The organism is Flaviramulus multivorans, assembly GCF_021728415.1.
In the GTDB taxonomy this organism is placed as follows: Bacteria; Bacteroidota; Bacteroidia; order Flavobacteriales; family Flavobacteriaceae; genus Sabulilitoribacter; species Sabulilitoribacter multivorans.
This window is the reverse complement of record NZ_JAKKDV010000004.1, coordinates 230,686-288,356: the sequence shown is the minus strand read 5'-3', so window position 1 is coordinate 288,356 and position 57,671 is coordinate 230,686. Positions and strand designations below refer to the sequence as shown.

The window sequence follows — 57,671 nt, the reverse complement described above, 5'->3', positions numbered from 1 at the left end:
GATTTTTGCTTGCTTAGTTTTATTAACCTGAATAACATCATTAGCATTAACAAAAATAGTTTTGTTATGAGTAATTAAATAATCATACATCTCGCTTTTGCCTTTAATCACACCTTCTAAACCACCAAATCCTTCTAAATGAGCTTTTCCAAAATTTGTAATATAACCGTAGTCAGGTTGAGCTATTTCACATAGAAACGCAATTTCTTTTTGATGATTAGCACCCATTTCTACAATACCAATTTGAGTGTTTTTTGTCATCGATAATAGTGTTAATGGAACACCAATATGATTGTTTAAATTACCTATGGTTGCTGTTGTATTGTATTTTTGAGCAAGCACGGTATTGATAAGTTCTTTAGTCGTGGTTTTGCCATTACTTCCAGTAAGGGCTATTATAGGTGTTTTTAGATGATTTCGGTGATACGTTGCTAGTTTTTGAAGTGTTTCTAAAACATTATCCACTAAAATCGTTTCAGTTGAAATATCAAATTCTGCTTCGTCAACTATAGCATATTTTGCGCCCAGTTCAATAGCTTTTTTAGCATAAGAATTTCCATTAAAATTATCGCCTTTTAATGCGAAAAACATGTCATTTTTTTGAATTTTTCTAGTGTCGGTGCATACCGAATTACATTCTAGGAAATGTTTATGTAGCTGTTCTATTTTCAAAAGATTGAATTAGATTTATTTGTGAAATTAAAAGTATTAAAAAAGTCCTAACAAACGTTAGGACTTTTATATTTTATAACAGAAAACTATATGTTAGTTTTTTGTTTTATTCTTTTTCTTGCTTTTTGATCCTACACGAGACATAGCACATCTAAACCCAATGTAGTCTGTAGCCATATCTTGTGGGAAGTAACGTCTTTGAGCAGGGTCTAACCAGTATTCTCTATCTTTCCAAGAACCACCTTTGTAAACTCTAACTTCATCATTAATCAAAGAAGTTCTATTACTTCTTTTGTCGTATTCTCTAATAATATTTCCAAGAGAATCTCGAGTAATGGTATGCTTAGGCGAATTGTACATTTTACGGGTTTCATTATCTTTTTCACCTTCTTCATCATCACCAAAGTTTTCGAAATATCTAGAAGAACGTCTGTCACCATCTCTAAAGTTTATCTCATTACTTCTGTCAAAATTGGTACGTAAATACGTTTCATTTTCATCAACAGGAACTTTTAAGATTTCACCTGGTAAATTTCTGGCAACAACTTTTCCGTTTGATAAAGTATCATAAACTATATCATCAACTGTAACAACTTTAACAGTACCATCTTCGTTTAAGGCGTTTTTAGTATAAACATTACCACGGTAGTAGTTAAAATCATTAAACTCATCATCAACTATAGGTCTGTAAACATCGGCAACCCATTCAGCAACGTTACCGGCCATATCGTATAAACCATAGTCATTAGGTTCATATGACTTTACAGCATTAGTAATATCAGCACCATCGTCAGACCAACCTGCAATTCCACCATAATCACCTTTCCCTTGCTTAAAGTTAGCCATTTGGTCACCACGTATTTTACGTTTTCCAGAACGTGTATATTGTCCGTCCCATGGGTATTTTTTACGCCCACGGTATAGGTTGTAACTTCTAATTTCACTTAAACCTAAAGCAGCATATTCCCACTCCGTTTCAGTTGGTAGTCTGTATTTTGGCGAAATTATACCAGTTTCACGAGTAGCATAAATGTTAGTTTCGTTACCATCGGCATCCGTTCTAGCAAATCTTTTATTACCTCTTTCTGGGTTTATAATTTCTTCATTTCCACCATATGTTAAAGTTGGTGCGTTTATATAAGTATCTGTACTAAATGTTTGATCTGAATTAACATCAGTAACTTTAGCATCACGTTTTAGGTAGCCAGCTTTTTCTAAGTTGTATTCGTTAACACGATCTGAACGCCAGTTAGCAAACTCAACAGCTTGAATCCAGCTTACACCAACAACAGGATATTCACCATAACCTGGGTGACGCAGGTAGTTTTCTGTCATCACTTCGTTAAATCCTAAACGGTTTCTCCAAACCAATGTATCTGGTAAGGCACCATGATAAATGGCTCTAAAATTTTCATCCGAAGGTGGATAAACTCGTTTAATCCAATCTAAATACTCCATGTACATAGCATTGGTAACCTCAGTCTCATCCATATAAAATGATTGAACATGTTGCTGATTTGGGCTGTTATTCCAATCATGCATCACATCATCTTGAACGCGACCTTTTGTAAAGGTACCTCCTTCTATAAATACTAAACCTGGAGAAGTTTCTTGTTCTTTGAAGTCAGTATTGTACTGAAAACCTCCATCTCTAGAGTTGATTTGCCATCCTGTCGCTCTAGAACTATTCTTTGAACTCGAAGATTTTTTACAACTAGTTGAAACTACAGAAATAGCCAGAACTAATAAAATCTTGATTGCTACTACTTTTTTCATATCCATACTTTTAAGTAAGCTAATAATATTTTTGGTGCTGCAATATAATAATTAAACTGAACAAACCAAGCTATTTTTTGCATTTTAACCAAAAAAAAGTGTATTTCACCCTATTTTTTAAACCATACATCGATGATTTTGCTGTTTTGCGCAGTTATTTTGTCTTGTATTAACGTGTGTTTTACTAATTTATTATTGTATTTTTGGTTTAGTTTTTAAAATTGTTGTTTTTTTAATAATAACAATACGTTAATGACGTTACTTTAGTGATGAAAAAGGAATTTTTAGTTTTATTGTTGATTATTTCAACAACTGTACTGGCGCAACAAAAAAAGTATACTATTGTTTGGGAAGAGGACCAAACACTTTTAGGTAGCAACTTTAAAATTAAAATTCCATCTTTTAATCAAGAACATTTTTCATACAGTTTTGATGAAGGGCTAATGTTCGTTGATCAGTGGAAAAGTAATGGGTTTATTGATGAATCTTCTGTTACAGTCACCAATATAGTATATAAAACAATATCTAAATCAGATTTAAAAGATTTAGATGTTAATTCCATCCCTAATAAACTTCAGTTTAGTTTAGAAAACTCTATAGCAAGAGATAAGAAGTATGCCTATTTTCAAATTGCCCCTATTCTTAAAGATAATAACGGTAGTTATAAAAAGTTAATTTCTTTTCAATTAAACTATAAACTTGGGTTGAGTAATCAAGGGTTTAGTGCCAATAAAAACTTTACGGGTTCTAAGGTAATTTCAAACTCGGTTTTGCGTTCAGGCGAATGGTATCGATTTTATGTAGATACTACAGGCGTTTTTAAATTATCCAAGAGTTTTTTGCAACGTTTAGGGGTTAATGTAAATAGCGTAGACCCAAGAACTATTAAGTTGTATGGTCATGGGGGAAGCATGATTCCATACTCCAATGCTATAGCGTATCCTTTTGATGTTCCAGAAAATGCTATAAAATTTGTAGGAGAAGAAGATGGTGTGTTTAATAATGAGGATTATATTTTGTTTTATGCAAAAGGCCCGAAAGGCTATAATGCCGAAAGTATTACAAATATTAATTGTTATACAGATAAGACCTATTATTACATAAACGTTGGTGCTGGTTTAGGTAAACGTATTCAGTCTCTTACACAGCCAACTGGAAATGTTGATATGGTTATTAACACTTTTGAAGATTACCAGTTTTATGAGGTTGATGAATACAATTTACTTTCTTTAGGAAGACGATGGTTTGGAGACAGATTTGATGTTGAGAGCAATAAACTTTACGAATTTGATTTTCCAGATATTATAACAACAGAGCCTATAAATTTAAGTGTTATTGTTGCCACAGCTTCTTCATCCAACAGTAATATGGAAATAACAGTAAATAGTTCATCAATAGCTACATTGTCAATTCCTGGAGTTACTAGTCCAACATTGGCAAATGGAGCTTCTTATTTTGGAAATGTTAATGTAAATACTTCAAAAATTTCTGTAGGACTAAATTTTGATAATCAAGGAAATCCAAGCACTCTAGGGTATTTAGATTTTATATCGATAAAAGCCAAAAGAGCGTTGAATTTTAATAATAAGCAATTCCAATTTGAAAATAGTGATGTTACAACAGCTTCTGGAATTGGACAATATAGTATAGCAAATGCATCTCAAATATCTGAAGTGTGGGACGTGACAGATATTTATAATGTTTCAGATTTTATTAATGAAGACCAAAATTCAACTTTGAGTTTTACTTCAACTTTAGGAAGTTTAAAAACTTATGTAGCTCTGACCCCTTCAGATTATTTTGAGCCAAAGTTTGATTCTAAAACAACAGTAAGCAATCAAAACATTAAAGGAACTATTTTTCAAAATAGTCAAGGAAATTTTCAAGACATAGACTATATTATAGTTGCGCCTAATAATTTGCTTTCTCAAGCAGAGCGATTAGGACAAATAAATACTGAAAAATACAATTTGAATGTAAAAGTAGTTGGGTTAGACCAAATTTATAATGAGTTTAGCACTGGCAACCAGGATATTGGAGCTATTAGAAACCTAGTTAAATACGTTTATGATAATGCGAGTTCACCTGAAAATAGAATAAAATATTTGTGTTTGTTTGGCGACGGGTCTTTTGATTATAAAGATAGAATTCCGAACAATACAAATATAGTTCCTTCTTGGCACGCCTATAATAGTTTTAATTTAACTACCTCGTTTGTATCAGATGATTTTTATGGTATGATGGATGATAACGAAGGAACTTTGACAACAAGCGATAGACTGGATATTGCAGTAGGTAGAATTTTGGTAGATTCTCCTCAGCAAGCTAAAGAAATGGTTGATAAAATAGAGTCATATTATGTTAAGGAAGCTTTAGGGAGTTGGCGTAATAATTTTGTAGTTATTTCTGATGATGTTGATCAAGACTGGGAAGGATTATTACAAGAAACGACTGATAATGTAGGTAATTTAGTCACTCAGGAAAAGCCATTTATTAATGTGGTAAAAATTCACTCTGATGCCTTTCAACAGGAAACTTCCGCAGGAGGTGAAACATATCCAGCCGTAACAACCGAAATTGTAAATGCTGTCGATAATGGTGCACTAGTTGTAAATTATTTTGGACATGGAGGAGAAGATGGTTTAGCAGAAGAGCGTATTTTATTAAAACCTGATATTGAAGGCTTCAGAAACTTTTGTAAACTCAATTGTTTCGTAACAGTAACTTGCGAGTTTACAAGATTTGATAACCCTTTTAGGCAAACCGCTGGAGAATTTACCTATTGGAGCAAACAAGCCGGAGCCATTGGTTTAATAACCACTACAAGGCAGATTTTTGTAAGTTTCGCAATTTCATTCAATAATACTTTAGGTGAATATTTGTTCTCTTATAGTGATAATGATACGTATGCTGATAATGAATATCCTTCTATGGCAGAGGCTTTAAGACTTGCAAAAAGCGATCCAGCAGTGGCGGGTGCTAGCCAAAAACGCTTAATATTTTTTATTGGAGATCCAGCTATGAAATTGGCTTTTTCTAAGCCAAATATAAGACTGACAGAAATAAATGATGTACCAATTGCACAATCTACAGATACGTTAAAAGCACTAAGTTATGTAAAACTAGCTGGAGAGGTAACCGATATTTCAGGTAATTTATTACCAAACTATAATGGTACTTTATCTACTACAATCTATGATAAATCCATTAATAGAGAAACCTTAGCGAACGATGGTACACGTTTAAATGGACAATTAGTAAAGTTAAATTTCACGACACTAGGAGAAATTATATTCCGAGGACAAGCATCGGTTAGAAATGGTCAATTTGAGTTTGATTTCGTGGTTCCTAAAGATATTGGTATTCCTGTAGGGTTTGGTAAAGTTAGTTTTTATTCAAAAAATGAAGCATTAACTGAGGATCAAGCAGGAGCGAGTATCAATACCATAAGAATTGGTGGAATTAACGAAAATGCTGCCGAAGATAACGTTGGTCCAACAATATCATTATATATGAATGATGAGAATTTTGTTTCAGGTGGAATAACTAATGAGCAACCCACATTATTAGCAAAATTAGAAGATTCTCACGGTATAAATACAGCCAGTGGTATTGGGCATGATATTGTTGCTATCCTTGATGGTGATGAAACAAATCCTGTAATTTTAAATGATTATTATCAAACAGAAGTAGATGACTATACGAAAGGAACGGTGAGTTTTCCATTTAGGGATTTAGAACCAGGTCTTCATACTTTAACACTCAAAGCTTGGGATGTTTACAATAACTCATCAATTTCCGAAATTCAATTCATTGTATTTGACAAGGATCAAGAATTAGTTATAAATAATGTTCTTAACTATCCAAACCCCTTTGTGAATTATACAGAATTTTGGTTTAATCACAATAGTTCGGAGCCTTTAGACGTTTCTATACAGATATTCACTGTTTCAGGGAAACTGGTAAGAACGTTGAACGGGCAAACAACTGGAGGAATAAAAACCACAAGTTCATTATCAAGAGATTTAATTTGGGACGGACGAGACGACTTTGGAGATAAAATAGGTAAAGGGGTTTATATATATAAATTAAAAGTGCGTTCAAACCTGTTAAACAAGACTGTAGAAAAGATAGAGAAACTTGTTATACTATAATAAAAATTTATATTTGTTAAATTAAAACTATTACATGAAGAATCAAATATTGCTATTAATGGTACTCGTTTTTGTACTTAATTTAAATGCGCAAACAACGACAATCCCACAAAACAATCCAAGAGTAATTACAACCGGACTTCCATTTGTTTTAATCGCGCCTGATGCACGTGCTGCTGCTTTAGGAGATATGGGTGTTGCAACTGGTGTTGACGCCTTTTCACAACAGTGGAATTCATCAAAATATGTGTTTTCTGAAACTAAATCTGGATTTGGTGTTAGTTATACACCCTATTTAAGTAAGTTGGTTAATGATATTTTCTTAGGGAACTTGACTTATTTTAATAGATTAGATGAGCGAAGTGCTTTTGCAGTAAGTTTAAAGTATTTTTCGTTGGGAGATATCGAATTTGTTAATGATGAATTTTCAGAAGCTTTAATTCAAAGGCCAAATGAATTTACAATTGATGCTTCTTATGCATTAAGGCTTACAGATCAGTTTGGTATGTCAGTCGCTATGCGATATTTGGTGTCTGATTTAAGATTGGATGATGGAAGTGGTAATACAGACGGCGCCAGTACTTTTGGAGTTGATATCTCTGGTTATTATCAAAGTGAAGAAGAAGCTTATTCAGATTTTAACGGACGTTGGAGGGCTGGATTTGCTATTCAAAATATAGGGCCAAAATTCAAATATACCGAGGATGGTTCTGAAAATTTTCAACCAACCAATTTACGTTTAGGAGCTGGGTTTGATTTTATATTTGATGATTATAATAAGATTGCAGTAACGGCAGAAGTAGCAAAACTTTTAGTGCCAACACCACCTGCTTTAGGTGATGTATATAATTATACTGATGAAAATAATAATGGCGTTTATGATGAAGGTGTTGATACCTTAGGTTCTGTGCAAGAAGAAGATGTTATTATAGGTGGAAAATCTCAAGATGTAAGCTTTTTGTCGGGGATTTTTCAATCATTTGGTGATGCGCCAGATGGTTTTAGTGAAGAGTTAAAAGAATTTACTTGGGCACTTGGTGCGGAATATTTATATCAAGATTCGTTTGCTTTTAGAGCGGGTTATTTTAATGAAAGTGAAGATAAAGGTGCTAGAAAATTTTTAGCACTTGGCGCAGGTTTTAAAGCCAATGTCGTAAATATTGATTTGTCGTATTTGTTTTCTGCATCAAAAATTCAAAGTCCTTTAGAGAATACATTACGTTTTTCATTAACGTTTAATATAGGTGCTGGCGAATATCAAGAATATTAATTAAGTATCTGTGTAAAAAGAATTAAAACTATTGTTCGTTGGGCAATAGTTTTTTTGTTTATTACATTTATTGAATACATTTGAATATGAAGGAAATTAAAATAGAATCTAAACTTTACGTTTTTGACAGTTTATCTGAACTCCCCAATGAAGTACGTTCTTTAATGGAAAAAGCGGTAGAAGCTAGAGATAAGGCGTATGCTCCGTATTCAAAATTTAATGTTGGAGCTGCATTAATTCTTGATAACGATGAGGTTATTACTGGCAATAATCAAGAAAATGCATCCTATCCTTCAGGGTTATGTGCAGAACGAACGGCCATTTATTATGCAGGGTCACAATTTCCAGACGCCAAAGTACTTCGAATGGCTATTTCGGCAACTTCAAAAAACAAACCAACAGTAGATCCGATTCCACCATGTGGTGCTTGTAGACAGGCTATTGCGGAATACGAAATAAAACAAGAAACACCCATTGAAATATATTTTATGGGCGAAATTGGTAAAATTGTTAAGTCAAATTCATTATCAAACTTATTGCCTTTAGTATTTGATAAGAATTTACTTTGAAACTAATCATTTAATATTTAAAAAATTAAATGATTAACTATTGTTAAATATTTAATCATTTTTAAAAATAGTATTATTTCAATATTTTTTTTACATTCATTACCTAGTATTTTTGCAATAACTCACAATGTATTACTTTTGTTGTTAGCTAAATTATAAAACCATATTAATCGTCGATGCAAAAAATCACAAAAGAGGTTTACCTTAAATGGTATGAAGATATGTTGTTTTGGAGAAAGTTTGAAGACAAACTAGCTGCTGTATACATTCAACAAAAAGTAAGAGGATTTCTTCACTTATATAATGGTCAAGAAGCTGTTTTAGCAGGGGCTTTACATGCAATGGATTTGACTAAAGATAAAATGATAACTGCTTATCGTAACCACGTTCAGCCAATTGGTATGGGAGTTGACCCTAAACGAGTTATGGCGGAATTATATGGTAAGGCCACAGGAACATCACAAGGACTAGGAGGTTCTATGCATATATTTTCTAAAGAGTTTCGTTTTTATGGAGGACATGGTATTGTTGGTGGTCAAATTCCATTAGGAGCAGGAATTGCTTTTGGCGATAAATATCATGGTAGCGATGCAGTAACCTTATGTTGTTTTGGTGATGGTGCTGCAAGACAAGGGTCTTTGCATGAATCCTTCAACTTAGCCATGTTATGGAAACTACCTGTTGTTTTTGTTTGCGAAAACAATGGTTACGCTATGGGAACTTCGGTTGGAAGAACTGCAAATCATACTGAGATATGGAAATTAGGTTTAGGTTATGAAATGCCTTGTGGACCAGTAGATGGAATGAATCCTGTAAAAGCTGCTGAAGCTTTTGATGAAGCTATTCAACGAGCTAGAAGAGGTGATGGACCTACATTCTTGGAACTAAAAACATACCGTTATAGGGGACACTCTATGAGTGATGCTCAACATTACAGAACGAAAGACGAAGTTGAGGAATACAAAAAAATAGACCCGATTACACAGGTAAAAGATATTCTCCTTGAAAAGAAATATGCTACAGAAGCAGAGATAAAGGTGATTGATAAGCGTGTGAAAACTAAGGTTTCAGAATGTGAAAAATTTGCTGAAGAATCTCCATTCCCAGATAAGAATGTGATGTACGATGTTGTATATGAACAAGAAGATTATCCATTTATTCAACATAAATTATAAGCTATGGCAATAGTAGTAAACATGCCGCGTTTAAGCGACACAATGGAAGAAGGAACTGTTGCAACTTGGTTGAAAAAAGTTGGCGACAAAATTGAAGAGGGTGATATTTTAGCCGAAATAGAAACGGATAAAGCCACCATGGAGTTCGAATCTTTCAATGAGGGCGTCTTACTTCATATCGGAGTACAGGAAGGAGAAACCACTAAAGTAGATGAACTTTTAGCTATTATTGGTGATGAAGGAGAAGATATTTCGGGTCTGTTAAATGGAGGAGGAAATACCAATTCTGAAACAAAAGAAGAAACTAAAGAAACTTCAACAGAAGCTAAACCTGCTGAAACTGATAAAAGTGAAGCATCAAAGGAGTCTGCAAACTTGCCTGAAGGTGTTATAGTAGTTACTATGCCACGGTTAAGTGATACCATGGAAGAGGGAACAGTTGCAACTTGGTTGAAAAAAGTAGGAGATAAAGTTGAAGAAGGTGATATTTTAGCCGAAATAGAAACGGATAAAGCGACTATGGAGTTTGAATCGTTCCAGTCAGGTACTTTATTAGAGATAGGTTTAAAAGAGGGTGAATCTGCAAAAGTAGATTCATTGTTGGCAATAATTGGTCCTGCAGGAACCGATGTTTCTGGTGTGGCCGCTAATTTTTCAGCAGCATCAGCTCCAGAGAAGAAAGAAGAAGCACCAAAGGCTGAAGCAAAAAAAGAAGCACCTAAAAGTGCTCCAGCAGCATCTGCGCCAAAAACGAGTGCGCCTGCACCAACACCTGTTACTGCAAATGGGCGTGTATATGTGTCTCCTTTAGCAAAAAAGTTAGCTGAGGAAAAAGGAATAAACTTAACAAAAATACAAGGTTCTGGTGAAAATGGACGTATTGTTAAGCGTGATATAGAAAACTATACCCCTGCAGCTTCAGGAGCTTCGGTTGGTAAATTTGTGCCATCGGGACAAGAAGATTTTGATGATGTAGAAAATTCGCAAATGCGTAAAGCCATTGCCAAGGCATTAACAAATTCTAAATTTTCTGCACCTCATTATTATCTAACCGTAGAGTTTGATATGGAAAATGCCATGGCATTCCGTGCTCAATTTAATACCATTCCAGATACTAAAATCTCATATAACGATATGGTTGTTAAAGCTTGTGCGTTGGCATTAAAGCAGCATCCTCAAGTAAATTCTCAGTGGTTTGCGGATAAAATGCGTTTAAATAACCACGTACATATTGGTGTAGCTGTAGCGGTTCCAGATGGTTTGGTTGTACCAGTGGTAAGATTTGCTAACGAGCAATCTTTACCTCAAATAGGTGCAGCAGTAAAAGAGCTTGCAGGAAAAGCTAGAAACAAAAAACTAACTCCAGATGAAATGCAAGGAAGTACATTTACAGTTTCTAACTTAGGTATGTTTGGTATCGATACATTTACATCTATTATTAACCAACCAAATTCAGCAATCCTTTCTGTTGGAAATATTGTTGAAAAACCAGTGGTTAAAAATGGTCAGATAGTCGTTGGGCATACCATGAAATTATCTTTAGCATGTGATCATAGAACGGTTGATGGTGCAACTGGTGCACTATTTTTACAAACTTTAAAAGGATATATTGAAAATCCAGTTACTATGTTAGTGTAAAAATTCCTGCAAAGGCGGGAATCTCAAAATAGTAAAAACCTGTTTCATTAACTTGAAGCAGGTTTTTTTTAGTTTACGCGTTGTCTCTCTTCTTCCGAACCTGTTTGACGGTTACGTGACGACTTAAGTTTACTATTACCAAAATTGCGAGAATAAGATATAGCAAAGGTTCTATTAAAAAAATCAAATGTATTTCTGGTTTTAATATTTTGCTCTGGTAAGTCTGTACCTCCATTAAATTCTATACTGTCTAAAATATCGTTTATTGAAAATTTAAGTGTACCCCATTTTTCACTAAACTTTTTTTGTAAGCCTAAATTAATACCGTAAACTTCATCATATTTTGCAGACCCAAAAAATCCTGGTCCAGCATAAAATCCTGATAATTCAGCTGAAAAAGTATCCGAAATTTTAAAAGAATGTGTGCTGTTTGCAGAGAAATTACCCAGACTCAATTCTATAGGTTCATCATTGTAAAAAGCTCTTACCTTTTGTTTTATAAAAGTAAGGTTGTTTTGGGTGCGCCACCAATTAGTTAATTTTATTGGTACTCCTAAGGTAATTCCAAATGTTTTGGTATAATCTAAGTTGGCTGCTTCAAAAATTAATCTTCCGGTCCCTTCATCTATGCGCTCTTGAAAATTTGCAATCGAGGAATCTTCAATAGTATATTGAAACGATAAAAAATATGATTTGTAATTAACATCAAATTTAAAAGCATTAGATATAGCTGGTTGAAGTGACGCATTACCTGATAAGAAAGTATTAGGATCAAAAAAGATAACAAAAGGTGCCAAATCGTTAAAAGTAGGTCTGGTAATTCGTTTTGAATACGATAGATTTAAACTTAAAGTATCATTTATTTGTCTGTTTAAAAACACGCTTGGAAACCAAATGCCATAATCTCTATCAACAACAGTACCTTGCGTGTCGGTATCTAATTTTGAGTTTGTATGCTCATACCTCATACCAACCTTCATACTCGTTTTTTCGTTTATACTATAATCCAAGGCACCATAAGCAGCATATATTTTTTCGTCTAAATCGCTTTTGTTAGTTAAACTAGGGTCTGTAACCCAATCATTATTTACAAAATCATCAACATTTACATCATTTTCAAAATTCGATTTTGTACCTTTTATACCGGTTTCAATTTTTATTTTATCATTTATTTTATTGCTATAATCTAATTTACCAACCCAGGTTTCTATAGGTGTTTTTTTACCACTTCTTAAAAGTTCTATTCTATCAAAATTATTATTTTCATCGAAAAATGAATTTTCATAATTTGTAGGATTGTCAAACTTATAATTGATGTAATCTGCATCAAAACTTATAAAATCATCTTCAGTAAAATTATGTTTTATGTTAAAATTTATTCCATAATGCTTTAGGTGATTTATTTCATCATTGTCTAAAATCACATAGGAAGTTGGTACACCATTTTCTGAATCGAAACTATTATTAATGGCGTCCATAGACCATCTATTATCAAAAGCACTTACTAGCAAACCTACTATAGTTTTTTCTGAAGCTGTTACATCTAATCCTAATCTTAAGTTATGATTTCTTTGTGTGGGGTCTCTATCTGTAACAGTGCTAGAAGCCAACAAATTCCCGTTGTCTTCATATTGTCTGCTGGTTTTAAAAACTTGCCCTCTTTTGTCAAGCGAGAATCCGTAGCTTCCATAGAGGTTTACTTTATTTTTCCTGTAATTAAAATTAAGATTATTATTGTTTGTTACTCCGTTACCATAACCTCCAGAAATCGTATAGGATCCGTTAAGCCCTAAATCGGTTCTTTTTTTCAATATTATATTAATATAGCCTGCATTACCTTCAGCGTCAAAATTTGCAGGAGGTGTGGTTATTAGTTCAATGGATACAATATTATCGGCACTCATGCCTTCTAGCATTTGCACTAATGAAGATGCTGGCATATAGCTTATTTTATCGTTAACCATTACCACTACACCTTCTTTCCCAGCAATAGAGATACTATTACTTTGTCTGTTAACATTTACTCCAGGAGAACGTTCTAGAACTTCTAAAGCTGTCCCACCTGCCGATACAATGCTATTTTCAACATTTATAACCATTCTATCAACTTTTTGCTGATATAAAGGTTTTTTAGCTTCGACAACAACTTCGTTAAGTTCCTCACCTTCACTTAGTATTAGTGTTTCAACTTTGTAATCTGAATTTAAATTAAAAGGTTTAGAGTAAGTGGTTTTATAACCAACAAAACTGCTCATAATAATGTAATTTCCAGTATTAATATTGTCAATTTTATAAGTTCCATTATCTGAAGAAATAGTTCCTTTAACTAAGGTGGAATCAGTTGCTTTAATTAATAAAACATTTACATAAGCAATACCTTTATTATTTGTGTCTGAGATTAAACCTATTACGGTGTGTTGAGATTGAGTGTAACTATTTATCGTAATAAAAATCAATAATAGTTTAACAATACATTTAAAATCCATTCTATTTAATTTAAAAAAGCAACGATTAATGACATCAGTTTTAAAATGATGAATTTTGCTATTAATTAAAATCAGTGACAGATGAAGGGAGGAGAATTCTAACTTACTCAAATATAGGTAATAATTAATTTATCATGTAATAATTAACATATAATTATACTCATAATCCATTAGTTTTATATCTTTAAAAATTAAATTTAATCTATGAAAAACTTATTATCTATTCTCGTTATAGCATTCATTTTTAGTTGCGGTGGTCAAAAGCAAATTATTGAAACTAACCCAAAATCAGTTAAGAATACTGAAAACGAACAACACACAGACGATGTCGCATCTAATACTAAAAGAGCCCTTGAATCTGATATTTTTGTAAGTAAAACAGATGTGAAATTAAGTCTAGATTATTTAGCATCAGATGAGTTAGAAGGCAGGCAAACAGGTACAAAAGGTATTGAAAAAGCGGCTATTTATATTGAAAACATATTTAAAGAAAACAATGTAAAGCCCTATTTTGAAACGTATAGAGATAGTTTTAATTTAAAGGATATTGTTGGGTATAATGTTGTTGGCTATATAGAGGGAACCGATCCAAAACTTAAAAATGAATTTGTTATTCTAGGAGCTCACTACGATCATATTGGTAAAGGTAAAGAAGTTAATGGAGATACGATCGCCAATGGTGCTAATGATGATGCTTCAGGAACTGTTGCAGTTTTAGAATGGGCTAAATATTTTTCAAAAGTAAAAAATAATAAACGCAGTATTTTGTTCACTTTATATGCTGCTGAAGAGATGGGTTTAAAAGGGTCGGAGCATTTAGCCAAAAGACTTAAGAAAGACAATATGAATTTATATACCATGATTAATTTTGAGATGATCGGAGTGCCAAGAGCAGAAGGTGAATTTTTATCTTACATTACAGGTTATGATGTGTCTAATATGGCTGGAAAACTAAATGAATATGCGCAATCAGAAATTGTTGGTTTTTTGCCGCAAGCAAAGCAATATAATTTGTTTAAGCGCTCAGATAATTATCCATTTTATAACGAGTTTAAAATTCCTGCACAAGCTATTTCTACATTCGATTTTACAAATTTTGATTATTATCATCATGTAGATGACGAGGCAGATAAAATGAATTTTGAACATATGACAAACTTTATTAATAAAATGATACCTGCTTTACAAGGCATGATTAACGCTTCAACCAAAGAAATAATAATGAATAATGAGTAAAAAAATCATTATAACAGGAACAAGTAGAGGGATTGGGTACGAACTAGTAAAATTATTTGCAAAGAAAGGGCATAAAGTTTTAGCGCTTTCCCGTAATGAAAAGCCAATACAAAGTCTGAAACTTGATAATGTAACATCATTTTCATTTGACTTGGGAGATAGTAAAGCTTATAAAAAAGTTGAAGATTTTATAAAGACAGATTGGAAGCAAGTTGATATTTTAATAAATAATGCGGGAGCTTTACTGAACAAGCCATTTACCGAAACTACTATTAAGGATTTTCAGCATGTTTATAAAACCAATGTTTTTGGTGTTGCCGAACTAACACGTGTTGTTTTACCATTTATGAAAAACAATAGTCATGTAGTGTCTATAAGCTCTATGGGTGGTGTTCAAGGCAGTATGAAATTCCCTGGTTTAGCAGCATATAGCTCTAGTAAAGCGGCTGTAATAACCTTAACAGAGCTACTTGCTGAAGAGTATAAAGATTCTGGTATTTCATTTAATGTGTTGGCATTGGGTGCAGTACAAACAGAAATGCTAGAGGAAGCTTTTCCAGGATATCAAGCACCAACCACAGCATTAGAAATGGCTGAATATATTTTTGATTTTTCTTTAAACGGAAATAAATATTACAACGGAAAGTTGTTACAGGTTTCAAATTCTACGCCATAGCATTCTTTTATATGCAAAACAAGCTTCAAGAATATATTCCAAATAAAGCATTACTTAAAGTTTTAAAGCTTTTAGAGCATGATAATTTGGTTGTAAAAATTAAAAATGAACGTAAAACTCGTCATGGAGATTACAAGCGTTTACCAAACGGGAAACATCAAATAACAATTAATTCAAACTTAAACGAATACCGTTTTTTAATTACTCTTTTACATGAAATTGCTCATTTTGAAGCTTATAGTAATTACGGACGATTTATAAAACCGCATGGAGTTGAATGGAAACGAACGTTTCAACATTTAATGTTGCCATTTTTAAATCCTGATATTTTTCCAAATGAATTACTGCCTCTTTTGGCTAAACATTTTAAAAACCCAAAAGCATCTAGCGATACAGATACATCATTGGCCTACGCTTTAAAGCAATTCGACGAGCCAAATAATAAAACCTTTATTTTTGAAGTACCTTTGGGACAATCTTTTAAACTATATAACGGAAAAGTTTATAAAAGAGGAGAAAAAAGAACAAAACGCTTTGAATGCGTTGAGGTTAAAACAGGACGATTATATCTTTTTAATCCGAATGCAGAAGTGGAATTACTAAAAGAATATTAACGTTATGAATAAAAATTATTATGCCATATTAATGGCAGGAGGCGTAGGATCAAGATTTTGGCCAGTAAGTACTCAAGATTTTCCAAAGCAGTTTCATGATATGTTGGGAACAGGAGACACCTTAATTCAAAAAACATTTAAACGATTAGCTCATTTAATTCCAAAAGAGAATATTTATATATTAACCAATGAACGTTACAATGATTTGGTATTAGAGCAACTCCCAGAAGTTACTCAAAAACAGGTGGTTTTAGAACCCGCCATGCGTAATACCGCGCCATGTATTTTATATGCGTCTTTAAAAATTCAAAAAGAGAACCCAGATGCCATTATGATTGTAGCACCGAGTGATCATTGGATTGAAGATGAAACTACGTTTTCTAAAAATGTTGAGCAAGCTTTTAGCTATTGCTCTAAAAACAATGCGTTAATGACATTAGGTATACAACCAACGTTTCCAAACACTGGTTTCGGTTATATTGAATTTGATAAAACGTCAAATGAGGCTATAAAACCTGTCAATCAATTTAGAGAAAAGCCTGATTACAAAACAGCTAAAGGGTTTTTGGAACAGGGTAATTTTTTGTGGAATGCTGGCATTTTTATGTGGAGTGCTAAAAGTGTTATTGAGGCGTTCAAGAACAATCAACCTACGCTCTATAAACATTTTGAAGCTGGAATATCAGTTTATAATACTGAGTTAGAAGACGAATTTATTAAAGAAAACTATCCTTTGGCTGAAAATATTTCGGTAGACTACGCCATTATGGAAAAGTCTAAAAATGTATATGTGATTGCAGCAGAATTTGATTGGAACGATTTAGGAACTTGGGGCAGCTTATATGACAAATTGGATAAAAATGAAAATGGAAACGCCGTTGTTAATGCCAGAACCCTAACAGAAGAAGCATCGGGTAATTTAATTCGAACTAAGAACAATAAAATTGTAGTGGTTGATGGTTTACAAGATTATATTATTGTTGATAAAGACGAAGTTTTGCTTATCTTTCCTAAATCAAAAGAACAGGATATAAAGAAAACACTTCAACAAGTTAAAGACAAGTTTGGAGAACAATATGGTTAATTAATATGAGCGAAGAAAGTAAATTCAATTTTTCGGAGGAAGCCAACGAAAAAAAGGAAAATAACGTCGAGCTTTCAAAAGAAGAAATTAAAAAGGAAGCCAAAGGGTTATTTGTTAGTATTAAAAAGTTTTTAAGTGAACTTTTAGATTTTAGAGAAGACACCGATAGAGATGCTACTATTCAAGCCATAAAAGGCGATATACCCTTTAAAGGAGCAACCGCATGGATTTTGGTATGTTCCATATTTGTGGCTTCCATTGGGTTAAACGCAAACTCTACAGCCGTTGTAATTGGCGCCATGTTAATTTCACCACTTATGGGACCTATTTTAGGAGTAGGTTTATCAATTGCAATAAACGATATTGACACCTTAAAAAAATCGCTCGTAAACTTAGCAACCATGATTGTTTTAAGTTTACTAACAGCGTTTTTGTTTTTTTGGCTATTCCCTTTAAGTGAAGATACTTCAGAGCTTTTAGGACGAGTAAGACCAGATATCCGGGATGTTTTAATTGCATTTTTTGGTGGTTTAGCCTTAATAATTGCCCGTACAAAACGTGGTACTATTGCGTCTGTGATTTTCGGAGTCGCTATCGCTACGGCTTTAATGCCACCTTTATGTACCGCCGGTTATGGTTTAGCAAAAGGTAATTGGGAATACTTTTTAGGAGCCATGTACTTGTTTACTATCAACACCATTTTTATAGCTATGGCAACATTTATTGTTTTAAAAGTGTTGCGTTTCCCTATGCTTAAATATGCCAATTCTAAAAAGCGACAGTTTATATCAAGAATGGCTACGTTACTTGCTGTGGTAGTTATGGTGCCAGCAGTTTGGACGTTTTTGAATGTATTAAAAGAAAGTAATTTTAATAGAGATGCTAAAAATTTTGTGGATAATGAGTTAATAGCATTACCACATTTTGAATATGTAAAAAAGAATGCCACATATATATATTCTGATAACGAAAATCCACGTATTGAGTTAAGTACGTTTGGCTTAGATGAAATTCCTGAATCTACTATTACGCTTTTACAAAATAGAATGAAAGATTACGGGTCGCTGTCTAATGCTCAATTAGTGGTTAACCAAAATAGGTCTCAAAACTTAGATAATTTTAAATACATGGAGGAGCTTCGTACACGAGACTCTTTAGATTTATTGACGCAAACCGAAAAAATCAATTTTTTAGAAAGCAAGGTAAGGCAACTCTCGAAGCTTGAGAAAAATTATATCCCCTTTGAAGAATTAACTAAGGAGGTTAAAATAAACTATGAAACCATTGAAGAATTCTCATATGCTAATGTGATTAATTCTAACTTTAAAAAAATGGATACCTTGTCTATTTTTTCAGTAAAATGGGTAGATTCTTTAGCAAAAGAAGATGCTAGGAAAAAGGACAAAGACAAACTGGAAAAGTGGCTTAAAGTGAAGCTAAACTTAGATACGTTAGTGGTTAAAAGGGTTAATTAGAACCTTGACATTGTAAAAAATTTCAGCTAACTTCGTTTAACTGCTGATATAAACAATTAAAAAAATCCATATCAAAACATTACCATACATTTGAGAAAAATCGTTTTCATATTGATCATTTTGATTTTCCAACAAAATCTTTACTCTCAAAAAGAAATTATTGGAAAGGTGGAATTTTATAAATCAGAGGCTACCAAATTCGCCTTATTTAGAGATACTGACGACAGATACACAAAAAACCTAAATAAAAGAAAAAGCAAAATTCAATTATTTCAAAGAGATAGTTTAACCGAGTTGGAAACTGACTCATTAGGAATTTTTAAAATTAGAATTTCTTTAAAAGATTCAATCAAAATTAAAATAAATGAACATTCCCCCTTTTTTAACGGACAATTTGAATTTGGACCTAAAGATATTGTGGACACATTAAAACTTCGGATTTCTGACAGAAAATTAGCAATTCAAAGAGACTCTGTTCTTGAACCTGAATTTCAAAATATATATAGTGAACAGAAAGCCAAAATAGATTTCAAAGCTGGAAAGCGAAATATTCTATTAGTTGGATATGATTGGCCAACAGATGAGACAACTCAAAGACGAGAAGAAATAGCTAAAATGTATAAAGTAGATTATGTTTATATATTTGAGCCAAGCCAAAGTAAAATGCGAATTATATACAGATACAATCAAGTAATGAGAAAACTAATGGGAATTAAAAAAAACGTGTGGTAACAACGTGTATAATTCATTGCTTGGTTCAAGTCTACTCGAAATTTCCTTCGGAAACTCCTCTGGTCCGTGAATGTTTGCTAAATTACTTGCTGAAACATACAACTATCCATACACAAAGACGTTCAACGAAATTTCTATAATACATTACTGATTTTCATCCAAGTACATTCTTCGTACTTTTTTAAATAAATTTGAAGAGTAAACAAAATCGGTAACGGATTCGTTATCGGTTATAAAAATAGTGTCTTTAGAGCCTTCCCATTCTTTAAAACCATTTTTCAAAAACACAATTTTTTCACCTATTTCCATAACCGAATTCATATCATGAGAGTTAATTACGGTTGTAATTTGATATTCTTCGGTAATTTCTTTAATTAAATTATCTATAACAATCGCTGTTTTTGGGTCTAAGCCCGAATTGGGTTCGTCACAAAACAAATACTTAGGATTATTTACAATGGCGCGAGCAATGGCAACACGTTTTTGCATACCACCAGAGGCTTCACTAGGTTTTTTCTTATGAGCATCTTCAAGGTTTACCCGTTTTAAAACAAAATCAACACGGTCTTGCATTTCGCTTTTACTCTGTTTAGTAAACATACGAAGTGGAAACATCACGTTTTCGGCAATAGTCAAAGAATCAAACAAGGCACTTCCTTGAAAAACCATTCCTATTTTAGCACGCAAATTACGTTTTTCGTCTTCCGTTAATTGCGAAAAAATTTCCCCATCATAAGCAATAGAACCTTCTTCATAATCAAACAAACCCAATAAGCATTTTAAAAAAACCGTTTTCCCCGAACCACTTTGCCCTATAATAAGATTGGTTTTTCCTTTGTCAAAAGTGGTGGTAATACCCTTTAAAATATGAGCTTCACCAAACGACTTATGTAAATCTTTAACTTCAATCATTAGCTTAAAAGCATTTGGGTTAGTAAATAGTTTAAAAGAATAATAACAACACTCGTCCAAACAAACGATGTTGTGCTAGCTTTACCAACTTCGAGGGCGCCACCTTTCATATAATACCCATGAAAGGATGGAATAGTTGCTAAAACAAAAGCAAACACCACCGTTTTTATAAACGCATAAGTAATATGAAATGGAATAAAATCGGTTTGAATACCTATAATATAATCTTCAAGCGAGCTAAAACCACCATAAACACAAGCAGCCATACCTCCAAGAATACCTAAAAACATGGCGATTGAAATTACAAAAGGATACAGCATTAAAGCTATGAACTTAGGAAATACTAAATAATTTAATGAGTTTATCCCCATAACTTCTAAAGCATCAATTTGCTCTGTTACTCGCATTGTGCCAATGCTAGAAGTAATAAACGAACCTACTTTACCTGCCATAATAATGGATATAAAAGTTGGGGCAAACTCTAAAACTATGGATTGTCTTGTAGCAAAGCCAACTAAATATTTCGGAATTAAAGGGTTGCTAATGTTTAATGCCGTTTGAATAGTAACAACACCACCAACAAAAAAGGCAATAAAAGCAACAATACCAAGCGAGCCAATTATTAAGTCGTCTATATCTTTTAAAATAAGCTGTTTCATTACGCTCCACTTGGTTGGTTTGCGAAACATTTCAGCAATCATTAAAAAATAAGCTCCTATATTATGAAGGTATGTCATATTAAAATTTGTAATTGCTAAAGTAAAAAAAACTTATAGGTATTTAACTTTAATTTTAAATTATGATGTTTTTAAAATATGTATTTTTGGTTTAGATTAAACACCGTTATGAAAAAAATCATTTTACTACTATTTATTTGTTCATTTTATTTTACAAGCAAAGCTCAAAACACTGTTTCATTAAATAAAACGTCTGTTGACAAACCGAGGTTGGTTGTTGGTATTGTTGTAGACCAAATGCGGTATGATTATTTAACACGTTTTTATAATAAATATGGTGATGGTGGATTTAAGCGTATGGTAAATGAAGGGTTTAATTGTAAAAACAACCATTATAATTATATACCAACTAAAACAGGACCAGGACATGCATCAATATTTACGGGTACTACGCCTAAATACCATGGTATTATTGGTAATGATTGGTTTGATAAAGATCTAAAAAGGAATGTGTATTGTGCCAATGATAGTAATTTAGAGTCTATAGGTACAAAAAATGAAGCAGGAAAAATGTCTCCACATAGAATGCTGGCATCAACTTTTGCAGATGAAAATAGGTTATTTACTCAAATGCGAGGTAAATCTATAGGAATTTCGCTAAAAGATAGAGGAGCTGTTTTTCCAGCAGGTCATGCTGCCAATGCTGCTTATTGGTTTGATTTTGAAAACAATGGTTCAGGTAATTGGGTAACTAGTTCATTTTATATGAAGGAACTTCCAAAATGGGTAACAGATTTTAATAAATCCGATGCAGCCGAAAAATATTTTAAAGAATGGAAGACTTTGTATGATATAAATACTTATACAGAAAGCGGAAGTGATTTAAATGATTATGAGCGCATTTTTAAAGGAAAAGTAACAGCCACTTTTCCATATGATTTACAAACTTTAAGAAGTCATAACGGTAATTTTCAAATCATAGCTGAAAGCCCTTTTGGAAATAGTTTGACTACAGATTTTGCAATAAAAGCTATTGATTCAGAAGAATTAGGTAAAGATGAAATAACCGATGTTTTAACGGTTAGCTACTCCAGCACTGATAAGGTTGGTCATGATTTTGGCCCAAATTCAGTAGAAATTGAAGATACTTATTTACGTTTGGATTTAGATTTAGAACGACTATTTAATGCTCTCGATGATAAAGTTGGTAAAGGTCAATACACGGTGTTTTTAACTTCTGATCACGGTGCTCCTCACGTTCCTAATTATTTAAAGTCAAATAAAATTCCTGCTGGACTTTTTGATGAAAGTAAAATGTTTGATGAAATGAATGCTTTTGTAGAAAAGCAATTTAAAGTCTCGGGTTTAATTTTAAGTAGAATTAATAGTCAAATATTTCTCAATCACGATAAAATCCATGCTAATAACCTAGTATTGAAAGATGTAAAAGAAATTTTATCGCTTGAATTATTAAAGTATAGTTTAATTGATAAAGTTTATATCACATCAAATATAAATCAGTTTGAAGGTTCAGGTGGTTATATTGAAACACTTTTACAAAATGGTCATAATCAAAAACGCTCAGGCGATATGATGTTTGTTTATAACCCTGAAGTCTTTAAAGGCACCGAATGGAACAGAACAGGAACCGATCATCATTCTGGATTTAGTTACGATACCCATGTACCATTACTATTCTTTGGGAAAGGTATTAAACAAGGTGAAACTTTGCAGAAAACAGAGATTACTGCTATTGCACCAACTATTTCAGCGCTCTTAGGAATTAGTTTTCCTAATGCAGCAATTGGACAACCATTAGAATTTGTTTTAGATTAATGAGTAAACGCACACTTTATTCAATTCTTGCTATAGTCATTGTTTTAGGGGTTTATGCTTATGAACATTTTTTAAGTGAAGAAGAAAAATCTGAGATAATTGAAGCAGGAAACACAGTTAAAATTGATACTAACGAGTATTTTTTACCATCAAGTACAACAGGACAAATAGTGCATCATGAAGGGTATTCTTTATCATATAGCGAACCGCACGAACAAGCCGAATGGGTGGCTTATGAGCTCAAAAAATCACATTTATCAAATACCAACCATAAACGCCCTTATTTTGAAATCGACAAAGCTGTAAAAACAGGTGCTGCTGATTGGAAAAATTATAAAAATTCAGGGTACGATCGCGGTCATCTTTGTCCTGCTGGAGATAGAAAATATAGCCAGAATGCACATGACGAAACGTTTTTAACCAGTAATATAAGCCCACAACTTCATGATTTTAATTCTGGCATTTGGAATACTTTAGAACAAAAAGTACGTTATTGGGCAAGTAAGTACGATGGGGTTTTTGTAGTAACGGGCGGCGTTTTAAAAGGCAACATGAAAACTATAGGCGATGAAGAAGTATCGGTACCCAATCAATTTTTCAAAGTGCTGATTGATAATAATACTGGTAAAACTAAAATGATTGCTTTTTTGATGCCACATGAAAACTCAAATAAACCTTTGTATGAGTTTGTAGTTTCGGTTGATAGCATTGAAGTTTTAACAGGTATTGATTTTTTTCCTGAACTAGATGATGCCATTGAAGATAAATTAGAAGCTTCAAACAGTTATAAAAACTGGAGTTTTAATTGACGCTTTAGCGTCATCCTGTACTTGTTTCAGGATCTCATCCTTTTAGTTTGCCTATTATTCCTTTCCAACGGAGATCTCTAATAAACGTACCCTCTTCTTCAGAAACTAAAAAAGGCATGTTTTCTTTTTTTGCTTTAAAATAACCTGCTATATAGTCATTTAACAAACCTAAACTTCGTTTTTTGTAAGCCAATTTTAACGCTGAAATAAATGTTATAACAAAACCATAACGCATTTTATACATGGCTTCTCCTTGTAAATATTTTGAAGCCTTATTGTAACTCATACCTGTTGGTTTCAGGTGTTTTACATGGAGCGATTCATCGGTTAAAATGTCCCAACCATAATATTTAGCAAGTAATTCATCAATGGTATCCCAACCCATGGATGGTTTTAATTTGCCAATTTCTAAAAAACACCCTTTTTTGTAAGCTTTTAAAGCACCGCGAATATGGTCTTTTCGGGTTAAATTTTCCAATACCCAACTACCATCTTTTTCTATATAGCAAAACCCTGAAACCATTCCTAATTTAATATTCGAACTATAATGATTAGAAAGAGTTTCTAGGTAATTCTTAGGAAAGATTAAATCGGCATCAAACTTGCAAATTACATCGTAATTTTCATCGAGCAGTTCATAACCTTTGTAAAAAGCATTGATAATTTTTGAACCCGGCAAATGAATATTTGATGACTTTGAATTGACTAATGAAATCCACGAATGTTTCTTTGCGTAAGCCTCTACAATATCTTGTGTGTTATCTGTAGAGTTATCATTAACAACCATCAAACGCTTTGGCAATAATGTTTGATTAACCAATGAATCCAAAGTAAGACCAATAGAGCTTTCTTCGTTATGTGCAGGTATGATGATGTAGAAATTCAAACTTCAAGTTTAATTTCAAAGTTAAACTCTTTCGGCGTAAATAATATAATATCTAGGTGTAAACCAACGCAAAAAAGGTCGGATTCCAATTTTTTTAGTTGGGTTAGTCCATTTTTGTCTGTCTAAAACTTTCCAACCTGCTTTTTCCAATAACCAATCAAATTGCCAATCTTCAAATTCGTGGTAATGACGGTCCAGCATATCTGTTTTACTTCGGTATGCAGAAGAAAACCATAATTTAAGAGGAACACTTGCTACTAGCTTATCCGCTTTAATAGATTTTAATACGGTGAAAGGAGATAATAAATGCTCGAAAATTTCAAAGGCTGTAACAACATCGGCATTACTACTCTCGATGGTTGATGTGTCTAAATCTAGATCTTCTCCTTTGGTATTCTCAACAGTATAACCTTGTTTCTGCATGATGGTTGTAAACGGATTTACAACACCCAAATCTAAAATAGTTTCCTTAGTAGATATGTGCTTTTGAAGAAACTTTATGGTGTGTTTAAAACGTTTGTTCGGAAAAGTGTTTTCGTACATTTTGGCATTTCCGCAAACGCGGTCATATTAATATTTGTAAACAATGGCATTGATATGCATTCCTGCACCAACACTTGCAAATATAATAACATCACCTTTTGTAAGACTATGATTTTCTAATTTATTATTCTTAACCAAATCAAACAAAGTAGGCACAGTTGCTACTGAGCTATTTCCTAATTTATGAATGCTCATAGGCATAATGCCTTCAGGAATATCGGTTTTATAAAGCCTATAAAATCGTTTTAAAATTGCTTCATCCATTTTTTCATTAGCTTGATGAATGAATATTTTTTTAACGTCTTTGATATCTAAACCGCTATTATCTAAACAGGTTTTCATAGCATTAGGTACATTACTTAATGCAAATTCATAAATTTTACGACCATCCATCTTAATATAGCGCGTATCTCTACATAACTCTTGGTTATTTGAATTACCAAAGAACAAATAATATGCTTCGTCATAGGTGAAACTAGCCGTTTCGTGAGCTAAAATACCACCTTCATCTTCTGTAGCTTCAATAATAGTTGCTCCCGCACCATCAGAATAAATCATGGAATCTCTATCATGTTTATCAACAACTCTAGATAAGGTTTCAGAACCAATAACCAAACAGCGTTTAGCCATTCCAGCTTTAATAAATGCCTGTGCTTGAATGACACCTTCAATCCAACCAGGGCATCCAAAAAGGATATCGTAAGCAACGCATTTTGGGTTTTTTATTCGTAAACTATGTTTTACTCTAGAAGCTAAACAGGGTAACATATCACTTTGAATAGCATTATGTTTTACGTCACCAAAGTTGTGTGCAACAATAATATAATCGATAGTTTCAGGATTTATTTTAGCATCGGCAATTGCTTTTTCAGCAGCAAAAAAACCTAAATCGGAAGAATTTAAATGGTTTTTTGCATAACGACGTTCATCAATACCTGTTATAGCTTGAAATTTTTCTACAATAATCTCATTAGGATGATTTATGGTAGAGCCATCAGTATTTAAAAATTGATGTTGGTGAAAATTTTCGTTTTTCTCAATATTGGATGGAATATAGCTTCCAGTCCCAGTAATTTTAATATTCATAAATGTAAAAATGCCTTTAATTAAAATTGCACATAGCAATATAAAAGGTTTTAATTAAAGGCCATGTTTTTTGTTTATGATTTTACGATGTTCAAAAAGCCTATTATGCTTCTAAATAGGCTTCAATAGGGGTACAAGAGCATATTAAATTTCTATCTCCATAGGCATCATCAACACGTCTTACACTTGGCCAAAATTTGTTTTCTCTTACATAATCCAATGGAAATGCTGCTTTTTCACGTGAGTAAGGTAAATACCATTCGTTAGCAGTAATCATTTCCAAAGTATGCGGTGCATTTTTTAGAACATTATTTTCATCTTCTTTTGTAACGCTATCTATTTCTTTTTTAATAGAAATCATAGCGTCACAAAAACGATCCATTTCAGCTTTACTTTCACTTTCGGTAGGTTCAATCATTAAAGTACCCGCAACCGGAAATGACACAGTAGGCGCATGGAATCCGTAATCCATTAAACGTTTTGCAATATCAACCACTTCAATGCCATTAGCTTTAAAAGGACGACAATCAACAATCATTTCATGAGCAGCACGTCCGCGTTCTCCTGAATAAAGCGTATCAAAACTTCCTTGAAGGCGTTTTTTAATATAGTTAGCATTGAGGATAGCTATTTTGGTGGACTGTGTTAATCCTTCAGCACCAAGCATTTTTATATAGCCATAAGAAATTAAACACGCTAAAGCGGATCCAAAAGGAGCTGCTGAAATAGCCGTTATAGCATTTTCGCCACCTGTTTTTACTAGAGGGTTTCCTGGTAAAAATGGTACTAATTGTTTTGCTACGCAAATAGGACCAACTCCAGGACCACCACCTCCATGCGGGATAGCGAAAGTTTTATGAAGGTTTAGATGACAAACATCGGCTCCAATATTACCTGGGTTTGTTAAACCAACTTGTGCATTCATATTAGCACCATCCATATACACTTGGCCACCATTATCATGAATAATTTTAGTGATTTCTTTAATGGCTGATTCGTAAACACCATGTGTGGATGGGTAGGTAACCATTAAACATGATAGGTTGTCCTTGTGTAAAATAGCCTTTTCACGTAAATCGTCCACGTCAATATTACCTTCATCTGTAGATTTAGTAACCACCACTTTCATTCCTGCCATAACAGCACTAGCAGGATTTGTTCCATGAGCGGACGAAGGAATTAAACAGATATTTCTATGATGATCACCACGTGATTCATGGTAGGCTTTAATAACCATTAAGCCAGCAAATTCACCCTGCGCTCCAGAGTTTGGTTGCAATGATGTTGCTGCAAACCCAGTGATTTCGGTTAACTGATTTTCTAATTCTTTAAGCACTGTTAAATATCCTTTAGCCTGTTTTAAGGGAGCAAAAGGATGAATATTTCCCCATTTAAACCAACTTAATGGGAGCATCTCAGAAGCTGCATTAAGTTTCATGGTGCAAGAACCTAACGAAATCATAGAATGATTTAAGGCTAAATCTTTGCGCTCTAAAGATTTTATATAACGCATCAACTCGGTTTCAGAATGATAAGAATTAAAAACTGCATCTTTTAAGAATTCTGATTGACGTTGAATAGCCGAATCAATATTGTTGGCTTTATCAATAGAAGAGATAACAGTTGTTTCTTTTTGAGCAGCTTCGGCGAAAACAGATATTAAATAATTTATATCTCTAATTGCAGTGGTTTCATTGATGGATATTGTTACGGTTTCATTGTCTGGATAAAACAAATTCACCTTTTTTTCCTTGGCAACTTTCTTTATTTTTTTTGAATCTGTTTTAATTTGAAGCGTATCAAAATAAGATGTATTAACCTGAGTATAGCCTAGTTTTTCTAAAGCATTTGTAAGTGTTGCCGCTTTGTTATGTATTTTGTTTGCTATAAATTTTAACCCTTCAACGCCATGATAAACAGCATACATGCTAGCCATAACAGCTAAAAGTACTTGTGCTGTACAAATATTTGAAGTTGCTTTATCACGTTTTATATGTTGCTCACGCGTTTGTAAAGCCATACGTAAGGCTCTATTGCCATTGGCATCTTTAGTAACTCCAATAATACGCCCTGGAATATCACGCTTGTAAACTTCCTTAGTTGCAAAATAAGCAGCATGAGGACCACCATAACCCATCGGGATACCGAATCTTTGGGTAGTTCCTACAACCACATCGGCACCAAATTTACCTGGAGCTTCTAGTTTTACTAAGCTTAGAATATCTGCAGCTACGGCTACTTTAATTTGAGCATCATTCGCTTTAGCGATAAAGGTTTTTATATCTGTTATTTGTCCGTCTTTTCCAGGATACTGTAATATAGCTCCAAAAAAATCTGAAGAAAATTTAAACTCATTTTCATTACCAATTACGAGTTCAATACCAATTGGGTTAGCTCTTGTTTGAAGTAACGATAAAGTCTGTGGTAATATATTGTTTGAAACAAAAAATTTGTTTACGTCATTTTTCTTTTGTTCACGTTCACGAACCGCAAAAAGTAAACTCATGGCTTCGGCAGCCGCAGTACTTTCGTCAAGTAATGAGGCATTGGCAATTTCCATGCCTGTTAGGTCTATAACCATTGTTTGGAAATTTAAAAGTGCTTCCAAACGCCCTTGAGCAATTTCTGCTTGATAAGGTGTGTAGGCGGTATACCAACCTGGGTTTTCGAGAATGTTGCGCTGAATAACTGCTGGCATAATGGTTGGATGATATCCTAAACCAATGTATGTTTTATATGCTTTATTTTTTTTAGACAACTCATGAATATGAAGTAAATATTCATGCTCAGTCATAGGTTCATCTAAATTTAACCCATTTTTTAAGCGGATGTCGTCTGGAATGGTTTCATAAATTAACTGATCTAAAGACTCGGCTCCAATGGTTTTTAGCATGAGGTTTTGGTCTTCTTCTCTAGGACCAATATGACGCAGTGCAAAAGCGTTTGTATTCATTAAAGTGAAATTAATTATATAATTCGCAAAAATAAGTAATAAAAATCGTGTTTTATTAATGATAATGGAAAGTTTTTAACCATTTAAAAACGTTATTAACAGTTTGATTATTTTTACAAAATGAAGTGGTTAAAACAACTCTTTAATTTTTATATAGATAGCAGTGTTCATGTAGCTTTATCAGTCTATTCTTTGAATTGGGTAACCCTTTTAGAATTTGAAATACCATATGACGAAAATTTACTTTATTTTATTTTTTTTGCTTCTATAACCGGTTACAACTTCGTAAAGTATTTTGGTGTTGCAAAATTTCATCATCGCCGATTGACTAGTTGGCTTAAAGCGATTCAAATATTTTCATTTTTTTGTTTTTTATTAATGTGCTATTATGGGCTTCAATTAAGCCATAAATCACTCTTCTACATTTTAGGTTTTGGTGTAGTTACGTTTCTATATGCGATGCCGTTTTTGCCTAAACACATGTTTTTAGATAAACAACATAATTTACGTAGCATTGGAGGATTGAAAATATATTTGATAGCTTTGGTTTGGACAGGAGTAACTGTTTTTCTTCCCTTAATTGAGAATACATATCAAATTAATAATGATGTTATACTAACTGCTGTACAAAGGTTTTTGTTTATTATAGTTTTAATGCTGCCTTTTGAAATTAGAGATTTAAATTACGATAGTTTGAAGCTTTCTACAATGCCTCAAATAATTGGGGTAAAACAAACAAAAATAATGGGCGTTCTTTTACTAGTGGTGTTTTATTTTGCAGAGTTTTTTAAAAATGACACAGCATTTTGCAGTATAGCTACGTTGTCAATAATTACAATAATCACCGCTTTATTTTTGGTGTTTTCTAATATTAATCAAGGAAAATATTACAGTGCTTTTTGGGTAGAAGGGTTAACCATTATTTGGCTAGTATTGTTACTTATGTTTTGCTAAAACTTTTGGTCTTCTAAGACTTTTTCAAAATCTCGCTTCATTTTTTCTTTACATTGCTTATCTAAACATTCTATTTTAGAGACTTTTATTTTTTTGGTAAGCTTAGTATTGTTTTTAGTATAGTCTCTACAAGCTCTACAATAAATTAAATGTATATTTAGCTTAACCTTTTCCCAAAAAGAAGCTTCTTTATATTGCGTTTTATCACAGGTGTGATTCGCTTCATCACAAGACATTATAATCTTGACTTTACTCATAACTAAAACCAATTTTCTTTTAGGCAAGCAGCCATAGCAGTTCGTGCTCTATGAATGATTACCCAAAGGTTAGACGCAGTAATGTTAAGTTCATTACAAATAACTTCGGTTTCAAAACCTTCAATAGTTTTCATTTTAAATACCTCGGCTTGCCTTAAAGGTAATTTGCTTAAACAATTATGTATGGCATCACTTAATTCTTCATTTTCCATGGTATCTTCGGCGGTTTTATCAAAAGGATCTGCAACACGTTCTTCTAACCAATCGCCTTCGCTTTCAGCATCATCATTATAAGTAATGCGCACTTCGGCTTTTCCTTTTATTGAATTTATTTTTCGATAATGGTCAATAATTTTTCGCTTTAAAATAGAGATTAGCCACGTACGTTCGCTAGCTTCTCCTTTGAAGTTTTTCATAGATTTTAAACCAGCCAAAAAAGTATCTTGAACCAAATCTTGCGCAATTATCCTATCACTAACGCGCGAAATTGTGAAATTGTATAAGTAGTCAGAATATAAATCTATCCACTTATTCGGATTAATTTGATGGTTAGGCATTTCTAAGCAATTTTTCTTTTCTCAAAAATAAGGTAAAAAAATGAATATTTTTAATTGTCTATTAATCCAGCGCGTTTTAATAGTGCTTCTGGCTTAGGTTCTTGTCCCCTAAATCGTTTATAAAGCGTCATTGGGTTTTCTGTTCCACCCTTTGATAATACATGTTCTTTAAATTTAGTGGCTACTTGTTTATTAAAGACACCTTTTTCTTTGAAATATTCAAAAGCATCGGCATCCAAAACCTCTGCCCATTTATAGCTATAATAACCAGATGAATATCCACCTTGAAAAATATGTGAAAATGAGGTGCTCATACAATTTTCCGTTACATCTGGATATAGCTGTGTATTTTTAAACGCTTTTAATTCGTGAGCCTTAACAGATTTTATTACTTCAGGCGACGAGCTAGCATGCCAACTCATATCTAATAATCCAAAACTTATTTGACGTAGTGTTTGTATACCTTCATTAAACGTAGCCGATTCCTTTATTTTTTTTACTAATTCCATTGGAATAACTTCCCCTGTTTCATAATGTTTTGCAAACAATTCTAAAGCATCTTTCTCATAACACCAGTTTTCTAGAATCTGACTCGGTAACTCTACAAAGTCCCAATATACGCTTGTACCAGATAAACTAGGGTAGGTAGTATTGGCTAACATCCCGTGGAGGGCATGACCAAACTCATGAAATAAAGTGGTAACCTCGTTAAAAGTGAGCAACGACGGTTTTGTTTTTGTTGGCTTCGTGAAGTTGCAAACTATTGAAATATGTGGTCTGCTATTCTCCCCATCTTTAATATATTGTGGTTTGTAAGAGGTCATCCACGCACCGTTGCGTTTTCCAGGTCTTGGAAAAAAATCCGCATAAAATATTGAAACAAAGTTCCCTTTTGAATTGGTAACCTTATAGGTTAAAACATCATCGTGGTATTTATCAATAGTATATATTTCTTCAAAATTTAAATCGAAAAGTTTATTGGCAACGGTGAACGCACCATTTATAACATTTTCTAACTTGAAATAAGGTTTTAAAAGCTCGTCATCAAGACTAAATAATTCTTGTTTTAGTTTTTCAGAATAATAGGCGCCATCCCATTTTTCCAATCGGTTTATGTTATCAAGTTTTTTTGCAAAGTTGGTAAGGTTTATAAACTCTCTTTCAGCGGCTGGTTTTGCTTTCTCCAATAATTCATTTAAAAAAAATAAAACTTTTTCTGGTGTTTGAGCCATTCGTTCTTCTAAAACAAAATGGGCGTGTGTTTTATAACCTAACAGGTTTGCACGTTTATGCCTTAACTTTACAATCTCTAAAACAATATTTTGATTGTCTAATTTATCACCTTTAAACGATTTTGAACCAGCGGCAAGCGTTATTTTTTTTCTTAATTCCCTGTTGTTGGCGTACGTAACAAAAGGTATGTAACTTGGGTAATCTAATGTAAATAGCCAACCTTCTTGTTCTTTACTTTCGGCCAATTGTTTTGCGGCCTCTTTAGCACCATCAGGAAGTCCAGATAAATCAACTTCATCGGTAATAAGCATCTCAAACTTGTTAGTTTCGGCCAATACATTTTCACCAAATTTTAACTTTAATTTGCTTAATTTTTTATCGATTTCCCGGAGTTTTTCTTTTTTGTCAGCAGATAAATTGGCTCCGTTTCTTGAAAAGCTTTTATATTTTTTATCTAATAGTGTTAGTTGCTCTGTAGTTAAATTCAGTTCATTTTTAGATTCATAAACAACTTTTACACGTTTAAATAAATCTTCATTTAAAGTAATATCGTTACTGAATTCTGATAGTAGAGGAGAAATCTTTTGCGCGATTTTTTGAATGGTATCGTTTGTTTCGGCTGAATTTAAATTAAAAAAAATGCTCGATATTCTATCTAATTGTTCACCAGAAAAATCTAAAGCCTCAATGGTATTTTTAAAGTTTGGGAACTCAGTATTATTTATAATAACATCAATTTCTGCTTTGGCATCTTTTATGGCTTTTTTAAAAGCAGGCAAGAAATCTGCATTTTTAATTTTTGAGAATGGAGCCGTATTAAAGTTGGTATTAAATGAATGATTCAATAAATTCTTTGTCATTTTTTAATGAAATATGTTAAAAATAAAATTTACTATGCGTACATAATAAATTTTTTTTATGTTTGCACCCATTAATTTGCAGAGTGACTAACTCATGAGAATTATTTGTTAATAGCTGAAAAGCCCGGATTAATTTCTGGGCTTTTTTCATTATAAACCTTTAGCAGATTCAATTACTTTAAGCTTTAAACCTTCTTTATAAGCAATTATTTTGTCAAGCACACATTTATCACTAGAACCAATAATTTGTGCAGCTAAAATACCTGCGTTTTGTGCTCCGTTTAGCGCAACAGTTGCAACAGGAACACCACCTGGCATTTGAAGAATAGATAAAACAGAATCCCAACCATCAATGGAGTTGCTACTTTTTACTGGAACACCTATTACTGGCAATGGAGATAAGGAAGCTATCATTCCTGGTAAATGAGCAGCACCACCAGCACCTGCAATTATTACAGAAAACCCTTTTGTGTGTGCATGTTTTCCGTAATCAAATAATTTTTCTGGTGTACGATGGGCGGAAACTATATCGACTTCAACTTCAATATCAAAACCTTTTAAGATGTCTATAGCATCTTGCATTACTGGCAGGTCGCTTTTGCTTCCCATAATAACTCCTACTTTACTCATAATTATTTGCTTATTACTTTGATTATCTTTTTTACATCTTCAGCTATTTTTCTAGCCTCATTTAAATCTTCATTTACGATGGTTACATGTCCCATTTTACGAAACGGACGGGTTTGTTTTTTACCATAAATATGAGGTGTAACCCCATCCATCTTCATTATATTTTCAATGTTTTCATAAATAACATCACCTGTAAAACCTTCAGCGCCAACCAAATTAACCATTACACCACCTACCTTACTATTGGTTTTTCCTAAAGGTAAATTTAATATAGCTCTAATATGCTGTTCAAATTGCGAAGTAAAACTCGCTTCAATGGTTTGATGACCTGAATTATGTGGTCTTGGAGCCACTTCATTTATTAAAATTTGATCATCCTTGGTTTGAAACATTTCTACAGCCAATAAACCAACATGGTTAAAAGCATTGGAGGTTTTTAAAGCTACATCTTGTGCTTTTTTAGAAACTTCATCAGAAATTCTAGCAGGACAAATAACATATTCTACTTGGTTAGCTTCGGGGTGAAATTCCATTTCAACTACAGGATAGGTTTTTGTTTCACCGGATGGGTTTCTAGCCACAATGACTGCTAACTCATTTTTAAAAGGCACTAAATTTTCAGCAATACATTCCCCTTTCGGCAAACCTTCTAAATCAGAAAGTTGTCGCACTACTTTTACGCCATTGCCATCATAACCAAATTGTGCTGCTTTCCAAACAAAAGGAAAGTCCAAACCACCATTAGTAATGGCGTCTTCAATTTCAGAAAGATATGCAAAGCGAGAAAAAGGAGCCGTTGGTAAACCTTTATCAACATAAAATAACTTTTGTTTCGCTTTGTTCTGGATTATTCTAAGTGTTTTTGAAGAAGGATAAACTTTTACTCCCGCTTTTTCAAGGTCTTCAAGAGCATCCACATTTACATTTTCAATTTCAATGGTTAGGATATCAACTTTTTTTCCAAAATTAAAAACAGTATCATAATCCATTAAATTACCCAAGTGAAACTCATCACATGCTATCTTACTAGGCGCATCTTTACTGGCATCTAAAACGCAAGTGTAAATATCAAACTTTCTAGTATTATAAAGCAGCATTTTACCTAATTGTCCACCACCAAGAATACCGAGTTTAAAATTTGAAGAGAAATAGTTTGTCATGTTTTCTGGCTAAAATCTTATTTAAGATATGCAAAAATACACTTAAATCTTAAAATAGTTCCTAAATCGTAAATCAAAAAATCGGTATTCGCCAATCTATTGATTATCTTTGCATCTTTAAATTTTAGTACCTGTGATAAAGCTACACGACAAATATTTTAAGCCGTTTATAACTGCAAAGCAAATAGACGAGGCTTTGCAACGGTTAGCAAACGAAATAGCTGAAGATGTTGGTGATGAAATTCCTGTTTTTGTGGGTATTCTGAATGGCTCGTTTATGGTAGTAAGCGATTTTGCAAAAATGTACCCAAAACCTTGCGAAGTTACTTTTATAAAATTAGCGTCCTATGAAGGCGTTAAGTCCTCAGAAGATATTCAACGATTAATAGGTTTAACTCAGGATTTAACAGGACGTACAGTAATTATTTTAGAAGATATTATTGATACGGGAAACACATTGCATGAGGTACATAGAATTTTTAAAAATGAAAAGGTAAAATCGTTAAAAATAGCCACACTATTTTACAAGCCTGAAGCTTATAAAAAGGATTTTAAATTACATTATGTGGGTATTGAAATTCCTAATAAATTCATAGTAGGTTACGGTTTAGATTATAACGGATTAGGAAGAAATTTATCAGAAGTATATCAAATTAAAGAAACACAATACATGACAAACTTAGTGCTATTTGGCCCTCCAGGAGCAGGTAAAGGAACTCAAGCTGAATTTTTAAAAACAAAGTATAATTTAGTTCACATCTCAACCGGCGACGTATTTAGGTATAATATTAAAAACGAAACTGCTCTAGGTATGTTGGCTAAATCCTACATGGATAAAGGAGCATTAGTACCTGACCAAGTAACAATTGACATGTTGAATGCCGAAGTTGAAAAAAATACTGATGCACAAGGTTTTATTTTTGACGGATTTCCTCGAACCAATGCACAGGCTGAAGCTCTTGATAAGTTGATGGACAGTAAAGATTCGCAAATAAATGCAATGATTGCTTTGGAAGTTGATGATGAAGTTTTAGTTAAACGCTTATTAGGAAGGGGAAAAACAAGCGGAAGACCAGATGATGCAGATGAATCTATTATTAGAAACAGAATTAAAGAGTACTATGATAAAACTGCTATTTTAAAAGATTATTATTCTGCTCAAGACAAGTACTTTGGTGTTGATGGCGTAGGTAGTATTGATGAGATTACAAAGCGTTTAAGTAGTGTAATTGATAAATTATAAAATTAATATTTTGAGTAAAATAATTCTTGGAATACTTGTTAATATTGGTGTTTGGCAACTAATGCTTATAGTTTTAACGATATTTATATTATTGTTTCCAGTATTAGCATTAATAAGTATTTTAAAAAACGATTTTAAGGGCAACGATAAAATTATTTGGGTTTTGGTTGCCATATTGCTACCATTTTTTGGTCCAATATTATACTTCGCAATAGGAAGACCAAAACGTTTGAAAAATAAAGAGTAAAGGTTTAGTAGAGAAAACTTTTAACTCATAACTTTTAACTTTATTATGACGGAAGGAAATTTTGTAGATTATGTAAAAATGTATGTGAGCTCTGGAAACGGAGGTAAGGGATCTGCACATTTACATCGCGAAAAATATGTTGCTAAAGGTGGGCCAGATGGAGGTGATGGTGGTCGTGGTGGTCATGTTATAGTTAGGGGAAACCAAAACTTATGGACTCTCTTACATTTAAAGTTTAAGAAGCATATCAAAGCGGGTCATGGCGAACATGGTAGTAGTGGTAGAAGCTTTGGTGCCGATGGTGAAGATGTTTATATAGAAGTACCACTTGGAACCGTAGTAAGAGATTCTGAAACGAATGAAATTATTTTTGAAATCACCGATGAAGGTGAAGAAAAAATACTTGTTGAAGGGGGTAAAGGAGGCTTAGGTAACTGGCATTTTAAAAGTTCCACCAATCAAACACCTCGATACGCGCAACCCGGTATTCCCATGGAAGAGAAATATGTAACCATGGAGCTTAAGGTATTAGCCGATGTTGGTTTAGTTGGTTTTCCAAATGCAGGAAAGTCTACATTGCTATCGGTGGTAACATCAGCAAAACCAAAAATTGCAGATTACGAATTTACTACCCTAAAACCTAATTTAGGGATTGTTAAATATCGCGATTTTCAAACTTTCGTCATGGCAGATATACCGGGAATTATAGAAGGTGCTGCCGAAGGTAAAGGTCTAGGGCATTATTTTTTAAGGCATATTGAGCGCAATTCTATTCTCTTATTTTTAATTCCTGCCGATGCAAAGGATATTAAAAAGCAATACGATATTTTATTAGACGAACTACGTCGTTATAATCCAGAAATGCTTGATAAAGAACGTATTATAGCTATTTCAAAATGCGATATGTTAGATGAAGAGTTAAAAGCAGAACTTAAAGTAGAGTTGGATAAAGAACTTCCTATTCCGTATTTATTTATTTCATCTGTCGCGCAGCAAGGTATAAAAGAGCTTAAAGACACCTTGTGGAAGATGTTGAATAATTAATAGGGCGTTACCTGTGCCTGAAACAAGTTCAGGATAAAATAGGTCGGGCTTTCACTACTCGCTCCATTCTACGTCTGGGAGCTCAAACAATTAGCCTGCGGAAAGCGCAGTCGAACCGTTCAATCCCTAACGCAATGCAAAATTAAAATCAAGGTATTGGAATAATTTTTGATTAACTTTATATCAAAATATAGTTATGAGATTTTTAAGTATTATTATCTTTTTTCTTTTTATTGTTTCTTGCGCTCCAATCTATGTAAACTATGATTACGATAAAACAACCAATTTCCAACAATACAAAACGTATAATTACTATTCGGATATGGAAACTGGTTTAAGCGAGCTCGATACCAAACGACTATTAGATGCTTTAGATTTAAAAATGCAAGCAAAAGGGTTTAGTTTATCCGAAACACCAGATTTTTTTATAGATATAAAAAGCAGCCAATTTCAATCAGCACAAAGACAAACCGTAGGTGTTGGTGTAGGAGGAGGAGGTCGAAATGTAGGTGGCGGAATTTCCATTGGGTTACCTATTGGTCAAGCCAATGTAAACAGACAGATTATTATTGATTTTGTCGACGAAAATAAAAAACAATTGTTTTGGCAAGCGGTAAGTGAATCTAGTTTTAATACCAATGCAACACCAGAAAATAGAGAAGCTAGATTAAATGCCATTGTTGAGAAAATATTAACCGGATATCCACCTAAAAACTAAAAATTATGAAAAAATATTTAACTATACTACTTTGTTTTGGATTTATAATATCAATAAATGCTCAACGCGAAATTAAATCAGAAGAGGGATTTACACCTCAAATAGGTGTTATAGTTTCAATGTTAAATGACATGAAAAATAGGGTTGAAAATACTGTAAAGAATTTGGATATTGAATCGACGGATTTTCTATTAGACGAAAATGCTAATAGCATTGGCACTCTAGTTTTGCATTTAGCCGCTACTGAAAAATTTTACCAGGTGTATACTTTTGAAAATAGAGAGTTTAATAAAGAGGAACAGGAAGAATGGGGCATGAGAATGTCTATGGGTAATGAAGCCCGTGAAATGCATAAAGGAAAACCCATAAGTTATTATTTAAATATTTACGATGAAGTTAGGCAAAAAACACTTGAGTATTTAAAGGGTAAAGATGATGTTTGGTTAGCACAAACTCCGGAAGGTTATAGAATGAATAATCATTGGTCTTGGTACCACGTTATGGAACATCAATCAAGTCATTTGGGTCAAATCCTGCTTTTAAAAAAACGAATTCCTTAAAAAAAACAGCTATTGCTTTACAAGTCTTTTACTAGCTACAAGCACGTTGTTAGCATAACAATTGGCTATGTAAATACCCGTGCTTAAATTACTAATATCTACCTGTTGTGTTTCGTAATTTGAAACCAGTAATGATTTTAGTGTTTTACCATCTATACTAACAACATCAATTTTTAAATCTAAATTATTACTATTTTCAAATTTAAAATTCACAATGTCATTTGTAGGGTTTGGGTAAACAGTAATACTTAAATTATTAACCAAACTGTTGATGTCTTCGATACCTAATGAGGAGTAATTAATAGTCCAAGTAACAGTATAAACGTGTATGGTTTCATGGTTATCCACTTTTAGTAAAGTTGAGGCATCATTAGTTACAGCTGTTAATGTGTTAGTACCCTCAACTAAGTCAGTCTCAATAAGGGAAACATCATCTATGTTATTTGCAAAATTTGACGCATTTAAAGTCCAAACAGTTTCTAAAGTGTTCGGTATAGGCTTTATTAATGACAGGCTAAAATCAATGGGAAAAGAGGGATTTTCAACTGTATTAGAAACGGGAGCATAAGAATCTATTGGAGAAACCAAATCATGAATTTTTTCAATAATCCCCTCTGTACATACTGCACAAAAATCAAACCCTAAATAGCGCATTTTACAGGTTTCATGAGGTCTATACCAGGGTTTAGGAGTCCCAAAACCATCTAAATACTGATAAATGCCAATTCCATTAATGCCGATCCAATTTTTCCACTTCACCAAACTTGTATTAGTCTCCTGCGTCATATTAATAGCTTCAGCAGCTAAAGCGTCACCTGGGTAATATTCATCTTTTAAATCAAATAAAGAATGTCCCAATTCATGTATGGCAATTTCGTTGGCACTTGCGCCTGTAGATGTAAAGGCATGAACGCCTCCGCTACCACCATACTCATCAGAGTTTACTAAAACTATAGCTTGGTCATATTCAGGAAAATTATTTGCTAATACAGTATTAATGGTTGAAGTATTGAAAGTATATAATAGGCGGTGAATATTAAAACTATCATAACTAGTATTAAAATAAGTATCCGCGGTTGTAATTGGGGAAGCAGGTTCTGTAACGTCCGTAGCGGTACCTGGATGGTCAGAACCGCTTTCGTTTGACGGAACTTTTATAATATATGCATTAAAATAATCAGTATACTCAGCAAAAGGTGATTGCATGAATAAATCATCCAAAAAATTTGTGGCGTCCGTTTTAAACTTTGTAAATTCAGTTGTTTGGTATCCTTCACTTATTATTACCAAATTAATTCTTTTGTCATTATCGCCCGAAAATTTAATAGATTCTACATCAAAAATTTGAGCATTGCTGTAATTGATGTTCAAAAAAAGTACAAAAAGAAGTAATAGATTTTTCATAATTTTAGCGGTGTTTTAATGAGTTGCTTTTCGTTGTTTTCAACATTACTAAATTCGCTAATGGTAATATAAGCAGCATTTGGTTCTAGTTTTAATTTTAATGAGAACTCAACACTATCTAGTTCAACAGTTTTAAGTCGAAATTCATTTGATTCGTCAACATATTCAAACGTTTTGACTAACGGATTTTTGATAATTACACTTTGTAATACGTTCGAATTTTTATCGAGTTGTCGACAGTTTAAATCACCTGAATTTCCTTCTTCAAGGTACTTGTTGTTATTTTTTTTTAGCGCTCCATCAGTAATAATTGTATTAATACATCGAACACTTTTGGTTTTGTCATCATTTAAATTGTTTTTTATCAAATAATTTATAAAAATAAGTTTCGGTGTTGCTTCAACTTCAGGTTTTTCAGTAACAACTTTTTGTTGTGACACACAAGAAATAACTAATATTAAAATTAGAATAGACAAAGTATTTTTTAAGTTCACTAACTGGCTCATGTAGCTAAATAGATTTGAGTTAAAGTTAATAATTAAATATATTAATTAATATGAATTCTTTTACCTTCGCTATGGCTGCTAAATTCAGGCGCATACATACTTTGAATTGTAGTGATTCCATTACTCATATTACCGGCATTATTCACACGCAAATCGTATTCAAATATATAAACTCCTTTAGGTAAATAATCGAAAAAGAAATTTGTGCTGGCATCTTTTGTGCTTTCATAATAGCCTAAACCATCTTGCCATTTGTATTGAGATAATACATTTGCAGGTTCCAATCCAGATGCTCGCATATCTTTCATATGTAAGAATTCCATGTTTCTATCGCTTCGTAACTCAATACGAACCCTTACTAAATCACCTACTTTTAAGTTTGTGGTTTCTGTTATTTCGGTAATTTCTTCACCAGTATCTGTATTCTTTTTTATAAATAACTTTTTCTTCAACTTTAAAGGGGTTTCGGCAGATGTTATCTTATCCAAATCTTCAAAATACTGCCAATACAAACTTCCCCAAGCAATACCATCACCTTTTTTGGTGAGTTTTACGTCAGCCATTTCAGGTTCAATTTCAGAACCATTCCATGCTGTTTTATAGTAACCCGTTCCAGCCTCTACTTTTACATTTTCTAGTTTTGAAGGCTCTATTTGTTGTCCGCCTAAAACCACATCAACCATATCGGTTACGCTCAACCAATCACTTCCTTGAAGTAATAAGGCATAAACTGCTTCGGTGGTTGCTTTGGTAGTTTTCCAGCGGTTAGTTTGTTTATTTTTTAGTAGCCATATTTTCAGATTGTCAATGGTTTTCGTATCGTTTTCAATTTCTGCAAATGCTTCAATCATTAAAGCTTGAGTTTCAATGGGTGCTTGATACCAAAACCAAGAGTTTGTATTTTCTTTCCAATACATCCCTAATTCTTCTGAAGTAATACTTGTTTCTTTAAGCGATTTTAAAATTTTTGAAGCTGTTTTTTCATTGTTATTTCTATGGGATATTAAGACCATTAAACCCTTTGAGTACAAGGAACGAGATAACCAATATTTTTGTATTTGAGTTTGATAATATTCTATAATGTCTTCAACTTCTTTCGATTTTTTAACTTCTGGATAAAAGCTTCGCATGTATAAATAATGCAATTGTGTGTAGCTTAAGTGGTCTTTGTTTAAATCTACATTAGAATTGTATTTTCTGATGTCTTTGTATTCTTTTATGAATTCAGTGTCAAGGTAATTGATTGCCTTTGAAATCATTTTAGAACTCACTTCTGTATTCACATTTAGTTGTTTTAAGTGACCAAAACCAGTAATAATATGTTGTGTGATGTATCGGTTTTCGCGTCCACCATTAAACCATGCCCAAGCTCCAGAGGACATTTGATTGTTTTCAAGTTTACGATTAGCCGTTTGCAATTCATTATTCATTTTATTTAAGTCGAATAACAAGGCAATGCGCTTTTTCTGTTCGGTTTCACTTTGTGCATCACGAAGCCACGGTGTTTCTTGAATTAAAATCGACTTTAATTCTTCATTCTTTTCAAGATTACTTAGTAAGGCATCTTGAGATTTCCATTGATTAAAAACTTCCTGAATTCTTGGGTTTGAATTTGCAATATGACTTGCTAAGGCATTCGCATAATATCTGCTGAATGTTTGCTCATTACAATCATATGGATATTCCATTAAATACGGAAGTGCTTGAACCGCATACCACGCTGGATTGGATGTCATTTCCAGTGTTAGTTTATGATGTTTTAAAGTTGTTGAGGTGTTAGTTTTCAACTTATCTAAAGTGAATGTTCTTGTTTCGTTTGAGCGAATCCACATGGGCAATGTTTCGGTAACTAACATTCTGTTTGATAAAACTGGTAGTGCATTTTGTTCGCCATCGCTAAAATCACCTGCTTTTGCAATGACTTTATATTGGACCGCATCCACATCATTAGGAATTGATAAACTCCAAGACACTTGTGTATTGCCTTTAGCATCAACAGTAAACGTTTTATTATTTTCTGAATTACTCAGTTTTGCGTTTACTTCCTTTCCTGAAATCGCATCCGTTAACATTAAAACAGCTTGACCAGAAAGTTGTTTTTCAGTCAGGTTAGCAATTTTTGTACTAATGGTTATATTATCACCATGTCGCAAAAAACGAGGTACGTTTGGTATCACCATCAACTCTTTTTGGGTAACAGTAGTTAAAGTTTTAGTAGCACTTTCTAAAGTTTTGGTGTGTGCTAATAATTGTAATTTCCATTGGGTTAATGCTTCAGGCGTAGTAAAACTAAAACTAACATTGCCCGCTTCATCGGTTTGTAAATGCGGAAAGAAAAAGGCTGTTTCTTGCAGGTTTTTACGGATTAAAATACCATTTGTATCAAACTCGTTTTCTGCTTTTTCACGCTTTGGACCATTAGGATAAGAAGCAAAGGCAACTCCTTCAACAATTTCCTCATCTAATTCCATTTCTTCACCAACTGAATCATATTGTACATTTGATATGGTGGCATTTAGAGATCTTTTTTCTTTTGAAACCCCATAACCAACTGTTACAACTTCCTCCAAATGCTCAACACTTTCTGCTAAAGAAATATTTAAAACGTTATTCTTGTTAAGATTAATTTGTCTTGAAACAAATCCAACATAGCTCATTACCAAAATTTCATCTTTTGAAGCTTCAATACTAAAATTACCATCAAAATCTGTGGACGTGCCTCTTGTAGTTCCTTTAACAATAACTGAAACTCCGGGTAAAGGGTTTCCCTGCTCATCAAAAACAGTTCCTGATACAAAGCCTTTTTTTATAGAATCATCATATTTTGATTCTGACTTTAACCTTAAAGATTTAACATAATTATCATACCGCCATTTATTAAAGTTGAGACTAAACCCAAACCAATTAAGTTGGTCATAATATTGTTGCGGATACCGAACGTTATTTCGTTCATTATAAACTCTAAAGTTTTTAGTGCCAAAACTACTGTTTCCGTTGCTATAATTATTTGAAGAATATGTATGGGTTACAGTTGGGTTAAAACTCCAAGTATGTGGCTTAAATTGGTCTAACGACGCATCATACATACTGGCTAATAATTCAGCACTTACTTTGTCGCCTTGTGGCCCTTTAATTTTAAAACTCCAAGTTTCATCTGTTCCAGGTTGTAGTTTATCTCTAAAGGTTGCGGTTTCAATATCGAGTTCGGTTTTAGGGTAAGGCACCGCAATGATTTCTGTTGCTGATTGAAAACTATTATATGCCGCATAACTATAATGCACCGCAAAACCACCTAAATCTTTGGATTCTACGGGAATTGAAATGGTTTTTTTATTGTTTTTAAGCTGAATAATTTCAGTTTTTACAATCTTATGGTCTTTTTCAATTTTGACGGTGACTTCTAAATTTTCAGTAGCCGATGCTAAGGTTATAATAGCTGTTTCTCCTATTTTATAACTTGGTTTATTAGTTGTTATACTAAACAGTTGATTATCAGCCAAAGTTTTGTCGTTATCACTAAACAAGGTTGTTTTAGCTTCATCTTTAACCAATTGTCCAAATTTATCTTTGCTTTCTAAGGTAATGATATACGTACCAGATTGCCATTTTTTAATTTTGCCTAATTCAATTTCTTTTGATTTTTCGGTATCAAATTCTTTTTCAAAAACCAAATCGCCTTTCTCCCAGTTATTCGGGTTATGTTCATCGGTATAAGCATCATGTGGAAATAGGTTTTTAAAAGCTTCCTCGGAAAAATCTTGATAATCGGGTGTCGCCCAAGGTCTTGGTCTTAAAACACGGGTTGGTGCACTTAATTTGTAAATTTTAATCGTGCCTTTTGCAGGAACAAATTCACCGTTTAGGTTTTTGGTGTCGATTGAAATTTTATGGTCTTTATTTGTTTTATCTAAAACGTTATCAACGGTGATATTTGCCACTAAAGCATGATAACCAACATTCACAATGGTAGTTGCGCTTCGGGTTTCGCCATTTAAATCGGTAACATCAGCAGTTACTTCATAATTAAAAATGGGTAAATTATTTTTGTCAACACTTTGGTCGGGAATGGCTTTAAACGTGATTTCAAACTCACCTTTTTCGTTGGTTATAGTTTCACCATGCGTGATTTCTTGTGGTTCGCTTTGAAACCACGGACGATACCAATAATACCAGCGTGGATATTGTACTTTTCTATGAACCCGATATACCACTTTGGCATCGGTAATATTACTTCCAGCATATGCCAAAGCATTGCCTTTTATTGTAACCGAATCGTTAACTTTGAAAGTTTCAGTAATAGGCGTAAATTTTGTTTCAAATTTTGGACGTTTATATTCTTCAACAGAAAAGTAATGTTCAGTATAGAAATCTTCATCATCACCATCAAATTCAATGTAATATTGACCATTCAGCCCGTTATTGGGTAAAATAAATTCACCTGAAACTGAGCCAAATTCATTGGTTTTAAATTCAAGCTCTTTAATTTCTTCATCATTCGTATTGTATAGTGCAGCATAAACAGACTCATTGGCTACAACCTCCGTTTTGCCATTTTTAGTTTTCATAGCAATGGCTTTAAAATAAACGGTTTGTCCTGGTCGGTAAATACTTCTATCTGTAAAAATGAAGGCTTTATAAGTCTCCTTTTCTTTTTCTTGTTGGTAATATTGATTTATATAGTAATCTCCAAAATAGGCTGTGTCATTTCCATATTGAACTTTGGCAGACACATTTCTATAGCGACCTGTAGTTTTTTCAATGATTATTTCTCCATAAATATTTGTCCTATGGGTTTCTTTAATGGTTTTCCTGCTATTATTTTCGTAGTAACTAAGCTCTACATTGGCATTAGTGATAGGTTTTCCATTATTTCTGTCAATAATTTGAAAACTTTTGCGCTTGTTGCTTTCAGTTTCCACCAAAGCCAAATTACTTACTTGGATGGTCGAAAACGCAAAGGTTTCTTTATCGTTTTTAACGGATGCAAAAATCAAATAAGTTCCGTTATTTAGTTTAGGAACTAAAACCTCTGTACTATGAGTTTGATAGTCATTTTCGTTTCGCAAAGTGTTTTCCCAATTTTTATCAACCTCTAACTTTTTTATAAAAAAGTGCTGTTCTTCTTTTCTATATAATTTATTGAGTTTTTCTAACTGATTTCTATTTAATTTATAGATGGCAAATTGTAGTGAATTTAAATTTTTGTAACGCACCAACAAACGCACATGTTTTTGGATAGGAAGATAGTCTTCGGTTGTAATTTGAAGCGTTTGTTGTTCAATATGCTGTTTTAGTACTTTACATTTCTCAGAACCCGTATTTTCAGGGAATTTAGAAATTACGGCATTACAAATCTCTATAGCTTCTTTGGCTTTCCAACGGTGTTCTTCATTGCTGATGGGCTGGTATTTTTGGCTTTGATTATAATACAACGAAGCTATTTCAAAATCATACAAACCAGAAACTTCATGTGATTTAATTTTGCTGCTTTCAGCTTTTAAAACTTGTAATAAAAGAGTTTCTTTATCATTAAATGTAGCATGCTGATTTATAAATTTTAATCGCTCAATGTTTACATCCGCTAATGCAAATGGTTCTTTGTCTTTTAAATGAAACTGCACTAAATCTTGATAAATTTTAAGCGCATTTAATTGTAATGATGTAGAATCTTTAGATTCAATTTTTAAACTAGAAAACGTCACCACCTCTCCTAAAAAATCAGGGTTGTCAATTTCAAACTTATAAGCTGGCTTTGTAATATTGGTTTCATTAGTCTTATAAAACGCTAAAGCTTCATGATTTAAAAAATCAAATAGGGTCGGCCTGTAAATTTTTGAGTCTTTTTGAAGGTTTAATAGTGCATCATAATGGCTCAATGGTTCTAATTGAAGTATGAGTCCATTTTGTAAAGAGTTTTGAAAATGTAAATGAATTTCATCAAACAAGGTTTGTAAATCCCAAGCTCTAAAATCTTCAGCATCTACCTTTTCAGTTGTTTTGGTTCTGTTATAAAACTGCCATCGGTTTTGATTAAAATATTGCCAATATAAATTAGCCAAAATACTTTCTAACACATTTTTAGTAGGGAATTCGCTTAATTCAATTTGCTTTTTAAAATCTTTGATGATTTTTAATTGTGCATCTTCCTCTAAAACCAGAGCAAACTTGCTTTTAAAAAGCATGGTTTTAATAAGCTGTGGATGGTTTTTATCTTTTGAAGCTTTTTGAGAAATGTTTTCAACAGTTTTTAAAGCTGATTGAACAAGACCTTCAGTTTCAAACTGCTCAACTTTAGTCCATAAATCATCATAATCGGCGTTTTGAGCCTGTGAAAAATTTGCAAAAAGTATAATCATTAAAAAAAGTAGAGCGTTTTTCATGTGTTTAAGTTTGTCATAAAAATACTTTCAAAAGCCGTTCCAAAAAAACAATAAATTAGTAAAAGGTTTCGTTGGTTGAGTGAAGTTAGGTTTTTTTTAAGTGAACTATAAAGTTTAACTTTGTTTTTTCGACCAAATTGATATGAACAAGTTTTTAATTTTACTTCTATTTCCAATCATAGTTTTTGGGCAACAAAACCTTGATGATGTTTCTCGGCTATTTGAAAAAAAAGAATTTGCAAAAGCCGAAACTGTATTAAATAAGTTCCTTGAGACTAATCCCAATAATCTTGAAGTAATAGAACTTTTAGGAGATGCTTACGGGCATCAAAAAAAATGGGATGACGCCATTACCCAATATAAAAAACTAGTAAAGTCCACACCCGATGTAGCAAATTACCACTATAAATATGGAGGCGCTTTAGGTATGAAAGCCTTAGAAAATAAATTTAAAGCTATTGGGTTAATAAGCGACATAAAATCTTCGTTTTTAAAAGCAGCCGAATTAGATAAAAATCATATTGATGCACGTTGGGCATTAGTTGAGTTATATATGCAATTGCCTGGGATTTTTGGAGGAAGTACAAGCAAAGCCTTATATTTTGCCGAAGAGTTAGAAAACCTCTCAAAAGTAGATGGATATTTGGCTAAAGGCTATATTTATGAATATGATAACCAACCCGAATTGGCGGAAAAATATTATAAAATGGCGATAAAAGTTGGTGGCTCCTTAATCTGTTTTGAAAAACTCACCAAACTTTACGAAAGTAAAAACCAACCCCAAAAAGCCATTAAAAACATTGAAGAAGCACAAAATAAACACCAACGCAATGCTTTGCATTATCAAATAGGTAAAGTGGCTGCCGAATATAACATCGAGCTCGATAAAGGCGAGGAGTGTTTAAAAGCCTATTTAAAAAATTATTCGCCCGAAGATGGTGTTCCAAAAGCTTGGGCAAACTACCGTTTGGCGCAAATAAACTTGCATAGAAAAAACAAAAGCGAAGCCTTAAAGTATATAGATTTGGCGCTAGCTGAACTTCCTAAAATTAAGCCTTTTAAGCAAGAAAAGGACAAAATTCTTAACATGTAATATTTCGGCGTTACCCCTCGGGTCGGGCTTTCGTCAGTCGCTTCCGATATAAAATCGGGCGAGCTCCAACACGTGCCTCAATCCCTAACGCAAAACTTCACAACAAATAATTTGGAATTTGATATTTGGAGTTTGATATTTGTTTTATGAACGTACATTTTATAGCCATTGGAGGCGCCGCTATGCATAATTTGGCATTAGCACTACACAACAAAGGATACCAAGTAACCGGAAGTGACGATACCATTTTTGAGCCCTCAAAATCGCGCTTAAATGCAAAAGGCTTATTACCTGAAATTTTCGGTTGGTTTCCTGAAAAAATCACGTCCGATTTAGATGCTATTGTTTTAGGAATGCATGCCAAAGCTGATAATCCAGAGTTATTAAAAGCTCAAGAATTAGGGCTTAAAATATATAGCTATCCTGAGTTTCTGTACGAACAATCCAAGAATAAAACCCGCGTAGTTATTGGTGGAAGCCACGGAAAAACGACTATAACCTCCATGATTTTACATGTGATGCATTATCATGATAGAGATGTTGATTATATGGTTGGTGCGCAGTTGGAAGGTTTTGACGTGATGGTAAAACTCACCGAAACCAACGATTTTATTCTGCTTGAAGGCGATGAATATCTGAGTTCACCCATAGACAGACGACCAAAATTTCACCTTTATAAACCTAATATTGCCTTATTAAGTGGGATTGCGTGGGATCATATTAATGTCTTTCCAACTTACGAGAATTATGTTGAGCAATTCAGTATTTTTGTTGATAGTATTGTAAGTGGCGGAAGTATCAATTATAACGAAGAAGACCCAGAAGTAAAACGTGTGGTTGAGACTAGTGAAAATACGATTAGAAAACTAGCTTATAGAACACCAGAATACACAGTTGAAAACGGGCAAACCCTTTTAGATACCCCAGAAGGAGCGCTTCCAATTGAAGTTTTCGGAAAGCATAACCTCAATAATTTAGCAGGCGCCAAATGGATTTGCCAGCATATGGGTATTGATGAAGACGATTTTTACGAAGCGATTGCAACCTTTAAAGGTGCAAGTAAACGCCTAGAAAAAATTGCCGAAAGTAAAACAAGTGTCGCTTATAAAGATTTTGCACACTCACCTAGTAAAGTTGAAGCCACGACTCAAGCGGTTAAAGAGCAATATGCAAACAGAGCTTTAGTGGCTTGTTTAGAATTACATACCTATAGTAGTTTAAATGCTGAGTTTTTAAAAGAGTACAAAGGAGCTCTAGATGCTGCCGATGTGGCTGTTGTTTTCTATTCGCCACATGCGGTTGAGATTAAAAAATTAAAGGAAGTTACTCACGAGCAGATTGCCACTGCTTTTGAGCGTGACGATTTAATTATATACACTAACCCCGATGATTTTAAAAATTTCTTGTTCTCACAAAACTTTGATAATAAAGCGTTGCTTTTAATGAGTTCGGGTAATTATGGAGGTTTAGATTTTGATGAGGTAAAAGGATTAATAGAATAACTCTGACATTCCTGAGAAAGCAGAAATCCATGAAATTATTTCTAATGTTGATGGCTTGTCAAACATTATATGTAGGCTCTTAAATGGATTTCTCATCATATGCGGAATGACCGCAAGCTTGGATTTTGATTCCTTAAATGAGTTTACCATTTATATTGACATATTGTAGTCAACTTATGGAATTTAGAGTAAGTTTATATTGAAAAATTAAAGATAAATTAAAAACCATTGGGAAATCTTCTAAACTTTACCAGACCATAGCTAAGTGTGCCTGAGAACCCATATTCATCATGCATTCTTATATATCCACCATAATCACTAGATGAGTGAAATATTCTTCTCCAACTTTTGCCATTATCTGTACTTATATATTTAGATTTCAAATCAATGTTATTAGGGCTAATTAAATATCTATGTAAAATAAACTGATTTCCCCCTAAATATTGGATAAACATATTCTCATCATAAGCGAAATTAACATCATAGGCACTCCATGTTTGACCATAGTCAACACTTTTATAAATTTTATGCTCTGTTTTTGAATAAAATCCTCCTTCATTATTAAAAAAAGTAGGGTGAATGTAAACATTTATAAAATTATCATAGTGACCCGCATTCTCTGCAAAATTAATCTGATTTACTTCCCCGTTTTTTAACTTTATGATATAATTCTGTTCATTAGAAAAAAGAATTATTGAATCGTCATTCATAACTTTAAAAGAACTATAAGGGATATTATTTAATTGCGGATATAAATCATTAAAAGCCATCACCACTCCATCGATTACTTGAAAGATTTCGTAATTATTAGTCATTATATAGGCTAAATTATTGGTTACAAATTCCATTTTTCTGACAAAAAGAGGCTGATTTAGATCTTCATAACTCATATTGAATTCAAGGTTTCTCGTACCTATTTTATCATTGAATGAAAATACTTGAAATCTTGTACCATTGCTAACTAAATGGTATCCAATGTTTTCCTCGACATAATAATACAAGCTATTATTAGCTCTATTCAGAGGAGGTAAACCTTCTAGTTTGCTGTAGTAGTCATAAAGTTTAAATCTTTGACTCCAATTTCTATGATAGCAGTAAGCGATATCATCATCTAGTATTTGATCTATTTGTGCATTTCGGATTATTGTACCATTATTTTGATATGAAAAAGGGATATAACCAAACAATTCAATATCAATTGATTCCAAATTGGAACCAAAATAAATTGTAGCTTTTTCGTTATACATCTCTGGCACAATAAATTTGATTTCAGTATTAGTTTTAGAAATCAAATTTGCTAAGTCACTGTAAACAGGATCAATATCTTCATTAAATATTCTAATATTTACTATTTGATCTAAATTTTTGCCGCTTACCGTTAATGTGTCACCTATAAAAGTATTGGTTGACGACAATTTGAATATAGGTTTAGGTTCATTACCGTCTTGAGAACAGCTACAAAGACAAGTAATTAATACTAAGGAAAAAAGTTTGTAAAAATATTTCATGCTTTATTATAGGTTTAATTTCTCTACATGGATTTATTATTGTCCTATTCGAAGGAACATAATTGAATATAATTTTTTTAATGTAGAAAATCACTTTAATGATTAATATAAAAAATGTTAAAGTTAATCGAATTTTTTTCAAAATCCTTATTTCAAAATAAGCTACCTCAACTTCTCCTTAAAAAAAGCAATAGTACGTTCCCAAGCTAAATTGGCAGCTTTTTCATCATATCGAGGCGTCGTGTTATTATGAAACCCATGATTCACACCTTCGTAAAAATGCGCTTTATATTCTACATTATTAGCCTTTAAAGCCGTTTCATAATCTGGCCAACCAGCATTAACGCGTGTGTCTAATTCGGCAAATTGTAGTAATAAAGGAGCTTTTATATTAGCAGCTTCTTCGGCCGACGGTTGCCCACCATAAAAAGGCACTGCAGCTTTTAAGTTTGGTAGTCTTACAGCCATCATATTTGATATCCAACCTCCAAAGCAAAAGCCTACAACTCCAATATTACCATCGCAATTCTCATGCTTGCTCAAATATTCAAAAGCTGCAATAAAATCTTCAAGCATCCCGTTCCTATCCCGTTGGCGTTGTAAAGCACGACCTTCATCATCATTACCAGGATAGCCACCTAATGGCGACAATGCATCAGGAGCTAATGTTATAAAACCATCAAGAGCAGCGCGTCTTCCAACATCTTCAATATATGGGTTTAGTCCGCGGTTTTCGTGTACAATTACTATTCCTGGTAGCTTGCCAGTAGTTCCATCAGGCATCGACAATAAACCTTTTATAGTACCACCACCTTTAGGCGATTCATATTCTATATATTCAGATTTTAAGCGTTCATCATTAGGTTTAACCATTAAGGTGTTTATGTAATCTGGAGTTATAAAACTCAATAATGAGGAAACTGTAACACCTCCAACGGCGTACACCGATAATTTCTCAACAAATTGACGTCTGTCAATTTTATTATGGGCATAATAATCGTATAAATCAAAAACTTCCTGACTTATATCTTCTTTTTTAAGTGGTTTCATGATTAAAGTTTTTATTGCTTCTCTAATTTACAATATTTATCTTTAACCAATGCAAGAAAAACCATCGTCATTTTCGATAAAAAACTGGAGTCAAGACGATCAACCACGTGAAAAATTACTCAACAAAGGCAAAGCCACTTTAAGCGATGCAGAATTGGTTGCTATTTTAATTGGTTCTGGCAATAAAGAGGAAAGTGCTGTAGATTTATGTAAGCGCATTTTGGCGAGTTCTAACAATAATTTGAGCGATTTAGGAAGGCTTTCTATTAAGCAACTTATGGAATTTAAAGGCATTGGTGAAGCCAAAGCCATCACTATAGTTGCCGCTCTAGAATTGGGACGCCGACGAAGGGGAGAAGAAGCGCTGGAGAAAAAGAAAATAACCTCAAGTTCAGCAGTTTTTGAACTCATGCAACCAGTTATTGGGGAACTTGACCATGAAGAATTTTGGATTATTTATGTAAATAATTCTAATAAAGTCATTCAAAAAAGTCAATTAAGTAAAGGTGGAATAACAGGCACTTTGGTCGATGTACGTTTGGTGTTAAAAACAGCATTGGAAGTAGGCGCCACAGGTTTAATTTTAGCACATAACCATCCATCAGGTACTTTAAAACCGAGTGAAGCCGATAAACAGATAACACAAAAATTAAAACAAGCTGCACAAAGTTTAGATATAAAAGTTCTAGACCATTTAATTATCACAGAAAAAGCATACTTTAGTTTTGCCGATGAAACCATCCTATAATGCTTTTAGTTTACACGCATAAAATATCACCTCGTTTAAAATATGTATTTAAGCATATATGTACACGAGTTTTAGGAATTGAAGTAAGTTTTACTACTATAATAGAAGAATTTATTGCGCACGATTCTTTAAAAATGTCTTATACCAAGCAACAACTTAGTAATGAGTTTTTTATAAAAAGTCATGACATTTTGTTTGAACAAGGATTAAACGATATTGAAATTCATATGCATGATTGGGAGGACACCAAATGCTTTTTTTACAACGGTGATAAAAGTGCCATTCCATACGATATATTTTCCGCAGCTTTTTATTTGTTATCCCGTTATGAGGAATATTTGCCACACGTAAAAGATGAATTTGGAAGGTTTACAGCCACTGAAAGTTTAGCTTATAAGAAGGGGTTTTTGCACCAACCAGTGGTTGATATTTGGGCACTTAAGTTTAAAAAGGCACTACAAAATCATTTTCCAGATTTCGATTTTCCTAAAAGGGCCTATAGCATAAAACCAATTATAGATGTTCCTAGTGCTTACAGCTATAAATTAAAAGGGATTATTAGAACCTTTGGAGGTACTGTTAAAGACCTTTTTACGTTTAAATTTAGGAGTCTATACTTAAGGTTTATGGTAATTCTTGGGTTTCTACATGATCCTTTTGATACGTTTAAGTATATTATTAACCGTCAAAAAACTTCTAAATTTAAATTTTTGTTCTTTTTTTTAATTGGTGATTTTTCAACATTTGATAAAGGAATAAACCCTAATAAAAAGAAGTTCGTATCACTTATAAAACATGTGGCAGATTATTGCACAGTGGGCTTAAAAGCATCTTACTTTGCATTGGACGATATAAGTATTCTTAAAAAAGAAAAGTTACGAATGGAAGATATTTTAAAAACGTCGTTACATGCTTCACGACAATCATTTTCAAAACTTAATTTACCTGAATCGTATAGAAATCTCATAGAGTTAGAAATTCTTGAAGATTATACTATGGGATATGTAGATTATGTTGGTTTTCGAGCGGGTTCTTGTACACCGTTTTTGTTTTACGATCTGGATTACGAAATACAAACACCACTTAAGATTTATTCATATCACCTCATGGATTATGCTCTATTAAAACACCAATCGTTACTTGATAAAAAGAAAATATTGAATGAAGTGATTCACCAAATAAAACAAGTGGAAGGCGAGTTTGTGCCTGTGTTTCATAATTATACGTTTAGCAACGATACTAGATGGGATGGATATAAGGAGTTGTTTAATATTATTTTAGATTCTGCAGATGAAGATTAATGGGATAACGGATGTGTTTTTTGATTTAGACCATACGCTTTGGGATTTTGATAAGAACTCTGCATTAACTTTTGAGAAAATATTTGAGCTTAATAATTTGAATATTAATCTGGATGATTTTTTATCTCAATATGTTCCAATAAATTTAAAGTATTGGAGATTGTATCGCGAAGAAAAGATAAAAAAAAGTGCGTTACGTTTTGCAAGATTAAATGACGCTTTCACTGCTATTGGTTATACAATTGATGCGAATTTGATTGATAAGTTATCAGAGGATTATATTGAGCATCTCACAAAATTTAATCATTTATTTGAAAACACCTTTGAAATTTTAGATTACTTAAGTGCTCGTTATAATTTGCATATTATTACCAATGGGTTTGATGAGGTACAGCATAAAAAAATGACGAGTTCTAACATAAATTGTTATTTTAAAACGATTACAAATTCTGAAATGGTGGGTGTAAAAAAACCTAATCCTATTATTTTTAATTTTGCATTACAACAAGCAAATACTAATGTAAAGCAAAGTATTATGATTGGAGACAGTTATGAAGCCGATATTCTAGGAGCAAAAAACATCGGAATGGATGCTGTTTTTTTTGATATTAATAACAAGTCTGTTGATGCAAATGTTAAACGTATCGATAATTTAATTCAACTTAAAAACTATTTATAACCATCGCAATATTGTATATTTACAAGTACTGTTAATTTTATATTTAATTAAAAAATGAAGACCAAATTTCTCACGCTTTTTATTGCTTTTTTTATAGCTTCCATTGCATATTCACAATCAGGTTTAAACAATTATAAATATGTTATAGTTCCTAAAACGTATGATTTTTTAAAAGAAAATGATCAATATCAATTAAATTCATTGACAAAATTTTTGTTCGAAAAATATGGTTTTCAAACCCTTTTTGAAGGTGAAGATTATCCTGAGGATTTAACAACAAACAGATGCTTAGCTTTAAAATCGAATGTTAAAAAAGATTCAGGACTTTTTAAAACTAAATTAACGGTTCAGCTAAAAGATTGTAATGACAAGCTTGTTTTCATTTCGGAAGTAGGAGAGAGCAGAGAAAAGGAATATAAAGTGGCTTATAATTTAGCACTTCGTGATGCTTTTAAGTCTTTTGAAACTATAAATTATGAGTATAAACCAACTGGTGAAGTAGCTACTTCAAAAAAGCCAGATACTGCCGTTAAAAGCGAAGTGACTCAAGAAATACAACAGTTGAAACAGGAAATACAAGAACTTAAAAAAGAAAAAGAGGCGGAGGTTGCTGAGATTAAAGAAGAAATAGTGGAAACTCCAGTTAAAAGTGAAACTAAACCAGTTAAGGAAGTTGAGCAAACCTCAGAAAATATTATTGAAGGTTCATCTAATATTTTGTACGCACAAGAAATAGAACAAGGATTTCAATTGGTTGATAGTTCTCCCAAAGTGGTTTATAGAATCAAAAACACCAACTTAAAAGATGTGTTTTTGGTTGAAAATACAAGTGCTATCATTTATAAAAAAGGAGATGACTGGATTCTAGAATTTTATTCTGGAAACACCTTAAACCAAGAAATTTTAAACATTAAGTTTTAATTTTAGCTAAAAGCTTCTAATAGCCATATTTATCTTTCCACCGTTGTTTTAAAAATTCGCGATGTGCATTTTCTCGAACATTATTTCCGGGGTCGTATAGTTTTTGATTTTTTATTTCTTCGGGTAAAAACTCTTGACTTGCAAAGTTTAAATCGTAATTATGTGCATATTTATAATTATCGCCATACCCTAGTTCTTTCATAAGTTTAGTGGGTGCATTTCTAATTTCTAGCGGTACACTTAAATCACCTGTCTCCTTAACTAATTGTTGTGCGTTACCAATAGCTTTATAAGCGGCATTACTCTTTGGTGAGCATGCTAAATAAGTAGCGCATTGGCTTAAAATAATTCTAGATTCAGGGTAGCCTATGGCAGTAACAGCTTGGAATGTATTATTGGCAATCACTAAAGCGGTTGGATTTGCATTTCCTATATCTTCGCTCGCTAATATTAGCATACGACGTGCAATAAACTTTACATCTTCACCACCTTCAATCATGCGTGCTAGCCAATATACAGCAGCATTGGGGTCGCTACCACGAATAGATTTTATAAATGCCGAAATAATATCATAATGCTGCTCACCCGTTTTATCATAGCGAACCGTATTATTTTGTATTTTCTGTAATACGTCATCATCCGTGATAGTTATAGAGTCAGAATCGTAAGAGTTTACTATCAGCTCAAAAATGTTCAGTAGTTTTCTAGCATCACCACCCGAGAGCCTTAAAAGGGCAGTGGTTTCTTTAAGCTTTATCTTTTTTTTCGATATATACTCATCATGTTCAATAGCGCGCTTTAAAAGCACCTCTAAAGCGGTTTTGTCAAAAGCATTTAAAATATAAACTTGGCACCGCGATAAAAGTGCCGAAATAACCTCAAAACTAGGGTTTTCGGTGGTTGCCCCAATAAGTGTAATCCAACCTTTTTCTACGGCTTGTAATAACGAATCTTGTTGCGATTTACTAAACCTATGAATCTCGTCAATAAACAAAATGGGGTTTTTTGTAGTAAACAAACCACCACTTTGTTTTGCCTTTTCAATAACATCTCTAATATCCTTTACTCCAGAATTTATGGCACTTAAAGTGTAAAAAGGCCTGCCAGATTCTGTTGCAATTATATTGGCAAGCGTAGTTTTTCCAGTTCCTGGTGGTCCCCAAAATATCATCGAAGGGATTAAACCTTGCTTTATATGCTGCGTTAATGCACCATTTTTGCCAACCAAATGGGTTTGACTCACGTAGTCTTCTAAAACTTTGGGTCGTAATCGTTCTGCAAGTGGTTCATTGGCGTTCATAATCGTAAAATTAAAGTAATTTATTTAAGTTTTGGGCGTCCCCCAAATAAAATTTGGGTCGCGCTTTCCGCACTACACGGTAGTTTGCTTCAATCGCTCACGCATCTATCTGCCATTTTAGCACATAAACAAAAGTTGGATAACTATTTGTTACCTTTAGTTTAATGAACAAGAGAGAGCATTTTAAGTTTTCAACAGGGGTAGTAGCTTACCCGGTACTTTTTGTACTAGTAATTTGGTTGGTATTTTGGGTAGAAGTTCGTTTTGGATATAACTTTAGTAAATACGGCATTTATCCCCAAACTCTTAAAGGTTTGAGAGGTGTTGCATTAAGCCCATTTATTCATGGCGATATACAGCATATTTACCATAACACCATTCCATTATTTGTCCTGTCTATGTCGTTGTTCTATTTCTATAGGCACATAGCTTGGAAAGTCATTTTTTTCGGTATTTTATTATCTGGGTTTATTACTTGGGGTATTGGGAGACCAAGCTACCATATTGGCATTAGCGGATTAATTTATGTTTTGGTTAGTTTTACTTTTTTTAAAGGG

Annotated in this window: 46 protein-coding genes (2 of these 46 only partly in view); 26 read left to right on the top strand and 20 right to left on the bottom strand. The window is 33.0% G+C overall.

The features are described 5' to 3' along the window. Positions 1-672: the 5' portion of a UDP-N-acetylmuramoyl-tripeptide--D-alanyl-D-alanine ligase gene (locus L3X39_RS11225; RefSeq protein WP_237231878.1), read on the bottom strand. It extends 603 nt beyond the left edge of the window; 672 of the gene's 1,275 nt are visible here — the first part of the coding sequence; the start codon lies at positions 670-672; the stop codon falls past the left edge of the window. A 93-nt stretch (positions 673-765) separates the two neighbouring features. After that, complete coding sequence (gldJ, locus tag L3X39_RS11220; RefSeq protein ID WP_237231877.1) at positions 766-2,454, bottom strand: gliding motility lipoprotein GldJ; 1,689 nt, start codon at positions 2,452-2,454, stop codon at positions 766-768. 263 nt (positions 2,455-2,717) lie between these two features. Here gldJ and porU point away from each other — a divergent pair, with 263 nt between their 5' ends. The 5 genes from porU to L3X39_RS11195 all read left to right on the top strand — a co-directional run bounded on the left by porU (position 2,718) and on the right by L3X39_RS11195 (position 11,254). After that, entirely contained in the window at positions 2,718-6,602 is a 3,885-nt protein-coding gene (gene porU, locus L3X39_RS11215; protein WP_237231876.1) for a type IX secretion system sortase PorU, read from the top strand. 34 nt (positions 6,603-6,636) lie between these two features. Beyond that, positions 6,637-7,872 carry a type IX secretion system outer membrane channel protein PorV gene (porV, locus tag L3X39_RS11210; protein ID WP_237231875.1) on the top strand — a complete coding sequence of 412 codons (1,236 nt, stop codon included), beginning with the start codon at positions 6,637-6,639 and terminating at the stop codon, positions 7,870-7,872. Positions 7,873-7,958: 86 nt separating this feature from the next. After that, entirely contained in the window at positions 7,959-8,441 is a 483-nt protein-coding gene (gene cdd / locus L3X39_RS11205) for a cytidine deaminase (RefSeq protein ID WP_237231874.1), read from the top strand. A gap of 176 nt (positions 8,442-8,617) precedes the next feature. Continuing rightward, a complete protein-coding gene (gene pdhA, locus L3X39_RS11200; protein ID WP_237231873.1) occupies positions 8,618-9,616 on the top strand; it encodes a pyruvate dehydrogenase (acetyl-transferring) E1 component subunit alpha in 999 nt (332 codons plus the stop codon). A 3-nt stretch (positions 9,617-9,619) separates the two neighbouring features. Further along, positions 9,620-11,254, top strand: a complete 1,635-nt coding sequence (locus L3X39_RS11195) for a pyruvate dehydrogenase complex dihydrolipoamide acetyltransferase (RefSeq protein ID WP_237231872.1) — start codon at positions 9,620-9,622, stop codon at positions 11,252-11,254. A gap of 68 nt (positions 11,255-11,322) precedes the next feature. On the opposite strand, the gene L3X39_RS11190 is transcribed toward L3X39_RS11195, so the two are convergent. Beyond that, positions 11,323-13,740, bottom strand: a complete 2,418-nt coding sequence (locus L3X39_RS11190; RefSeq protein ID WP_237231871.1) for an outer membrane beta-barrel family protein — start codon at positions 13,738-13,740, stop codon at positions 11,323-11,325. Positions 13,741-13,944: 204 nt separating this feature from the next. On the opposite strand from L3X39_RS11190, the gene L3X39_RS11185 reads away from it, so the two are divergent. From L3X39_RS11185 to L3X39_RS11160, 6 genes are all read left to right on the top strand, one after another. Then, on the top strand, positions 13,945-14,976 hold the full coding sequence (locus L3X39_RS11185; RefSeq protein ID WP_237231870.1) for a M28 family metallopeptidase: 1,032 nt from the start codon (positions 13,945-13,947) through the stop codon (positions 14,974-14,976). After that, on the top strand, positions 14,969-15,652 hold the full coding sequence (locus L3X39_RS11180; RefSeq protein ID WP_237231869.1) for an SDR family NAD(P)-dependent oxidoreductase: 684 nt from the start codon (positions 14,969-14,971) through the stop codon (positions 15,650-15,652). Before L3X39_RS11185 ends, L3X39_RS11180 begins: the two co-directional genes overlap by 8 nt. 11 nt (positions 15,653-15,663) lie before the next feature. Further along, the gene (locus L3X39_RS11175) at positions 15,664-16,266 is read left to right on the top strand and encodes a SprT-like domain-containing protein (RefSeq protein ID WP_237231868.1); all 603 of its coding nucleotides are present in this window, start codon (positions 15,664-15,666) and stop codon (positions 16,264-16,266) included. Between the two features lie 4 nt (positions 16,267-16,270). Then, complete coding sequence (locus L3X39_RS11170) at positions 16,271-17,350, top strand: mannose-1-phosphate guanylyltransferase (protein ID WP_237231867.1); 1,080 nt, start codon at positions 16,271-16,273, stop codon at positions 17,348-17,350. 5 nt (positions 17,351-17,355) lie between these two features. Further along, positions 17,356-18,825 (top strand): DUF389 domain-containing protein, encoded by a 1,470-nt coding sequence (locus L3X39_RS11165; RefSeq protein WP_237231866.1) that lies wholly within the window; start codon positions 17,356-17,358, stop codon positions 18,823-18,825. Positions 18,826-18,915: 90 nt separating this feature from the next. Beyond that, entirely contained in the window at positions 18,916-19,557 is a 642-nt protein-coding gene (locus tag L3X39_RS11160; protein WP_237231865.1) for a hypothetical protein, read from the top strand. Positions 19,558-19,701: 144 nt separating this feature from the next. Here L3X39_RS11160 and L3X39_RS11155 read toward each other — a convergent pair whose 3' ends face one another. Together L3X39_RS11155 and L3X39_RS11150 are read right to left on the bottom strand one after the other, a co-directional pair. Continuing rightward, complete coding sequence (locus tag L3X39_RS11155) at positions 19,702-20,469, bottom strand: ABC transporter ATP-binding protein (RefSeq protein WP_237231864.1); 768 nt, start codon at positions 20,467-20,469, stop codon at positions 19,702-19,704. Further along, on the bottom strand, positions 20,469-21,206 hold the full coding sequence (locus L3X39_RS11150; protein WP_237231863.1) for an MlaE family ABC transporter permease: 738 nt from the start codon (positions 21,204-21,206) through the stop codon (positions 20,469-20,471). The genes L3X39_RS11155 and L3X39_RS11150 overlap by 1 nt, the downstream gene beginning before the upstream one ends. A gap of 108 nt (positions 21,207-21,314) precedes the next feature. On the opposite strand from L3X39_RS11150, the gene pafA reads away from it, so the two are divergent. Together pafA and L3X39_RS11140 are read left to right on the top strand one after the other, a co-directional pair. Further along, a complete protein-coding gene (gene pafA / locus L3X39_RS11145) occupies positions 21,315-22,982 on the top strand; it encodes an alkaline phosphatase PafA (protein ID WP_237231862.1) in 1,668 nt (555 codons plus the stop codon). Beyond that, positions 22,982-23,791 carry a DNA/RNA non-specific endonuclease gene (locus L3X39_RS11140; protein ID WP_237231861.1) on the top strand — a complete coding sequence of 270 codons (810 nt, stop codon included), beginning with the start codon at positions 22,982-22,984 and terminating at the stop codon, positions 23,789-23,791. Before pafA ends, L3X39_RS11140 begins: the two co-directional genes overlap by 1 nt. A gap of 34 nt (positions 23,792-23,825) precedes the next feature. On the opposite strand, the gene L3X39_RS11135 is transcribed toward L3X39_RS11140, so the two are convergent. The 4 genes from L3X39_RS11135 to gcvP form a co-directional block, all read right to left on the bottom strand. Continuing rightward, entirely contained in the window at positions 23,826-24,677 is an 852-nt protein-coding gene (locus L3X39_RS11135; protein WP_237231860.1) for a glycosyltransferase family 2 protein, read from the bottom strand. A gap of 21 nt (positions 24,678-24,698) precedes the next feature. Further along, complete coding sequence (locus L3X39_RS11130) at positions 24,699-25,220, bottom strand: methyltransferase (protein ID WP_237231859.1); 522 nt, start codon at positions 25,218-25,220, stop codon at positions 24,699-24,701. Between the two features lie 27 nt (positions 25,221-25,247). Beyond that, positions 25,248-26,306 (bottom strand): 3-oxoacyl-ACP synthase III family protein, encoded by a 1,059-nt coding sequence (locus tag L3X39_RS11125; protein WP_237231858.1) that lies wholly within the window; start codon positions 26,304-26,306, stop codon positions 25,248-25,250. A 103-nt stretch (positions 26,307-26,409) separates the two neighbouring features. Next, a complete protein-coding gene (gcvP, locus tag L3X39_RS11120) occupies positions 26,410-29,259 on the bottom strand; it encodes an aminomethyl-transferring glycine dehydrogenase (RefSeq protein WP_237231857.1) in 2,850 nt (949 codons plus the stop codon). Positions 29,260-29,379: 120 nt separating this feature from the next. Here gcvP and L3X39_RS11115 point away from each other — a divergent pair, with 120 nt between their 5' ends. Then, positions 29,380-30,213 (top strand): UbiA prenyltransferase family protein, encoded by an 834-nt coding sequence (locus L3X39_RS11115; RefSeq protein ID WP_237231856.1) that lies wholly within the window; start codon positions 29,380-29,382, stop codon positions 30,211-30,213. Here L3X39_RS11115 and L3X39_RS11110 read toward each other — a convergent pair. From L3X39_RS11110 to L3X39_RS11090, 5 genes are all read right to left on the bottom strand, one after another. Beyond that, positions 30,210-30,470: a hypothetical protein gene (locus L3X39_RS11110; protein WP_237231855.1), complete on the bottom strand. Its 261-nt coding sequence runs from the start codon at positions 30,468-30,470 to the stop codon at positions 30,210-30,212. The two genes, L3X39_RS11115 and L3X39_RS11110, sit on opposite strands and share 4 nt — an antisense overlap. A 2-nt stretch (positions 30,471-30,472) precedes the next feature. Then, positions 30,473-31,027: a sigma-70 family RNA polymerase sigma factor gene (locus tag L3X39_RS11105; RefSeq protein WP_237231854.1), complete on the bottom strand. Its 555-nt coding sequence runs from the start codon at positions 31,025-31,027 to the stop codon at positions 30,473-30,475. Positions 31,028-31,077: 50 nt separating this feature from the next. Beyond that, positions 31,078-33,120 carry a M3 family metallopeptidase gene (locus tag L3X39_RS11100; protein WP_237231853.1) on the bottom strand — a complete coding sequence of 681 codons (2,043 nt, stop codon included), beginning with the start codon at positions 33,118-33,120 and terminating at the stop codon, positions 31,078-31,080. Between the two features lie 150 nt (positions 33,121-33,270). Beyond that, entirely contained in the window at positions 33,271-33,750 is a 480-nt protein-coding gene (gene purE / locus L3X39_RS11095; RefSeq protein WP_237231852.1) for a 5-(carboxyamino)imidazole ribonucleotide mutase, read from the bottom strand. 2 nt (positions 33,751-33,752) lie between these two features. Continuing rightward, positions 33,753-34,910 carry a 5-(carboxyamino)imidazole ribonucleotide synthase gene (locus L3X39_RS11090; protein WP_237231851.1) on the bottom strand — a complete coding sequence of 386 codons (1,158 nt, stop codon included), beginning with the start codon at positions 34,908-34,910 and terminating at the stop codon, positions 33,753-33,755. Between the two features lie 133 nt (positions 34,911-35,043). Between L3X39_RS11090 and L3X39_RS11085 the strand changes: the two genes are divergently transcribed. The 5 genes from L3X39_RS11085 to L3X39_RS11065 all read left to right on the top strand — a co-directional run bounded on the left by L3X39_RS11085 (position 35,044) and on the right by L3X39_RS11065 (position 38,722). After that, positions 35,044-36,153: an adenylate kinase gene (locus L3X39_RS11085; RefSeq protein WP_237231850.1), complete on the top strand. Its 1,110-nt coding sequence runs from the start codon at positions 35,044-35,046 to the stop codon at positions 36,151-36,153. Positions 36,154-36,163: 10 nt separating this feature from the next. Then, complete coding sequence (locus L3X39_RS11080) at positions 36,164-36,400, top strand: PLDc N-terminal domain-containing protein (protein ID WP_237231849.1); 237 nt, start codon at positions 36,164-36,166, stop codon at positions 36,398-36,400. A 45-nt stretch (positions 36,401-36,445) separates the two neighbouring features. Next, on the top strand, positions 36,446-37,444 hold the full coding sequence (gene obgE / locus L3X39_RS11075) for a GTPase ObgE (RefSeq protein WP_237231848.1): 999 nt from the start codon (positions 36,446-36,448) through the stop codon (positions 37,442-37,444). Positions 37,445-37,640: 196 nt separating this feature from the next. Continuing rightward, positions 37,641-38,162 carry a DUF4136 domain-containing protein gene (locus L3X39_RS11070; RefSeq protein WP_237231847.1) on the top strand — a complete coding sequence of 174 codons (522 nt, stop codon included), beginning with the start codon at positions 37,641-37,643 and terminating at the stop codon, positions 38,160-38,162. A 5-nt stretch (positions 38,163-38,167) separates the two neighbouring features. After that, positions 38,168-38,722, top strand: coding sequence for a mycothiol transferase (locus L3X39_RS11065; protein WP_237231846.1), 555 nt, complete (start codon positions 38,168-38,170; stop codon positions 38,720-38,722). 9 nt (positions 38,723-38,731) lie between these two features. Here the strand turns inward: L3X39_RS11065 and L3X39_RS11060 are convergent, their stop codons facing one another. From L3X39_RS11060 to L3X39_RS11050, 3 genes are read right to left on the bottom strand one after another with little or no spacing between them, the layout of a single operon-like run. Continuing rightward, positions 38,732-40,126 carry a T9SS type A sorting domain-containing protein gene (locus L3X39_RS11060; protein WP_237231845.1) on the bottom strand — a complete coding sequence of 465 codons (1,395 nt, stop codon included), beginning with the start codon at positions 40,124-40,126 and terminating at the stop codon, positions 38,732-38,734. Continuing rightward, positions 40,123-40,632: a hypothetical protein gene (locus L3X39_RS11055; RefSeq protein WP_237231844.1), complete on the bottom strand. Its 510-nt coding sequence runs from the start codon at positions 40,630-40,632 to the stop codon at positions 40,123-40,125. Before L3X39_RS11055 ends, L3X39_RS11060 begins: the two co-directional genes overlap by 4 nt. Positions 40,633-40,673: 41 nt before the next feature. Continuing rightward, the gene (locus L3X39_RS11050) at positions 40,674-47,012 is read right to left on the bottom strand and encodes an alpha-2-macroglobulin family protein (RefSeq protein ID WP_237231843.1); all 6,339 of its coding nucleotides are present in this window, start codon (positions 47,010-47,012) and stop codon (positions 40,674-40,676) included. Between the two features lie 142 nt (positions 47,013-47,154). Here L3X39_RS11050 and L3X39_RS11045 point away from each other — a divergent pair, with 142 nt between their 5' ends. Both L3X39_RS11045 and L3X39_RS11040 read left to right on the top strand, forming a co-directional pair. After that, on the top strand, positions 47,155-48,105 hold the full coding sequence (locus tag L3X39_RS11045) for a tetratricopeptide repeat protein (RefSeq protein WP_237231842.1): 951 nt from the start codon (positions 47,155-47,157) through the stop codon (positions 48,103-48,105). Positions 48,106-48,251: 146 nt separating this feature from the next. Then, positions 48,252-49,607 carry a UDP-N-acetylmuramate--L-alanine ligase gene (locus tag L3X39_RS11040; protein ID WP_237231841.1) on the top strand — a complete coding sequence of 452 codons (1,356 nt, stop codon included), beginning with the start codon at positions 48,252-48,254 and terminating at the stop codon, positions 49,605-49,607. A gap of 218 nt (positions 49,608-49,825) precedes the next feature. Here L3X39_RS11040 and L3X39_RS11035 read toward each other — a convergent pair whose 3' ends face one another. Together L3X39_RS11035 and L3X39_RS11030 are read right to left on the bottom strand one after the other, a co-directional pair. Further along, the gene (locus tag L3X39_RS11035) at positions 49,826-51,115 is read right to left on the bottom strand and encodes a beta propeller repeat protein (RefSeq protein WP_237231840.1); all 1,290 of its coding nucleotides are present in this window, start codon (positions 51,113-51,115) and stop codon (positions 49,826-49,828) included. 162 nt (positions 51,116-51,277) lie between these two features. Beyond that, positions 51,278-52,165: a dienelactone hydrolase family protein gene (locus L3X39_RS11030; RefSeq protein WP_237231839.1), complete on the bottom strand. Its 888-nt coding sequence runs from the start codon at positions 52,163-52,165 to the stop codon at positions 51,278-51,280. Positions 52,166-52,214: 49 nt separating this feature from the next. On the opposite strand from L3X39_RS11030, the gene radC reads away from it, so the two are divergent. The 4 genes from radC to L3X39_RS11010 are packed head-to-tail and all read left to right on the top strand — an operon-like array spanning position 52,215 to position 55,814. Further along, complete coding sequence (gene radC, locus L3X39_RS11025) at positions 52,215-52,913, top strand: RadC family protein (protein ID WP_237231838.1); 699 nt, start codon at positions 52,215-52,217, stop codon at positions 52,911-52,913. Further along, positions 52,913-54,214: a polysaccharide deacetylase family protein gene (locus tag L3X39_RS11020; protein ID WP_237231837.1), complete on the top strand. Its 1,302-nt coding sequence runs from the start codon at positions 52,913-52,915 to the stop codon at positions 54,212-54,214. Before radC ends, L3X39_RS11020 begins: the two co-directional genes overlap by 1 nt. Beyond that, on the top strand, positions 54,204-54,893 hold the full coding sequence (locus L3X39_RS11015) for a YjjG family noncanonical pyrimidine nucleotidase (protein ID WP_237231836.1): 690 nt from the start codon (positions 54,204-54,206) through the stop codon (positions 54,891-54,893). Before L3X39_RS11020 ends, L3X39_RS11015 begins: the two co-directional genes overlap by 11 nt. A gap of 54 nt (positions 54,894-54,947) precedes the next feature. Continuing rightward, entirely contained in the window at positions 54,948-55,814 is an 867-nt protein-coding gene (locus L3X39_RS11010) for a hypothetical protein (RefSeq protein WP_237231835.1), read from the top strand. Positions 55,815-55,830: 16 nt separating this feature from the next. On the opposite strand, the gene L3X39_RS11005 is transcribed toward L3X39_RS11010, so the two are convergent. Then, positions 55,831-57,114 (bottom strand): replication-associated recombination protein A, encoded by a 1,284-nt coding sequence (locus L3X39_RS11005; protein WP_237231834.1) that lies wholly within the window; start codon positions 57,112-57,114, stop codon positions 55,831-55,833. Between the two features lie 164 nt (positions 57,115-57,278). On the opposite strand from L3X39_RS11005, the gene L3X39_RS11000 reads away from it, so the two are divergent. Further along, positions 57,279-57,671: the 5' portion of a rhomboid family intramembrane serine protease gene (locus L3X39_RS11000; RefSeq protein ID WP_237231833.1), read on the top strand. 330 nt of this gene lie beyond the right edge of the window; only the first 393 of its 723 coding nucleotides appear in the window; it begins with the start codon at positions 57,279-57,281; its stop codon lies beyond the right edge, outside the window.

Excerpts from the sequence above, each read along its gene's own strand:
- pdhA (WP_237231873.1), top strand. The coding sequence starts at position 8,618 with ATGCAAAAAATCACAAAAGAGGTTTACCTTAAATGGTATGAAGATATG.
- L3X39_RS11070 (WP_237231847.1), top strand. The coding sequence starts at position 37,641 with ATGAGATTTTTAAGTATTATTATCTTTTTTCTTTTTATTGTTTCTTGC.
- gldJ (WP_237231877.1), bottom strand. The coding sequence starts at position 2,454 with ATGGATATGAAAAAAGTAGTAGCAATCAAGATTTTATTAGTTCTGGCT.
- cdd (WP_237231874.1), top strand. The coding sequence starts at position 7,959 with ATGAAGGAAATTAAAATAGAATCTAAACTTTACGTTTTTGACAGTTTA.
- L3X39_RS11050 (WP_237231843.1), bottom strand. The coding sequence starts at position 47,012 with ATGAAAAACGCTCTACTTTTTTTAATGATTATACTTTTTGCAAATTTT.
- L3X39_RS11190 (WP_237231871.1), bottom strand. The coding sequence starts at position 13,740 with ATGGATTTTAAATGTATTGTTAAACTATTATTGATTTTTATTACGATA.
- obgE (WP_237231848.1), top strand. The coding sequence starts at position 36,446 with ATGACGGAAGGAAATTTTGTAGATTATGTAAAAATGTATGTGAGCTCT.
- L3X39_RS11130 (WP_237231859.1), bottom strand. The coding sequence starts at position 25,220 with ATGTACGAAAACACTTTTCCGAACAAACGTTTTAAACACACCATAAAG.
- L3X39_RS11170 (WP_237231867.1), top strand. The coding sequence starts at position 16,271 with ATGAATAAAAATTATTATGCCATATTAATGGCAGGAGGCGTAGGATCA.
- L3X39_RS11020 (WP_237231837.1), top strand. The coding sequence starts at position 52,913 with ATGCTTTTAGTTTACACGCATAAAATATCACCTCGTTTAAAATATGTA.
- L3X39_RS11090 (WP_237231851.1), bottom strand. The coding sequence starts at position 34,910 with ATGACAAACTATTTCTCTTCAAATTTTAAACTCGGTATTCTTGGTGGT.
- L3X39_RS11155 (WP_237231864.1), bottom strand. The coding sequence starts at position 20,469 with ATGATTGAAGTTAAAGATTTACATAAGTCGTTTGGTGAAGCTCATATT.
- gcvP (WP_237231857.1), bottom strand. The coding sequence starts at position 29,259 with ATGAATACAAACGCTTTTGCACTGCGTCATATTGGTCCTAGAGAAGAA.
- L3X39_RS11035 (WP_237231840.1), bottom strand. The coding sequence starts at position 51,115 with ATGAAATATTTTTACAAACTTTTTTCCTTAGTATTAATTACTTGTCTT.
- L3X39_RS11165 (WP_237231866.1), top strand. The coding sequence starts at position 17,356 with ATGAGCGAAGAAAGTAAATTCAATTTTTCGGAGGAAGCCAACGAAAAA.
- L3X39_RS11140 (WP_237231861.1), top strand. The coding sequence starts at position 22,982 with ATGAGTAAACGCACACTTTATTCAATTCTTGCTATAGTCATTGTTTTA.
- porV (WP_237231875.1), top strand. The coding sequence starts at position 6,637 with ATGAAGAATCAAATATTGCTATTAATGGTACTCGTTTTTGTACTTAAT.
- purE (WP_237231852.1), bottom strand. The coding sequence starts at position 33,750 with ATGAGTAAAGTAGGAGTTATTATGGGAAGCAAAAGCGACCTGCCAGTA.
- L3X39_RS11100 (WP_237231853.1), bottom strand. The coding sequence starts at position 33,120 with ATGACAAAGAATTTATTGAATCATTCATTTAATACCAACTTTAATACG.
- L3X39_RS11005 (WP_237231834.1), bottom strand. The coding sequence starts at position 57,114 with ATGAACGCCAATGAACCACTTGCAGAACGATTACGACCCAAAGTTTTA.
- L3X39_RS11065 (WP_237231846.1), top strand. The coding sequence starts at position 38,168 with ATGAAAAAATATTTAACTATACTACTTTGTTTTGGATTTATAATATCA.
- L3X39_RS11115 (WP_237231856.1), top strand. The coding sequence starts at position 29,380 with ATGAAGTGGTTAAAACAACTCTTTAATTTTTATATAGATAGCAGTGTT.
- L3X39_RS11125 (WP_237231858.1), bottom strand. The coding sequence starts at position 26,306 with ATGAATATTAAAATTACTGGGACTGGAAGCTATATTCCATCCAATATT.
- L3X39_RS11180 (WP_237231869.1), top strand. The coding sequence starts at position 14,969 with ATGAGTAAAAAAATCATTATAACAGGAACAAGTAGAGGGATTGGGTAC.
- L3X39_RS11110 (WP_237231855.1), bottom strand. The coding sequence starts at position 30,470 with ATGAGTAAAGTCAAGATTATAATGTCTTGTGATGAAGCGAATCACACC.
- L3X39_RS11175 (WP_237231868.1), top strand. The coding sequence starts at position 15,664 with ATGCAAAACAAGCTTCAAGAATATATTCCAAATAAAGCATTACTTAAA.
- L3X39_RS11040 (WP_237231841.1), top strand. The coding sequence starts at position 48,252 with ATGAACGTACATTTTATAGCCATTGGAGGCGCCGCTATGCATAATTTG.
- porU (WP_237231876.1), top strand. The coding sequence starts at position 2,718 with ATGAAAAAGGAATTTTTAGTTTTATTGTTGATTATTTCAACAACTGTA.
- L3X39_RS11010 (WP_237231835.1), top strand. The coding sequence starts at position 54,948 with ATGAAGACCAAATTTCTCACGCTTTTTATTGCTTTTTTTATAGCTTCC.
- pafA (WP_237231862.1), top strand. The coding sequence starts at position 21,315 with ATGAAAAAAATCATTTTACTACTATTTATTTGTTCATTTTATTTTACA.
- radC (WP_237231838.1), top strand. The coding sequence starts at position 52,215 with ATGCAAGAAAAACCATCGTCATTTTCGATAAAAAACTGGAGTCAAGAC.
- L3X39_RS11185 (WP_237231870.1), top strand. The coding sequence starts at position 13,945 with ATGAAAAACTTATTATCTATTCTCGTTATAGCATTCATTTTTAGTTGC.
- L3X39_RS11060 (WP_237231845.1), bottom strand. The coding sequence starts at position 40,126 with ATGAAAAATCTATTACTTCTTTTTGTACTTTTTTTGAACATCAATTAC.
- L3X39_RS11055 (WP_237231844.1), bottom strand. The coding sequence starts at position 40,632 with ATGAGCCAGTTAGTGAACTTAAAAAATACTTTGTCTATTCTAATTTTA.
- L3X39_RS11195 (WP_237231872.1), top strand. The coding sequence starts at position 9,620 with ATGGCAATAGTAGTAAACATGCCGCGTTTAAGCGACACAATGGAAGAA.
- L3X39_RS11150 (WP_237231863.1), bottom strand. The coding sequence starts at position 21,206 with ATGACATACCTTCATAATATAGGAGCTTATTTTTTAATGATTGCTGAA.
- L3X39_RS11015 (WP_237231836.1), top strand. The coding sequence starts at position 54,204 with ATGAAGATTAATGGGATAACGGATGTGTTTTTTGATTTAGACCATACG.
- L3X39_RS11105 (WP_237231854.1), bottom strand. The coding sequence starts at position 31,027 with ATGCCTAACCATCAAATTAATCCGAATAAGTGGATAGATTTATATTCT.
- L3X39_RS11030 (WP_237231839.1), bottom strand. The coding sequence starts at position 52,165 with ATGAAACCACTTAAAAAAGAAGATATAAGTCAGGAAGTTTTTGATTTA.
- L3X39_RS11045 (WP_237231842.1), top strand. The coding sequence starts at position 47,155 with ATGAACAAGTTTTTAATTTTACTTCTATTTCCAATCATAGTTTTTGGG.